56 protein-coding genes and 1 tRNA gene (2 of these 57 only partly in view) are annotated in these 56849 nt (G+C 59.1%); 36 read left to right on the top strand and 21 right to left on the bottom strand.

Annotated features, from left to right (window positions below; all coding sequences use genetic code 11):
- The 3 genes from ACD590_RS00560 to ACD590_RS00550 form a co-directional block, all read right to left on the bottom strand.
- Positions 1–24, bottom strand: partial view of a hypothetical protein gene (locus tag ACD590_RS00560; protein ID WP_018447731.1) — the beginning only. 159 nt of this gene lie to the left of the window's left edge; only the first 24 of its 183 coding nucleotides appear in the window; its start codon is at positions 22–24; its stop codon lies off the left edge, out of view.
- A 98-nt stretch (positions 25–122) separates the two neighbouring features.
- Positions 123–680 carry a sel1 repeat family protein gene (locus ACD590_RS00555; protein WP_018244560.1) on the bottom strand — a complete coding sequence of 186 codons (558 nt, stop codon included), beginning with the start codon at positions 678–680 and terminating at the stop codon, positions 123–125.
- Complete coding sequence (locus tag ACD590_RS00550; protein WP_439001943.1) at positions 677–1477, bottom strand: hypothetical protein; 801 nt, start codon at positions 1475–1477, stop codon at positions 677–679. Before ACD590_RS00550 ends, ACD590_RS00555 begins: the two co-directional genes overlap by 4 nt.
- A gap of 160 nt (positions 1478–1637) precedes the next feature.
- Here ACD590_RS00550 and ACD590_RS00545 point away from each other — a divergent pair, with 160 nt between their 5' ends.
- Positions 1638–2159 carry a hypothetical protein gene (locus ACD590_RS00545; protein WP_018244558.1) on the top strand — a complete coding sequence of 174 codons (522 nt, stop codon included), beginning with the start codon at positions 1638–1640 and terminating at the stop codon, positions 2157–2159.
- Positions 2160–2330: 171 nt separating this feature from the next.
- Positions 2331–2576: a DUF982 domain-containing protein gene (locus ACD590_RS00540; protein WP_003588894.1), complete on the top strand. Its 246-nt coding sequence runs from the start codon at positions 2331–2333 to the stop codon at positions 2574–2576.
- 648 nt (positions 2577–3224) lie between these two features.
- Here ACD590_RS00540 and ACD590_RS00535 read toward each other — a convergent pair.
- The gene (locus tag ACD590_RS00535; protein ID WP_439001942.1) at positions 3225–3677 is read right to left on the bottom strand and encodes a hypothetical protein; all 453 of its coding nucleotides are present in this window, start codon (positions 3675–3677) and stop codon (positions 3225–3227) included.
- Between the two features lie 267 nt (positions 3678–3944).
- Between ACD590_RS00535 and ACD590_RS00530 the strand changes: the two genes are divergently transcribed.
- The 10 genes from ACD590_RS00530 to ACD590_RS00485 all read left to right on the top strand — a co-directional run bounded on the left by ACD590_RS00530 (position 3945) and on the right by ACD590_RS00485 (position 21737).
- The gene (locus ACD590_RS00530; RefSeq protein ID WP_439001941.1) at positions 3945–5294 is read left to right on the top strand and encodes a tyrosine-type recombinase/integrase; all 1350 of its coding nucleotides are present in this window, start codon (positions 3945–3947) and stop codon (positions 5292–5294) included.
- Positions 5295–5331: 37 nt separating this feature from the next.
- Positions 5332–6162 carry a hypothetical protein gene (locus ACD590_RS00525; protein ID WP_439001940.1) on the top strand — a complete coding sequence of 277 codons (831 nt, stop codon included), beginning with the start codon at positions 5332–5334 and terminating at the stop codon, positions 6160–6162.
- 52 nt (positions 6163–6214) lie between these two features.
- A complete protein-coding gene (locus ACD590_RS00520; protein ID WP_439001939.1) occupies positions 6215–6499 on the top strand; it encodes a helix-turn-helix transcriptional regulator in 285 nt (94 codons plus the stop codon).
- A gap of 64 nt (positions 6500–6563) precedes the next feature.
- On the top strand, positions 6564–6896 hold the full coding sequence (locus tag ACD590_RS00515; protein WP_439001938.1) for a hypothetical protein: 333 nt from the start codon (positions 6564–6566) through the stop codon (positions 6894–6896).
- Positions 6897–6914: 18 nt separating this feature from the next.
- The gene (locus ACD590_RS00510; RefSeq protein WP_439001937.1) at positions 6915–7151 is read left to right on the top strand and encodes a hypothetical protein; all 237 of its coding nucleotides are present in this window, start codon (positions 6915–6917) and stop codon (positions 7149–7151) included.
- A gap of 83 nt (positions 7152–7234) precedes the next feature.
- On the top strand, positions 7235–9778 hold the full coding sequence (locus tag ACD590_RS00505) for a phage/plasmid primase, P4 family (protein WP_439001936.1): 2544 nt from the start codon (positions 7235–7237) through the stop codon (positions 9776–9778).
- A 306-nt stretch (positions 9779–10084) separates the two neighbouring features.
- Entirely contained in the window at positions 10085–12673 is a 2589-nt protein-coding gene (locus ACD590_RS00500) for an MrcB family domain-containing protein (protein WP_439001935.1), read from the top strand.
- 3 nt (positions 12674–12676) lie between these two features.
- Positions 12677–13705 (top strand): 5-methylcytosine restriction system specificity protein McrC, encoded by a 1029-nt coding sequence (locus ACD590_RS00495; protein WP_439001934.1) that lies wholly within the window; start codon positions 12677–12679, stop codon positions 13703–13705.
- A 198-nt stretch (positions 13706–13903) separates the two neighbouring features.
- Entirely contained in the window at positions 13904–20344 is a 6441-nt protein-coding gene (locus ACD590_RS00490; protein WP_439001933.1) for an NACHT domain-containing protein, read from the top strand.
- 203 nt (positions 20345–20547) lie between these two features.
- A protein-coding gene (locus tag ACD590_RS00485; protein WP_115156737.1) for an IS3 family transposase occupies positions 20548–21737 on the top strand; the annotation gives its coding sequence in 2 pieces (ribosomal slippage) (positions 20548–20800 and positions 20800–21737; 1191 coding nt in all).
- A gap of 122 nt (positions 21738–21859) precedes the next feature.
- Here the strand turns inward: ACD590_RS00485 and ACD590_RS00480 are convergent.
- The gene (locus tag ACD590_RS00480) at positions 21860–22060 is read right to left on the bottom strand and encodes a hypothetical protein (RefSeq protein WP_439001932.1); all 201 of its coding nucleotides are present in this window, start codon (positions 22058–22060) and stop codon (positions 21860–21862) included.
- 29 nt (positions 22061–22089) lie between these two features.
- Between ACD590_RS00480 and ACD590_RS00475 the strand changes: the two genes are divergently transcribed.
- The 6 genes from ACD590_RS00475 (at position 22090) to ACD590_RS00450 (ending at position 26079) form a co-directional block, all read left to right on the top strand.
- A complete protein-coding gene (locus ACD590_RS00475) occupies positions 22090–22389 on the top strand; it encodes a hypothetical protein (protein WP_439001931.1) in 300 nt (99 codons plus the stop codon).
- Between the two features lie 20 nt (positions 22390–22409).
- Positions 22410–23360 (top strand): HEPN domain-containing protein, encoded by a 951-nt coding sequence (locus ACD590_RS00470; RefSeq protein ID WP_439001930.1) that lies wholly within the window; start codon positions 22410–22412, stop codon positions 23358–23360.
- A gap of 537 nt (positions 23361–23897) precedes the next feature.
- On the top strand, positions 23898–24542 hold the full coding sequence (locus ACD590_RS00465; RefSeq protein WP_439001929.1) for a DUF2971 domain-containing protein: 645 nt from the start codon (positions 23898–23900) through the stop codon (positions 24540–24542).
- On the top strand, positions 24508–25293 hold the full coding sequence (locus ACD590_RS00460) for a hypothetical protein (protein WP_439020828.1): 786 nt from the start codon (positions 24508–24510) through the stop codon (positions 25291–25293). The genes ACD590_RS00465 and ACD590_RS00460 overlap by 35 nt, the downstream gene beginning before the upstream one ends.
- 70 nt (positions 25294–25363) lie before the next feature.
- Complete coding sequence (locus ACD590_RS00455; RefSeq protein ID WP_439001927.1) at positions 25364–25603, top strand: hypothetical protein; 240 nt, start codon at positions 25364–25366, stop codon at positions 25601–25603.
- Entirely contained in the window at positions 25600–26079 is a 480-nt protein-coding gene (locus ACD590_RS00450; RefSeq protein ID WP_439001926.1) for a hypothetical protein, read from the top strand. Before ACD590_RS00455 ends, ACD590_RS00450 begins: the two co-directional genes overlap by 4 nt.
- A 37-nt stretch (positions 26080–26116) precedes the next feature.
- On the opposite strand, the gene ACD590_RS00445 is transcribed toward ACD590_RS00450, so the two are convergent.
- The 4 genes from ACD590_RS00445 to ACD590_RS00430 form a co-directional block, all read right to left on the bottom strand.
- The gene (locus ACD590_RS00445) at positions 26117–27223 is read right to left on the bottom strand and encodes a hypothetical protein (RefSeq protein WP_439001925.1); all 1107 of its coding nucleotides are present in this window, start codon (positions 27221–27223) and stop codon (positions 26117–26119) included.
- A gap of 623 nt (positions 27224–27846) precedes the next feature.
- Positions 27847–27923, bottom strand: a tRNA-Arg gene (locus ACD590_RS00440).
- A gap of 122 nt (positions 27924–28045) precedes the next feature.
- Positions 28046–29566, bottom strand: coding sequence for an ATP-binding protein (locus ACD590_RS00435; protein ID WP_018447742.1), 1521 nt, complete (start codon positions 29564–29566; stop codon positions 28046–28048).
- Positions 29567–29723: 157 nt separating this feature from the next.
- Positions 29724–31721, bottom strand: a complete 1998-nt coding sequence (locus ACD590_RS00430; RefSeq protein WP_427147678.1) for a methyl-accepting chemotaxis protein — start codon at positions 31719–31721, stop codon at positions 29724–29726.
- A gap of 120 nt (positions 31722–31841) precedes the next feature.
- Between ACD590_RS00430 and ACD590_RS00425 the strand changes: the two genes are divergently transcribed.
- The 9 genes from ACD590_RS00425 (at position 31842) to ACD590_RS00385 (ending at position 37727) form a co-directional block, all read left to right on the top strand.
- Positions 31842–31985 (top strand): hypothetical protein, encoded by a 144-nt coding sequence (locus tag ACD590_RS00425; protein ID WP_439001924.1) that lies wholly within the window; start codon positions 31842–31844, stop codon positions 31983–31985.
- Positions 31986–32139: 154 nt separating this feature from the next.
- Positions 32140–32274: a 50S ribosomal protein L34 gene (gene rpmH / locus ACD590_RS00420; RefSeq protein WP_003545006.1), complete on the top strand. Its 135-nt coding sequence runs from the start codon at positions 32140–32142 to the stop codon at positions 32272–32274.
- Between the two features lie 21 nt (positions 32275–32295).
- Complete coding sequence (gene rnpA, locus ACD590_RS00415) at positions 32296–32697, top strand: ribonuclease P protein component (protein WP_439001923.1); 402 nt, start codon at positions 32296–32298, stop codon at positions 32695–32697.
- Positions 32697–34490 (top strand): membrane protein insertase YidC, encoded by a 1794-nt coding sequence (yidC, locus tag ACD590_RS00410; protein WP_028731646.1) that lies wholly within the window; start codon positions 32697–32699, stop codon positions 34488–34490. The genes rnpA and yidC overlap by 1 nt, the downstream gene beginning before the upstream one ends.
- A 153-nt stretch (positions 34491–34643) precedes the next feature.
- Entirely contained in the window at positions 34644–35297 is a 654-nt protein-coding gene (gene yihA, locus ACD590_RS00405) for a ribosome biogenesis GTP-binding protein YihA/YsxC (RefSeq protein WP_011650240.1), read from the top strand.
- 267 nt (positions 35298–35564) lie between these two features.
- Complete coding sequence (locus ACD590_RS00400) at positions 35565–35774, top strand: cold-shock protein (RefSeq protein ID WP_018244551.1); 210 nt, start codon at positions 35565–35567, stop codon at positions 35772–35774.
- Positions 35775–35907: 133 nt separating this feature from the next.
- Positions 35908–36132 (top strand): hypothetical protein, encoded by a 225-nt coding sequence (locus ACD590_RS00395; RefSeq protein ID WP_028731647.1) that lies wholly within the window; start codon positions 35908–35910, stop codon positions 36130–36132.
- A gap of 121 nt (positions 36133–36253) precedes the next feature.
- On the top strand, positions 36254–36529 hold the full coding sequence (locus tag ACD590_RS00390) for a hypothetical protein (protein WP_024323874.1): 276 nt from the start codon (positions 36254–36256) through the stop codon (positions 36527–36529).
- Positions 36530–36650: 121 nt separating this feature from the next.
- Positions 36651–37727, top strand: coding sequence for a sensor histidine kinase (locus ACD590_RS00385; protein ID WP_193446336.1), 1077 nt, complete (start codon positions 36651–36653; stop codon positions 37725–37727).
- A 140-nt stretch (positions 37728–37867) separates the two neighbouring features.
- Here ACD590_RS00385 and ACD590_RS00380 read toward each other — a convergent pair whose 3' ends face one another.
- The 3 genes from ACD590_RS00380 to ACD590_RS00370 all read right to left on the bottom strand — a co-directional run bounded on the left by ACD590_RS00380 (position 37868) and on the right by ACD590_RS00370 (position 39805).
- The gene (locus tag ACD590_RS00380) at positions 37868–38422 is read right to left on the bottom strand and encodes a fasciclin domain-containing protein (protein WP_439001922.1); all 555 of its coding nucleotides are present in this window, start codon (positions 38420–38422) and stop codon (positions 37868–37870) included.
- Positions 38423–38549: 127 nt separating this feature from the next.
- On the bottom strand, positions 38550–39269 hold the full coding sequence (locus ACD590_RS00375; protein WP_018447749.1) for an anti-sigma factor: 720 nt from the start codon (positions 39267–39269) through the stop codon (positions 38550–38552).
- Positions 39266–39805, bottom strand: coding sequence for a sigma-70 family RNA polymerase sigma factor (locus tag ACD590_RS00370; RefSeq protein ID WP_018244545.1), 540 nt, complete (start codon positions 39803–39805; stop codon positions 39266–39268). The genes ACD590_RS00375 and ACD590_RS00370 overlap by 4 nt, the downstream gene beginning before the upstream one ends.
- A gap of 143 nt (positions 39806–39948) precedes the next feature.
- Here ACD590_RS00370 and argB point away from each other — a divergent pair, with 143 nt between their 5' ends.
- Together argB and ACD590_RS00360 are read left to right on the top strand one after the other, a co-directional pair.
- Positions 39949–40836 (top strand): acetylglutamate kinase, encoded by an 888-nt coding sequence (gene argB, locus ACD590_RS00365; protein ID WP_439020826.1) that lies wholly within the window; start codon positions 39949–39951, stop codon positions 40834–40836.
- A 69-nt stretch (positions 40837–40905) separates the two neighbouring features.
- The gene (locus ACD590_RS00360) at positions 40906–42054 is read left to right on the top strand and encodes an alpha-hydroxy acid oxidase (protein ID WP_131704013.1); all 1149 of its coding nucleotides are present in this window, start codon (positions 40906–40908) and stop codon (positions 42052–42054) included.
- A gap of 67 nt (positions 42055–42121) precedes the next feature.
- Here the strand turns inward: ACD590_RS00360 and ACD590_RS00355 are convergent, their stop codons facing one another.
- Positions 42122–42892 (bottom strand): isocitrate lyase/PEP mutase family protein, encoded by a 771-nt coding sequence (locus ACD590_RS00355; RefSeq protein WP_439001921.1) that lies wholly within the window; start codon positions 42890–42892, stop codon positions 42122–42124.
- Positions 42889–43962 carry a bifunctional transcriptional activator/DNA repair enzyme AdaA gene (locus ACD590_RS00350; RefSeq protein ID WP_113543624.1) on the bottom strand — a complete coding sequence of 358 codons (1074 nt, stop codon included), beginning with the start codon at positions 43960–43962 and terminating at the stop codon, positions 42889–42891. Before ACD590_RS00350 ends, ACD590_RS00355 begins: the two co-directional genes overlap by 4 nt.
- Before the next feature lie 102 nt (positions 43963–44064).
- Between ACD590_RS00350 and ACD590_RS00345 the strand changes: the two genes are divergently transcribed.
- Both ACD590_RS00345 and ACD590_RS00340 read left to right on the top strand, forming a co-directional pair.
- Positions 44065–44790 carry a pyrimidine 5'-nucleotidase gene (locus tag ACD590_RS00345; protein WP_439001920.1) on the top strand — a complete coding sequence of 242 codons (726 nt, stop codon included), beginning with the start codon at positions 44065–44067 and terminating at the stop codon, positions 44788–44790.
- A 174-nt stretch (positions 44791–44964) separates the two neighbouring features.
- The gene (locus ACD590_RS00340; RefSeq protein WP_439001919.1) at positions 44965–45591 is read left to right on the top strand and encodes a calcium-binding protein; all 627 of its coding nucleotides are present in this window, start codon (positions 44965–44967) and stop codon (positions 45589–45591) included.
- A gap of 249 nt (positions 45592–45840) precedes the next feature.
- On the opposite strand, the gene ACD590_RS00335 is transcribed toward ACD590_RS00340, so the two are convergent.
- A complete protein-coding gene (locus ACD590_RS00335) occupies positions 45841–46707 on the bottom strand; it encodes an LOG family protein (protein WP_026230888.1) in 867 nt (288 codons plus the stop codon).
- Positions 46708–46900: 193 nt separating this feature from the next.
- Here ACD590_RS00335 and dapD point away from each other — a divergent pair, with 193 nt between their 5' ends.
- From dapD to ACD590_RS00320, 3 genes are all read left to right on the top strand, one after another.
- Positions 46901–47761, top strand: a complete 861-nt coding sequence (dapD, locus tag ACD590_RS00330; RefSeq protein WP_028731656.1) for a 2,3,4,5-tetrahydropyridine-2,6-dicarboxylate N-succinyltransferase — start codon at positions 46901–46903, stop codon at positions 47759–47761.
- 101 nt (positions 47762–47862) lie between these two features.
- Entirely contained in the window at positions 47863–49056 is a 1194-nt protein-coding gene (gene dapE / locus ACD590_RS00325) for a succinyl-diaminopimelate desuccinylase (protein ID WP_439001918.1), read from the top strand.
- On the top strand, positions 49043–49639 hold the full coding sequence (locus ACD590_RS00320) for a hypothetical protein (protein WP_018447757.1): 597 nt from the start codon (positions 49043–49045) through the stop codon (positions 49637–49639). The genes dapE and ACD590_RS00320 overlap by 14 nt, the downstream gene beginning before the upstream one ends.
- A gap of 25 nt (positions 49640–49664) precedes the next feature.
- Here the strand turns inward: ACD590_RS00320 and truA are convergent, their stop codons facing one another.
- The 6 genes from truA to ACD590_RS00290 form a co-directional block, all read right to left on the bottom strand.
- A complete protein-coding gene (truA, locus tag ACD590_RS00315) occupies positions 49665–50465 on the bottom strand; it encodes a tRNA pseudouridine(38-40) synthase TruA (protein ID WP_028731658.1) in 801 nt (266 codons plus the stop codon).
- Positions 50465–51400, bottom strand: a complete 936-nt coding sequence (gene fmt / locus ACD590_RS00310; protein ID WP_439001917.1) for a methionyl-tRNA formyltransferase — start codon at positions 51398–51400, stop codon at positions 50465–50467. The genes truA and fmt overlap by 1 nt, the downstream gene beginning before the upstream one ends.
- A 20-nt stretch (positions 51401–51420) precedes the next feature.
- A complete protein-coding gene (locus tag ACD590_RS00305; protein WP_028731660.1) occupies positions 51421–51840 on the bottom strand; it encodes a type II toxin-antitoxin system VapC family toxin in 420 nt (139 codons plus the stop codon).
- Entirely contained in the window at positions 51837–52097 is a 261-nt protein-coding gene (locus tag ACD590_RS00300) for a FitA-like ribbon-helix-helix domain-containing protein (RefSeq protein ID WP_018244532.1), read from the bottom strand. The genes ACD590_RS00305 and ACD590_RS00300 overlap by 4 nt, the downstream gene beginning before the upstream one ends.
- A gap of 65 nt (positions 52098–52162) precedes the next feature.
- Positions 52163–52678 carry a peptide deformylase gene (gene def / locus ACD590_RS00295; RefSeq protein ID WP_026230889.1) on the bottom strand — a complete coding sequence of 172 codons (516 nt, stop codon included), beginning with the start codon at positions 52676–52678 and terminating at the stop codon, positions 52163–52165.
- Between the two features lie 368 nt (positions 52679–53046).
- Positions 53047–54543: a methyl-accepting chemotaxis protein gene (locus ACD590_RS00290; RefSeq protein WP_439001916.1), complete on the bottom strand. Its 1497-nt coding sequence runs from the start codon at positions 54541–54543 to the stop codon at positions 53047–53049.
- 205 nt (positions 54544–54748) lie between these two features.
- Between ACD590_RS00290 and ACD590_RS00285 the strand changes: the two genes are divergently transcribed.
- Together ACD590_RS00285 and ACD590_RS00280 are read left to right on the top strand one after the other, a co-directional pair.
- Positions 54749–55975, top strand: coding sequence for a DNA recombination protein RmuC (locus ACD590_RS00285; protein ID WP_439001915.1), 1227 nt, complete (start codon positions 54749–54751; stop codon positions 55973–55975).
- A gap of 80 nt (positions 55976–56055) precedes the next feature.
- Positions 56056–56849, top strand: the 5' portion of a protein-coding gene (locus ACD590_RS00280; protein WP_128408555.1) for a ribokinase. It continues 106 nt past the right edge of the window; the window shows 794 of its 900 coding nt (coding positions 1–794); the start codon lies at positions 56056–56058; its stop codon lies beyond the right edge, outside the window.

Below are 56849 nucleotides of genomic sequence, written 5' to 3'. Positions count from 1 at the left end.
TTCATCGATATAGGCTGCGATCATTGGCTCTCCTCCCTGCAAAAGGCGCCGCGACAATCTCTGTCTTTGGTTTTGCGCATGTCACGGTCGCTAAACCGCTGCACAGTTTTGCGCGACATGCTTTAGCGAAGCCGTTCATCATATGAATCGGCACGGGCCAGACGGAACAGATCGGGATAGACACCCAACCATAGAAACAAACCCTGGAGTCGTGTCCCGAAGCGCTTGTGCCCTTTCATCATTCGAAACGCCACATCGCGTTTCGCGAACAGGTGGCCGCTATCGGCTGCTTCCAACAGAATCTCGTCGGCTTCGTCGGCATATCGCGCCAAATGGGGATGCGCCTCGATCGTCCTGTATTGCCAATAGAGCGACGATATAGGGTAATGGCGATCTTTCCGGAACCATTCCAGCGCGAGTTGGGCGCGTCCCGCGTCGAAATGGCTGAGCCCAAGAGGATTTGCAGCGGACTCGTCTCCGCCGTCATAGGCCAGCTGGTAGTGGTGAAGCGATCGATCTCTATCCTTTCGAACAGCGTGGCCATACCAATACATCCAACCAAGCACTCCATGAGCCCAGGCAGATCCGGCATTTGCGGCCTCCTCCAGAAGAGGGAGGGCTTCTTTATAACGCTTCTGTTTGTACAATTGTTGGGCCATCTCCTCATTGGACGCAGTCATGTCAGCATCGCTCCGATCAGTAGAACTGCCTCTCTGACGTCCGGGCCGTCACGCATGTCGAGCCGACCCACCAGCTTTCGCCCCAATTTCTGCCACCGGTCGATATGGGTGTCATAGCCAGTTCCCGAAACCAGCCACGATCCGCTTGCGCCCAAGACGATGGATTTGCGGCGCCTGGCTGCCTCCTCGGTGACCATGATCCACTCGCAGAGACCGAGAAGTGCTGCGTCGTTCCATTGGCGCCTGCTGCCGAGCGCGAACCACAGCATGGCCAGTCCGAAGAAGGGGATTTCTCCCGCTTCATGTTCGGGCAGGCGCGGAATAAGCCAGGATAACAGCGACAGAACCTCATCCTCGACGTCCAACCCGAGCGCTTCCAGGCTGCCGACCAAGCTTATGAGTGTCTGGTTGCTGCCATAAGAAGCACCCGCGTTGCGCGGATCGCCATAGGAGACGAGGAGAACCGTGCACGCGAACGCGCACTGCCTCGATAGTCTCGCCGCCATGCCGGGATCCTGTTGTTCGGGTTCAGACCACCGGGTCAGTTCCAGAACCTCACGGGGATGCCATTTCAATGGCGAGGGCAATTCGCACAGCCGGACGATGTCAACGAGTTGGGTGAGATGTTCATGGGTGTCGTTGCCGTAGTCAGCACGCGCGATGCTCTGCAGATCGTCTTCATCCAGCAGGCTAGCCGTGGCCTTGAGAAGAGACTTTGGATCGCTTGGTGAAATCGATGGAGCATTGCCTGCGATGCCCTGAAATTTGGCGATTTGCGCCTGGGTGAGTGACGTCATTTAAATTTCCGTCTCCACCGCCACCTTCCGCTAAACATTTGGCAGCCCTTTCGAAAATGTCGAGAGGTAAACTTAAGGTAGCACAATTGCTTCGAATCCCCTAAGCATCCGGATGCATTGCACGACTACCAACCCGCTACAGCATTCTCAGGAATATTCCATGCACAACGCTCAATTCATTCGTTACGCCGCCTTCTCTGCGTGCGTCGCTTTTGCGGCATTTCAGGCCGGACCGGTTCTTGCCGATTCGGCCAATGACAAATTCTTTGACGCAGCCCTTTGTAAGCCACCCTATACGATGACATCGGCAATGAAGATCTATGATGTCGTGGAAGCTCTGGCCAAGCCGGACACGTCATCCTTGGGCGCGGCGATCTACAAACTCCCGAACCAGATAGACCGCGACGGCTTTAAGTCGACCGAGATTTTCTTTGCAAGCAACGCTGTTGGCGTCTTGATCGAGGGCGAGCGCGCTGACGATCTGGCCTTGAAATACGGTTTGAAGCCGGAGACCTCCGATCTGCTCGGCACAGCCACCAAGGGCTATTCGCGCGAGCTGCCGGCAGATCTGCAGCCGGAACCCGGAATGGCCGGCCCCGGAAAGGTCTCCATCGTTGCCCGCCAAGGCGACGCCCTGCCAGGCAAAACCTTGCTGGCGTGTGAATTCGTGCAGGAATTCTAGGAGGCTCCGCATAAGCGCGTAAAACGGCGGCACGAAACCCCTTTCGAAAAGCATATCCCAGCAATTCACTGATTAAGAAAAGCATCTCGTTCATCCCTTCACCTCGCCACGCTGGATCAACCGCGCTATGTGAGCAGCCTACAGAGAGCACGCAGCGGAGATCCTGAGATCATGCAGACCATTTGGAAGAAACCGGTGACGCTCGCCCTTGAGGGCCCGGATCAGTGGGTGGTGATCCAGACGACCCAGGCCGCAACATGGGCGCTGGTTGAGGACTGGCCGACCGAAGAGGGTCCCGCCTTGGATAGGGCTTGTGCGGTTTGCGCGGATGTGATGTCGGGCAAACGAAACCGGGAAGAGGCGCGGCAGGCGTTCATCGAAGCGGCGATCGAAGCCGGAATCCCGATCAAGGAATGAGGCCACATGCCTGGTTTATTGTTCGGCTTGGTGCCTCCACGAAGGAAGCGCGACGCGGCGGCTTCCAGCGAGCGATGACCGCAGCGTCGGCGCTGTTCATCGTCTTATATCGCACAAGCAAGGCCTGGCCGGGCACCTCTCGTCTCGTTGTCGAATTGAGATTTCACAGAGACGGAATTTAAAAAGCTTTTACCCAGCTCGGGCACGTAATGCCGCCAGTGCCCACCGGAGAGGATGAAACTGCAACCACATCTTTATTGCTGGCGCACTATGATACGCGCAGCCTTAGCGCTATCAGCGGCACGCAGTGTCATTGCTGCGTCCTGCTTCTATACGTTATCGGCAGAATGAATTTCCCAGTACATGCCGCCCATTGTAGGGCGTTCAAAGCATTCAAGGGTGCACGATCCGCGTGCTAGATCATCCTTTAACATTCCCGCTAAGTTGTCGCAGACATCGACCCCCGGATCGCCATGAAGATAATGGGTCAATACTCTGAGATTGCCACTCACTAGACGCAGGTTCGCAGCACTGTTTGCCGCAATGGAGAACAAGGCGGCCATCGGTCCATCAACTCCAAGAGGGAAATTGTCCGGACTGATTTGCCAATCACATGATACGAATTGGGCTCCTTCACCGTCGCGCAGCTCATCGCGAATCAACGCGTGCAAAGTGCATGAGATAAATGACGGATGCGGCTTGAACGGTAGAGATGGTAAAGTTCGGGCCGGACGCTAGGCCGACGATCGTCACTTGTTGTCCCGAAACACGTAGGTTCTGATCGAGACCCATTTGGGCAATCAACTCGGGCAAGGAATCAATTATTGTTCCGCCCTGAACGCTTAGCCCAAGGGCGAAGACGCTGCTACCCGCCAACACCATGGGAAACTGCCGACGAAACTCGCTTCGGTAACGATCGGCGCGCCTTGCCGCCCATTTCCGCAATTTCTTTCTTTGTGGATTTAGCAACGGTCCAAGCGTCTCGCCCCAACCCCACTGTTCGGCGCTGACAGACACCAGAAGAGCGGAAGTGTGCCAAACGTCACGATGATTGGGTATTTCTTGAGGACTGTGGTCCATGGAGGCAATGAGCATAGTCACTGCGAGCGCCTCATACTGGCCCTTATTTGCCACCCACAATCGCTATAAAGAATGGCGCACCCGAAGAGATTCGAACTCCTGACCCCCAGATTCGTAGCTTCATTTTTGGCCTTTCACCGAGTGTCCTGCTCTTGCATGGCCTTGCATTAAACAACTGATTTCTTTTGCATATTCCATTATTGAATTTCACGGTGTATCTTCCCATTTGAACACACGGTGGTGACTCGGTGGCGACTCGAGGCGCTATTGCGATCGAGGAGAGAACAAATGCCGACCATCAAACTTGCCCGAAGAACCATCGCCGCAATCGTCCCCGACAGAAAAGTTGTTACCTACTGGGATAGCGACTTGGCTGGATTTGGACTGCGCGTATTTCCAACGGGCAAAGCGTCATGGATTTGCGAATACCGCGCCGGGGCTGGTGGGCGCGGCGCCGTCAAGCGTAGGCTCACCCTTGGTCCTGCCGACGAGACGATGACGCCTGAGGCTGCGCGTTCAGCAGCAAAAGACGTGCTGGCCCGTGTGCGCCTCGGCGCAGACCCGGCCGCCGAGCGGGCTGAAGAGCGCGCGGGGGAATCGGTTAAAGACATAGCCGAAGCTTGGTTTAAACGGCACATTACTGCAAAAAGGAAAGCCAGCACGGCGGCGCACTACCGGCAGGTCCTTGAGACGCACATCTATCCCCGCATTGGCACTAAGCGTGCTGTTGCGCTCACGCGCCAAGACATTGCCCGCCTGCACAGCGACATTGCCGAAAAAGAGAAGCATCCCCGCAATGCGACCGCAAAGAAACGGGCATCGAAAACAACGCAACGGGGCGGCAAGTACGTTGCCAACCAGGCGCTCAGGATTTTGTCGTCGATTTTCAATTGGGCCGTCGACACCGGGTTCGTCCCAGAAGAGCATCGCAACCCTGCCGCGCGCATCGAAAAGTTCGAAGAATTTGGCCGCGAGCGTTTCCTGTCACGCGAGGAACTTGCGCACCTCGGCGCCGCTGTTCACGAGGCCGAGACCAGCGGCATCGAATGGGATGTCGATGAGACGAAGCCCAATGCAAAACACATCCCGAAGTTGCGTCGTACGATGATCCCGGTGCATGTCGCCGCGGCGCTACGGCTCCTTATCTTTACAGGTATGCGGCTGCGCGAAGTCCTACACTTGGAATGGTCGCATTTTGATCGGGACCGACGTCTGCTGCTTCTGCCCGATTCAAAAACTGGCAAGAAAGCCGTCGTTCTGTCCGATGCAGCGTTCGAAATTCTTTCTGGCCTGCCGCGCATCGGCCGCTATGTGATCGCATCCGAGAGTGCTGGCCAGCCCGACGAAAAGCCACGCGCTGACCTGAAGAAACCATGGCGCCTGGTTACTCAGCGAGCCGGTCTGGCGGGACTTCGGGTTCACGATCTGCGCCATTCCTTTGCCTCGTTTGGCGCCGGTGGCGGACTTGGCCTGCCGTTGATCGGCGGTCTCCTGGGTCACGCTGATCCAAAGACCACGGCGCGATATGCACATCTTGCCACCGATCCGCTCCGCCAAGCTGCCAACATCATTGCCGGATCGATCGCGCTTTCGTTTGATGGCAATGCCAACGTCGTGCCGTTCCGCAAAGAAGCTTAGCGTTCAATCGAAACCTCATGTCCCGAAAGATTAAACAATGTCGGATATATTTGAGGACCCAACCGACCACGATCAGTCCGCCGAAGAACGTGCAGAAAAAAGAGCGAAACATAAGCTCGAGTTGCTTAGGCATTGGCTAGCACGACCGTATTGGAGTTTGATCGAAGCTTGTCATGTGCTCTCTGGTGTCGATCCAGAGACACGGATCTCGGAAGCCATATTTCCAAACGGCGAGGTTCGTCTACGGCTGTTGCCGGGCCGCGATGCTCCTCGGTTGCCTTACGAATGGCATGACCTCGCTACGGAAATTGAAGAAGCGACAACCTTAATTCGGGAACGGCTAGAAAGCCTGGGAGATGTGGCCGCAATGGCTCCTTCGGACATAATCAAGATTTGTGTTGCATCGAAAATCATTCCGCCCTGGTACAGCATTGCAGCAAAGGATCCGAAATGCACCCGGCTTCTTCACAAAGGCACCAAGAACCCAATCGGTAGCAATCCGCCTCCCGTCCTTGATCGCGATGTATCTGCATCTGAAGTGGCCAAAAGCATCAGCGATGTTTCCAGGTTGGGTGGAAAAGCCCGCTGGGAGAAACTTCATGCGAAAATGGTCGAGGCAGTCAACCGCAGTCTTGAGAAAGCAGGTAACGCGGGCTTTCCAAGAGAATGGCACTTTAAAACCAAATCAGACGTTCCTTGCCCGCGGAAGATCGCTAATTCTCTACTCAATATCGAAGAGTTCCCTTTGAACCCTAAAGGGGAGGCGTATGGCGTCGAGGCTGTTGAAAAGCACGTTAAAGGATGGTTGGCGAAGTTCCAAAAAAATGAGCCTGCCGCGAAAAAGATCAACGTGCCGGCAGGTCGCTAGTACCTGACCTGACTGTGGCGGAAGATACCTTCATCCAACGATGGAGGTTCACATGAATTCCAATGCCAGTTCTATCAAAGACGACCTTCAGAAGGCGCTGAGCAAACTGCTCACAAACGCACCTGCGCCGCTACTCGTCGAAACACGGGAGGCTGCTCAGATCCTGGGGCTCAGCGCCTCCACCCTTGAAAAGTGGCGTTTCCACCGCACGCCCGGCACTCCGCCAGTCGTGCGGATCGGCCGAGCATGCCGTTATCGATTGGCCGACCTGCGCGAGTGGGTCGATCAACAGGGTCGGGTGGATACGGCTCACTCCACGATCAGCACTGCATCCTGATCAGACCAACGCGGTCTGGCCGCTCGTCCTAAATCCTCTCTCGCTATATCCAAAGGAGAATCTGATGAAACAGGGTGACATTTTCGCACTCACGCTTCCTTCCAACCTGGCCCGCCTTGACGCAGCCGCCATTGCTATCGAGCACGGCGCACTGGTGTGGCCGGTCGAGCCGTCCGGCAACCACTATGAACCGGTCACGAGCTATGCCGGTGCGGGCAGATCCGGTTGGGCCCTTGCGACGCGTGATCTCAAAAAAGTTGCCGAAATGCTCGAGGCACATCCCGGCGCAACCCTCGGCGTTCGGGTCCCGACGCCGCACGGATTTGATCGGTACTTTGCCTTTAAGGACAACCTCTTCCTCGAAATCCCAGGAACCGTCTATCGCGTCGGCCGGTAGCCACATCAGGAGAATACGATGCCCAAAATGCTTGCCGTACTGACCTTTAGCCGCCCAGCCAAACCCCAGATTTCAGCCGAAACCGACGCTGCAGGTAACCCGAAATACGATCTAACCACGACCACGATCACTCGCGGGTCGGAGTTCGATGCGGATGACGACTTCGCCGCCGAGTGTATCGAACGAGGATACGCCGTGCGGTCTGATAGCCCTGACGCTGAGTTCCTGCGTAGCGCACCCGATCTCATTTCCTAGCTGCGCTCGCCCTGGCCGATCACAGTAAAAAAATGCTCGCCGACCAGTTCGCCGGCGAGCAAATTTAGCAGAGGAGAGATGTAATGACTAGAATATACGCCGATTCGATTCAATATGTATTTGAAAATATTGGTGATTCTTTCATTGCGCCTCTTCCTGAACGATTGCGTTTCTCGGTGGCGGATGGCCACACATCTAAGAATTTTGCGCCGAAGGAAATCTTGACGAAAGACTACATTCTGGAGGCGCTTTTCCACAAGGAAGGTAACAAAGAGGGCAGTTGCTGGTGCCCTGCGACCTTTGCCGACGGGCACCGTGCCAACGCGAAAGCCGAACAATCGGAGCTTGCCGTCCTCGACTGTGATCGTGGTGATCGACTTGATGACATCGTCGCGGCGATCGAGTGCTCGGGCTATGCCGCGTTGGTTACTTCCACCCATTCTCATTTGACCGAGGGGGTCTACGTCTCGGTCACAACTTGGAACCGGTGGTGCGAGCGGAATACTGGCAGTGATGCTCCCGATTATCTCATTGCCCACGGTTATCGCGACCACGTGGCAGCGGGCGCCACCTTTGTGGAAGTTGACGGGAAGAAGAAGGTCTTTCCGCGCAAGGGCGATCGCTTCTTCAAGATTCGTCATGCGCCATGCGAAAAGTACCGCGTCCAGCTTTTCTCCAAGCCCTGGGTGCGCTCGAATTATCAGGACGCCCGCTCGGCGGCCAAGGCTTACAAAGAAGGCCTGACAAACCTCGCCGACGAGCTCGGGCTGACGATCGACCGTGCCGCAACCGACCCCGCACGGCTGTTTTTCGATCCGCGCCACCGTCCGGGCGCCGACTGCGACGCTGTCTTTATTCCGGGCACACTGGCTCATGTTTGGCCGATCGAGGACAGCGAACGACCGGAGCCCGACTTCAGAGAGTTCAGATACAAGGCTCTGCCGATCGAGGACGTTCGCGCAATGGTCGACATCATTCCAAACGATCATCATTTCGCTGACCGATCTGCTTGGATTGCGATGTTGGGTGCAATCAAAGCAGCGACTGGCGGATCGGCTGAGGGCATGGGCGTCGCAGAAGCTTGGTCGGCCAGTTGGACTGACGGTGTCCACGACTCCGCTGCTTTTGAGAAGGCATGGTCATCGCTCACGGACAAACCAGGTGGTGCTACCGTCGGCACCTTGATCTTCCACGCGAGGCGCTGTGGATGGATGAGCAAGAGCGATGCTGACGAACTCGCTCCGCACGGGGACGCCTGGAATGGTAAGCGTTTTGCTGCAAGATACCGCGACAAAGTCCTCTACGTCGCTGCAACCGCAGAATGGATGGGCTATAATGAACCTGCCTGGGATCGTTTGCCGGCGCCGGCACTTGACGATCTCTGTAAGGCAGTTTCACGAGAGGTCTTGCAGGGGCGACTCGACGACTTTCGTTCCGATCCCGATAATGGGCGAGCGGAAAAGCTTTTCAATGACGCGAGGAGAGTTCACTCAACGCTGCCGCTTATCCGGCGGTTCGCTGAGGCCGGCGCCTCCGAGCCGGGCATGTTCGTTAATAGCCCCGCCGACTTCAACCGTCACAACGACCTCTTCTGCACGCGGAGTCATGTCATCGATCTGATTGCAGGCAGCGTGGTCGACTGTGCACCCGAGCTCTTCCTCTCGAAGCGTGGCGGTACGATTTACGATTCGGCGGCCCGAGCCCCGAAGTGGACCGCATTCCTAAAGCGGACCATGCCCGATCCGGAGCTTCGCGCATTCGTTCAGCGCGCAGTCGGATACACCGCGACCGGCCGCGTTGATGAAGAGGTCGTGTTTACGCTCTTCGGTAACGGAGCCAACGGGAAATCGGTCTTCGCAAATGTGGTATCGGCAGCCTTCGGCGATTATGCCGCATCCTTCGGATCAGCGCTCATCACAAAGGGTAAGAACGACAATGAAGCGGCGCGCATGGTTGCGCGCATGCCGGGCCTTCGGATGGCGCTCGTCAACGAGACTGCCGTCGGTGATATCTGGGATTCTCAGCGACTGAAGGAGCTCGCATCGCGCGAAAAAATGTCCGCGCGTCTCCTTTATCGCGAAGCATTCGATTTCATGCCGACTGCCAAGATTTGGATTCGCACGAACCATCTCCCCGGCGTGCTTGATGCCGGTGATGGCTTTTGGCGCCGGATTCTCGCCATCCCCTTCACCGAACGGATTCTTGCCGCTGAACGAATTGCTGATTTGGATCGCAAAATCATTCAGCAGGAGCTTGCCGGCGTGTTCAACTGGATCCTCGAAGGTGTGCAGAAATGGCGCCAATCAGGTCTCAACGCGCCGCTAGCTGTTACGGCGGTAACCGCAGAGTATCGAAAAGAAACGGATCTCATGGGGCTCTGGTTGGAGGAATGCTGCATCGAACGGCCGAACGCAAAGGTCAAAGTGAGCGATGCCTTCGAGTCCTATGCCGACTACTGCGAGAAAATGGGAGCGTCTGCCGGCACCCAGATGTCGTTTTCGCGAGCCATGACGTCGCGAGGCGTCCGGCGCGACCCGCGAACCGCGGTCCGGCGGTTCGTTGGCTTAGAACTCAAGGCGTCATATGGAGCCGAGGACGTATTCGCCGACGTCGAAGAATTGGTTTAGCTTCGCATGGAGCGCTTGGAGCGCATTTAGCAGGGGACAGGCCAAACTCTTCCCACATCCTTCATGTTATCACCTTTCCCGAATTATTCTCGCATTTCGCTCCAAGCGCTCCGTCTCAAAGGGCGGCAACGACCAAAATGAAATGATGAACGCCAAGCATTTTTAAAAAATTTGGGATACCGGGGCTCCGCGCACCCCCCGGAAGCCACCCCCTCCCTCCAAGGACCCAAGCGACAGCAACACAAGGTTGCTTATAGCCTTGACAACTGAGAGCAGCATCGATGACCTGTGCTGAGGGGAATCAGTATGTCGCTAGCTATTTTGACAAGTCCTGAAGCAGTTCAGGCCGCAATTTCAGAATTCGATAAGTTAGGCCGTGATCGTTTTCTCCAGAAATACGGTTATGGCAACGGCGAGGTTCTTTTACGTCTCCAAGATGGGAAGACTTACGACGCGGAAGCGATCTTAGCTGCAGCGGTCGGCTACCAGCACCCATCTCGTGGTCCGCTGCGAGCCAGTGAGTTCGTTTCCACCCGTAATGCCATCGGCGACAAGCTTGACGAATTGGGTTTCCACGTAATCGACCCTTATACTGATGAGGCGCCCACGATTACCCAAGCGGATATCGATCTCATTGCGTCAGCTCGCCAAAAGGCGGCACAAGGATTGAAATACGGCGATCTCTCGCAGGAAGAGCGCGATGCGTACAGCCGCGTTCACGACGCCCTTGGTAAGTTGGCCGAGATCGCTGCGGATGAACTCGGCCAGCCCGACGATGTCGTTGTCAAACTTACCTCCGGATTCAGCCCGCGTTCCGGCGTTCGCGGCTATCTCCCAAAAGATCTCTGGTTTGCGGTCTTTCCAGCGGAAAACGAAGACGATCTAGCCGGCAATCCGCAGATTTTCATGATCGTTTCTGAGAGAGGTGTGGAATATGGCTTCGGTGCCGCTGTGCATCCGAGCGATTTTTCGACGCAGAGTCTGAAAGACAAAGTGCGAGAAACTGCGCCGACAATTTTCGCGCGCCTTCCTGCGCCCAACTCTCATGAGGCGGAACGCATCTCTGAAGCTATAGCACAGTCAGGGGAGTGGTTTTTCCGTCGGAAGCACCGTCTTGAGCCTAATGTTGCAGACTTTGGCTCCCTCGATGATCTGCTGTCTTTCCTACAATCGCCTTCGGGAGCAGCGAATTCTGCAGGCGGCATCTCACGGTACCTGCGTGGCGCTCAATTGGACGAGGCTGATCTCGTAGCAGAAATCAGAAACACGGCTCACCTATTCGAGCCATTGCTACTGCGCGATTGGCATGGGGAGCACGATACTGCACCCCTACTCACTCAGCAGACAACTCGCATTCCAGTGGCACCGACCGCAGAGTTTTCCAGTCGGCTTAGCAATTTCCTTCAGGTTTTCGGCGCCAAGCGTAAGGGGGCGTTCGGGATTGACCCCGAACTACGCGAAGCGATTGACGGGTTGCAGTCTTGGCTTCGGGAACGCGATCCGGTTCGAAAGCGCCCAGAAGTGAACGTCGTAGTTAGTGTCGGCAAAGGCAATTGGACCAACACGCCCTGGATCTCACTCCTCGACCGTCGTGTCACGACGACGACCCAGCGCGGCATTTACGTTGTATTCTTGATCGCAGAAGACCTGTCCATTACCTATCTGACTCTGAATCAAGGTATGACTGCGCTTGTCCAATCGCTGGGCCAGAAAGCGGCCGCAGAAGAGATGCTCCGGACAGCCAGCGTTGCGCGCCAAAGGATCCTGCACCTCGGTCCTTCCGAGTTCCAGTTGGACAATAATATCGATCTACGTTCACGCAGTTCTGCATCCAAGAACTACGAGGTGGGGACGATTGCGCACTACGATCTCCCGGAGGGGCATGTGCCCGAGGATCAGCAGATAACCGAGCAGTTGGAATGGATCCTAGACGCCTACCAGCGCGTAACCGACGTCGACGAACTTGAACAAAGCGACGATCCTGCAGAGGCAAATATGGTCGACGAAATTGTGCCGGCGCCTCCGTATTCAATCGATGATGCAGTCGCGGAACTGTTCGTCGAGCGGGAGCAGGTTGAGAAGACACTCAGTATCTGGCGTAGAAAGATGAACCTCATCCTTCAAGGCGCGCCAGGCGTCGGAAAGTCTTATCTTGCAAAACGGCTGGCGTATGCTCTGATCGGCGCCCGCGACGACGAACTGGTCGAATCCGTCCAATTTCACCAGTCATACTCGTACGAGGATTTCGTGCGCGGGTTTCGACCCGACGGCAAAGGTGGGTTCGACTTGCAGGACGGCATTTTCTTGCGGTTCATAAAGGCTGCAGAGGCAAAGCCCGCAACACCGCATGTCATGATCATCGATGAAATCAATCGAGGAAACCTGTCAAAGATATTTGGCGAGCTTATGCTTCTTATTGAAGCAGATAAGCGAAGCCCTGAATGGGCAACCAGGCTCGCTTATACAATCAAAGGCGAAGGGCGCCGGTTCATACCAGACAACGTATACTTAATCGGGATGATGAACACGGCCGATCGATCACTCTCTCTCGTAGACTACGCGCTCCGCCGCCGATTTGCGTTTTCGAATGTGGCCCCTCAATTTGACGCCCCTCGATTCGGCGCCTTCCTGGTGTCTAAGGGTATACCAGAAGAAATTGTCAGCCGGGTTCGCACGCGAATGGGGGAATTGAACGCCGCGATCGCCTCCGACAAAATAAACCTTGGCCCTGGCTTTCAGATTGGACATAGCTTTTTTACTCCCTACGAGGCAGTAGAGGACGCGGAAATCTGGTACGACAATATAATTGAAACGGAAATCGCGCCTCTTCTCTATGAGTATTGGTTCGACAACCCTGAGCGTGCTGAGGAGTGGTTCACAAGGCTGAAGGGTTGATATGTGAATATTCCTATCAGTAATATTTACTACCTCCTCCTCTACGCCTGGGGACATTTTCAGCCAGGGGCTGTCAAAGATGTAGGGGTAACAGAAAGCCCTGACTTACCTAATTTATTCGCCAGGATACTCATTGATCGCTCCCATTCCCTGCTCAGGCGAGGTCTTGATCGCGGGTATAAAGGCGTTGTTGAAGAGACCAAGGCCCCCCGTGGAAGGCTTGTCATTAACCAGATGGCTGTTCGGCAAACGCTGCTGAGGGGCTACGCGGTTTGTGAGGCGGATGAGCTAACTTACGATGTGCTACATAATCAAATTTTGCTGACAACCATTCTCAACCTTGCCGCGTGTGGTGATGTAAAATCTGATACTCGACATGAATTGCGAGCAACGGCCGCGCGTATTCACGGCGTCACCCGTATTCGTTTGACAGCAGACATATTTCATCGAGTCCAGCTATCTCGTAACACCTCGCAATACGGCCTACTCATGAAGGTGTGCGAGTTTGTTTTCTGTTCTCTAATGCCGGACCAGCGGGGAACGGGCTCGCGGTTTCAAGACATTCTCGAAGATGAAACCCGTATGGCAGCCGTGTTCGAGGATTTTCTTCGTGGCTTTTACCGCGCGGAATTACCCGATTGCTCGGTGGGCTCGGAGATCATGCCTTGGCACGCGTCAGCGGTAAACGGCAACGATCTGCAGGTTCTTCCCACGATGCAGACGGACATAACAATTCGTGCGAAAGGGAACACGACGATTGTAGACGCCAAATATTATCGAGAGGCGTTGGGGGGTGGGCGTTTTACACCCCGTTTGCGCTCAGCACACCTTTACCAACTCACGACATACTTGGCACACGCGCAAAATCGGCAGCCAGGAACCAAAGTCCGCGGCGTGCTTATTTATCCGATGGTCCAGCGTCCGCTGAAGCTCCAGTATCATCTGCTAGGATTTCCGGTAGTCATTTCGACGGTTAATCTTGCAGCTGATTGGGCAGAGATCCGCAACGAGCTACTTACGATTACAGCTTAACCGCGCTGGGTCGCCCCCACGCAATTCGGCAACTTCTGAATGGACTGAAATCTCTATGAGAATCCATCTGGTCAATGTCGCTCGGGCCAATTACAGCTTGTGGATGTCAGAGGTGTTGCTATTGCAGTCGGAAATGGGGCTATCATCTTAAATGTGTAAGCTCAGAGACCCTTACATGGGGACAAACGCAAGCCCGCGATGCTGACGATTAACGATGATCAGATTGATGCAGTTCGCGCCTCGAGAGCCGGTCACACGTTCCATGAACGCTGGGCGGCACGTAGAGCGCTGCAGCTCGTATTCCCCAACGACAGCCTGTTTGCGATAGCGGTTGAAGGGCTTTCCTCCACGGAAACGGCTACTCCTGGATCGGCAGCGGAGGAAGTAGCAGATCTTGTCCTGTACTATGGAAACGGGGACAATTTCAGCAACTGCGACCGACTGGAGACCGTTCAGTTCAAGTACAAGGTTCGCGAAGAGGAGGTAACGTCCTCCTATTTGCAGAAGACTATCCGTAAATTCTGCGAGACGATCGTCGGCTATGAAAAGGAGTTCACAGCCGATGAGATTGACAGCAAGCTAAGCTTCATTTTCGTAACGAATGCCCCTTTTTCGCGCAGCCTCTGGGATGCGATCACGGAACTGAAGGGCGGCGCCAAATCACCCGATGCAAGCTCCATCCAACAAGTAGCCTACCTAGCAGGGGTATGTGCAAAGTACGGGGTTGCGGATCCGCAGCGTCTCTTTGTTAGGACCGAGTTTAGGGCCGCGGAGAAGAGCCTGTCCGACCAAAGCAATGCTCTGCGCCGAACCCTTATCGATTGGTCGGCAGGGACCGATGCGCAGGCCAAGAACAGGCTCCATGATCTTCAGGAACTAGTCCTCAAGAAAGCAGGGCCGAGCGGCCAACATAAGAACCTGATCAGGCGCGAGGATGTCCTTGATGCGCTTGACTGCCCGCCCGAGGACTTGTTTCCCGCTGATACGCGTTTCATTGACGTTGGAGCCGTAGTCGAACGGGCTGAACTCGCTGTCGTTGGCGACCTGGTCAAGAACTCGACAAAGCCGGTTTTTCTCCACGCAGAAGGTGGCGTCGGGAAGACCGTGTTCATCCAGAGCCTCGCTGGAAAGCTGACTGCGGACTTTGAAGTAGTCCTCTTCGACTGTTTTGGAGGCGGTGCCTATCGCTCGGAAGAACATTCGCGGCATCTTCCAAGCATCGGCATCGTCCAACTCGTCAACGAACTGGCTTCCCGAGGGCTTTGCGATCTTCTGTTGCCGGGTAGTGACGACACGCGGAAAGTGCTCAAGGCAGCACGCAAGCGGTTTGAACAGGCTGCGAAAGCAATTCAAACGCAATCTGGAAAGCGCGGTCTGCTTATCGTCATCGATGCAGCGGACAACGCCCAGATAGAAGCCGACAATCGGCACGAGGATGCGTTTCCCAAGCTGCTCCTGAACTCGGTGCATAGCGAGCCAATCAGGGGCGTGAAGTTGCTGCTGACCGCTCGTACCCATCGAAGAGATTCTGTGATCGCACGTTCGCATGTAGAAACATTTGAACTCGGGCCCTTCAAGGAGACCGAGGCCCGTCAGTTCTTGCAGGATCGACGGCCCGGGTTTTCCGATGTCGAGTTTGCGGCAGCGGTTGCAAGGTCGGGACGGAACGCGCGCGTCCTCGACTACCTTGTTCAGACCTGGGACGTAAACGTCAAAGGCAACGCGCCGGCGACACCGATTACAGTGCCGGAGCTCATCGCACAGCGATGCCAGAAGATTAACTCGGACCTTCATGTTGCGGGTTGGGCCGACAACGAGGTTCGGGAGTTTTTCGTCGCGCTCTCCTTGCTTCCTCCACCCATCCCCTTGGAAGAGCTGGCGAGCGCCCTTGGCTGGTCGGGGCCACAGGTAGGCACAGCGGCCTCCGACCTAGCGCCCATGTTGGAGCGGACTCCGCACGGCACAATCTTCAGGGATGAGCCCACAGAAACGTATATCCGAGATACCTATGCGAAGGAGACCGCAGCACAGAGCGCTATTGCCGATCGGCTAATGAAGGCGCAAGCGCGATCAACTTATGCCGCAGAAGCGCTTCCCCACTTGCTGGTCGTCATAAATGACAGTGATCGCGCTTTTGCGTTGGCAGAGTCCAACGAGTTTCCTTCTGCTGTTCAGTCGGAATTTGGCCGCCGTCGCCTGACGCTCGCGCGCCTCCGGGCTGCATTTAAGCTGTCGGTCGACGGCAAAGACTACGATCGCATCATCAGCGTAATCATGCGATTGGCCCAAACAGCTACAGCCAACATGCGCGGCGACGAATTTATCCGCCGTTCCCCGTCTCTCGCAGTCAAATTGGGCGATCCCGACGCCCAGCGGCGTCTCTTTGCCGACAGGTCTGGCTGGCGGGGTGCGCGGAGCGCGCGCCTAACGATCTCGCACAGCTTCTCCGGTGATCAGGAAGAGGCGCTTATCCAGCGTGATAGTACCGTCCGATGGATAAACTGGCATGTTGAACAACCGAAGGATGAGGATGCGCGCAACCGCGAGGGACCCGCAGTCAAAGACTTTGTTGCGGTTCTGCTCCAAACCGCGCTGCAGCCAAGCTTCGAGAACGTAGATCGCAATCTAGCCCACTGGAATGACCGCTTTTCGCTGTCAGCAAGTACAGAACTGCTGCGATTGTTGGAACGGTACGAGCTCACCATGGGTGAAGCGGTTCTTGCTGACTTCGTTGCATTCGCTTCCAGTGAAAAGTGCACCTCCCATGCCCTCAAAATGCAGCTTCTCGCCGAGCCGCACCTCGTATCGAAGAAACAGGTAAGAGCATTAGCGAAATCCCTCGAGCGCCTGTCCTCTCCGGATGATGACGACGACCACGACATCGGCTTCGGAGAGGAGCGGGGCATACAGAATGAAGTTGTACAGGCTGCTCTTGCAGCACTACTTCTAAATTCGCGTGTGTCCGCCAAGTCGATCATCCAGCACGTCCCCCCGGCGCGGCCATCGGGCTACGACTATAGTGAGCGATACGGTCATTCGAAGGTATGGAGACCGGTTATTGCCGCGTGCGTCCGGGCCTGGTCCGACGGGAAGCCGTTGTCCTATCATCATCTGCTGCCCGGCGAGCTGAAGGTAACACGGCGTGCCAAGGCTATTGCCTCCAGGAAGGACCTAGCAGCCTTTCTCGCGGAGCAGCGCGAGCCGGCTCGAGCCGCAGCAGCTCACGAGAAACGGAAACCTAAAGGGGGCGAAAGCCCAAAGGCTAGGTACAACAGCCGCGAACGTGACGAAATCGCTTCCGGCATCGAGATGGTTCTTTCAGTAACCGCACCAATCCAGAAGGCAGTGCTATCGAAAGAGCCACTGTCCGCTGTTCACGTCGCCGAATTGGTGAGAGTCCTCACGCCTTACATTCGCAATGATATCCATTGGCGGTCGGAGAGTTCGACGGACTTGTTGGCGCGCACCGTGGGGCACGACTGTATCCGGCTGGTGCTCAAGTTCGTCGGTGATATCACGACGGAGCAGGCCGCCGCCATGGTCAGCTTGATTTCCAGCAATCGCTTCGGAGTTCATCAGAAGCTGTCGGCGCTTGAACACCTCGCACGTCGTCCGGCCTTCCACGAGCTCTCGGGCCAGTTCGCCCAGCACATCTCCGAGCAGATCCGGACAGACGAAAACATCGGCACCCGTGGTGATTCCTACGCAGATTTGGCGGCCGCTCTCCTGCCAATGAGCATTGATGAGGCTCGCGAATACTACCGACAGGGTCTCGCTCAACTGGATCAGATGGGTGGTGAGGACTACCAGCAGATCTATTCGCTATTGCACTATGCGGCGAAACAGTCAGGGGGGCCAGTAGAGCCGGTATTAGCCCAGCGCCTGATGAATCTTTGTCAGGTTATTGCGCACGACGAACCGAGTAAATTCGGCTGGACGCTATTCGCCCGTGCTGCGTCGATGTCCATCGGGCTGCCTGCCATTGCCAAGCTAGTGCGATGGGACGATCAGGACGTTGCTGAGCTTTCCTATGGATTGCCACAACTTGCCTGCTTCCTTGCTAAAGAAGGCAGGTTATCGGCGTTGCGTGCAGCTTTCCTCCTGACGGTTTGCGGGGACCATGGATGGTGGGATTGGCAGGTGGGTGCGGGTGTCTCCGACCTTCTCAGTCTTTCAAATGCCGACGACCAGAGACGCATTGTTGAAGCAGTTCTGCAAAAGCTTCGCGCCGAACACACCTCAGGAGCGTGGCCTACTCTTTGGGAGAGCATATTAAAGGCAGGGGCAAACTACCCTGGCGTGCTCACCGGAGATGAGCAGGAGGAACTTCGCCAACTGCGGGATGAAGCGAAGAGAAAGCAGGACGAGTACAACAGTCGCAACAACTCACCGCTCGACTTTCCGCGATCCGTGGATGACCGCCCTACCAAGGAGGAGATCGACGAGGCTATCAGGAAGCTTGTCAACGCATGTGACCATACCTCTTCCGCCGCCATCGACGAGGCGCTCAAGAAAATCGATGAGGACAAGCGCTTATCGTTTGGTTCGCGGATCGAGTTCGTTCGCCAACTTCGCTCTTCTTGTCCCTACACGAAGCGGATGGAATTCCTGTTTGCGATCTGCGACGCAACAGAATGGGAGTTTGATCGCTCGGTTGATACGTTGATTGAAGCCGTTGCGGATTGGAAAGGCTCCTCTGCCCACCTGGTGGCGAACGCAAAAGCTCTTCTGTCCACGCTTTTCGAAAGCAAGGGCGAATACCTGTTCTACGACGGCCATTCGAACATCGCGCGGCGGGTAAACCAGCTTGCTGAGTTCTGCGCCGATGAGCAATTCGTTCTCGATCAGGTACTCAAGAGAGTTGTAGCCGACAGTGTCGAACTGGACGGCGACGAATGGGTACAACTTGCAACCACCCTTTGCAGCGTTGCTTCAGCTGAAGCCGCACGTGCCGCTCTCGAAATGATGCTGTCAGGCCCGGCTACGCGGATTGCAGACGAAATCGGAGAGGGTGCTCTCCGCCCGGAACAAGCGATTGCGTCTGGAGAAGCCGAGTTCTTCGCTGATTTCCTCTGGCACCTACTCGGCGATGATGATGCCTATGTCCGATGGAACATCGCTCGTGGTCTATCCACGCTCGTCGACTTAGGCCTTAAGGCCGAACTTAGCTTGCTGCTGGATCGGTTTGACAAGGCGGAAGTACCGGCTCTGGCGTCGTCGGGACGCATGCTCCCCTACCAGAACTCACAGGAGTGGCTTCTTATAGGAATCGCCCGTGCGGCCCTGCATCACGGCCCTGAGCTAGCGTTTCTTCGCCCGAGGCTAATCGCCCTTGCCGGGCGCTCGGACATCCACGTCATTCACAAGGTGCATATCGCGCGATGCCTGCAGAATATTGGACACCATGGTCCCGATGCCGAATTGCAATCGCTGCGATCCGAAATTGACGTGCCGAAGCATGGGGTTGTCGTCAGCGATGAGTGGCCGACGCCGGACGATACAAAATCGGGCTTCTCGTTCGACTATGAGTTCGACAACACCGAGATTGACAAGATTGCTCGCATGTTTGGCATTTCGCGTGGCGAAGCCGAAGACGCCCTAGCCTCCGAAATCACTGCGCGCTGGCCGGGCGCCAAGGGCCTTAGCTTCTTTGGTGGCCACGATCGATACAAACGGGACAGGTATGACCGCTACGAGTATGCGCGTGAGCATGCCCAGAAACACGCACTTTTTGGTGCCGTCACAAAGCTCCTTGCAACCAAACCTATCGTGGTTCGGAGTTATGAGGCCAACGATGCGTCCCCCTGGCTGGAATGGCGCGATCGATATGACATTACGTTCGAAGATGGCTCGTGGCTTTCGGACCGTAAGGATGCCGTACCGGTGGCGGCACGCGACAGTATGCTGGGTCGGCGCGATGGTCAGCAAGAGACCTTGCAGGATCAGGATGCGCTGCTCGCAAAGATCGGATTGATGGGGGCCGATGCTGATGCGGCGATCCCGATCTATGGGCGGTGGTCTTCGCCAGATGACGTGTCCGTTAGTATTGTGACGGCACTAACTGATCCAAAGGGTGCCATTGGTCGGTGCGCCTCGTTTGCGAAGTTGCCCAGCCATGATCTTTGGCTGCCGGAAATGTGGGACGAGGGGTACTATGATCTTCGTTATCGTGACAAAACCGTCATTGAGCCTTTCATCTGGGCGCGGGAGAACCACAACCTCGGTATCGATCAGGGCGATGAGACCGCGGCGCACAACGCAGCTTCACGACCACGCCTGGGTATCGATCTGACGAAGCGCTTGGCGATTTCGCCTGGATCAGTGCTCGGCGAGTGGCAATCACCTGACGGTAGCCTCGCGTTGAAGAGCCAAATTTGGGGTGGCTGGCGAGCTGACCGAGATCAGCCCAGTTACCGCCATCATGAATATGGTGAAATTCTTTGGGCATCGGGTACATGGCTCGATGCCGCGCTCAAGCGGCTCAACAAGAGGTTGATCTACACGATCACATTCTGGAAGTATGGATCGTCAAGGGAATACGATAAGTCCAACGGCGTGAAGTCCGTCCTGGTTGGCCTACGAACGGCTGATGGACAGTTGAGACTCTGGTCGGCCAAGAAAGCGTCGATGGTAGACTAGAACGCTAACTTCACGGGGGCGCATACTTGCCGGAGTTCGCTTGTGGGCGCAAAGCCGTCGTTTAGTGATGCAGCTCTATATCGGCTAGCTGGGAGATTGGACTGCCCGGGAGGTGGTAGAAGACGCGCTTATGCTTGCTCTGACCTGCCACTGCGAATTTCCTCCAGAATGGATTAGAGTCCGGCCTATTAAGGGACGGACGAATGAAGAAGCAGCGATTTACGGAAGAGCAGATTATCGGTGTGCTGAAGGAGCAGGAGGCTGGCGCGAAGGCGGCCGACCTCTGCCGCAAGCACGGGATTTCAGAAGCGACGTTTTATAACTGGAAAGCCAAATATGGCGGCATGGAAGTCTCCGAGGCGAAGCGGCTGAAGGCGCTTGAGGACGAGAATACCAGGCTGAAGAAGCTGTTGGCCGAACAGATGCTTGATGCAGCCGCGCTCCGCGAGCTTCTTGCAAAAAAATGGTAGGGCCTGCCGCCAAGCGTGAAGCCGTCACGCATCTGAAGGCCGTCATGGGTCTTTCGGAACGGCGGGCCTGCCAGATCGTATCCGCCGACCGCAAGACGATCCGTTATCGGTCCAATCGACCGCCGGAGGTCGATCTGCGAGCGAAGCTGCGTGACCTCGCCAATGAGCGACGGCGTTTCGGCTACCGTCGGCTGTTCATCCTGCTTCGGCGGGATGGAGAGCCGTCCGGCGTCAATCGCATCTACCGTCTTTATCGCGAGGAAGGGCTTTCCGTTCGCAAGCGAAAGGCCCGGCGGCGTGCTGTCGGCACGCGTGCACCGATCCTGGTCGAAGCGAAGGCCAATGCCCGCTGGTCGCTGGATTTCGTCCACGACCAGTTCGCCTGCGGCAGACGCTTCCGCGTGCTCAACATTGTCGATGATGTGACGCGCGAATGCCTGGCAGCGATCCCGGACACATCTATCTCCGGTCGACGTGTCGCCCGAGAACTGACGACGCTGATCGAACGACGCGGCAAGCCCGGAATGATTGTCTCCGACAACGGGACCGAACTAACGTCGAATGCCATCCTCGCCTGGTCGAAAGATCACAAGGTCGAGTGGCACTACATCGCGCCGGGAAAGCCGATGCAGAATGGCTATGTCGAGAGTTTCAACGGGCGCATGCGCGACGAACTGCTCAACGAAAGCCTGTTCTTCGGCCTCGATCATGCCCGAAGCGCCATTGCTGAATGGGCCGACGATTACAACCATTTTCGGCCGCACTCATCCCTCGGATACCAAACCCCGGCAGACTTTGCCGGGACCATCGCCGCAACCGGCTCCAACGCTGCGCAAGATGAAAGCTTCGCGTTTCCGCCGGTTGCTCACACCGCGCCACTTGGCGTATTCAAAACCGCCGGGGCTCTAGTCGCCGCTGGATGAAAGTTCAGTGGCAGGTCAGCTCCGTGCCGATACACCCTCTCAGGGCCGCCTTGCTTGCGCACGCGTGTGGGTGATACTTTTTAGCTATGCAGACGCACGATCAGTACCACGGTATTCTCCGTTTAGACGACAGCCATTTCGCCGGGCACCTGAGAATCGCGGGTGCTGACAGCGCCGCGCAGCTCATAGGAAAGAGCTTCTGGAAGTCCCCCGAAACCGAATACGCAGATATTCACGGTATGCTGAGCGACGGCAAAAAAGCGTCGCTTCTGAATTGTGTGGTCCACAGCCAAACGCAGCACCGCTTCGATGAGAACACACAATTTTAGAGTGCATTTTCCTGAACTATGTTGTGGTAGGTGAAGAGTTCATCCGCTCCAACGAACCTATAATCCGGGCGGTTCGCTACCACTTCGATAACGTCGCCAGCCTACTGAGTGGACACAAGACCTTTCAGTCTCTTAGCCCAGATCCCGACGACGTGCGCAGGTTGCTGAAAAAGGACCATGAGCGATCGGAGAAGATCGCCGATAAGTATGGCTGGCCGAAACGCTCCTTCGAGCCGGAGATCGGCGAGCATCCGTACTTGATGTATTTCAGCGGCGTGTGGGAGATCATCGCGTCTGAGACCAGCTTGGAAGGATCTCGCTGACAAACCGCACCTCTCACGGCATGGGAACTGCGGCCGGAATCGGCATTGAAAACGAAGTGATAGCCAGCATCGAATTTGTCGAACCCAAGACGCCCAGCGATGCCATCCGCGCGCTATATACTTTGCACGGCCTTTTCGAGCTCAGCGTAGGGCACCGGCAGCGCTATCGGTGGATTGAGTTGGAGTTCACGCACCGCACAAAGCACGCGGAACACGATGTGCACCAGACAGCTCGCCTGTATTGGAGTCTGTGCAACGAGCGTGTCGAGGATGACTCAAGGACGAGTCGGGTGGACATTCTCTTGGCGCCGGATCGACGTCCCGAACAGTTTGCCAAGGTGGCTGCAGGCTGGATGGACAGCGCCGCAATCATGGGCGATCCCCGAGAACGCTTTGCAACGGCGTTTTTCGGGCGCTACGGCATCAACCGCATCGTCGGCGCCGGCAACATGTTCGATCTTCTGCCGGAGAGCCGTGCGCCGAAGAAGAAGGAGCCCGATGCGCTGCTGAAGACGGCGGTGGAGCAATGTCGCAAGACATTCGCGGCGCTGCCGGACAGCTTCGCCAAGCAGTCCGTACTTTCGGCCTTGGGGCGTGTTGGCACGTCCAGTCTTCGCAACAAGGTCTATCACAGGGCTGACAAAGTCATGGCAGCGGTCGACGACAAGTTCCCTGACCTGTATCTGCCATGCAATCACGCCGTTTTGGCCCGCAATCACTATGTGCACGGCAGCCAGGCGTCATTCGAATATCAAGAGCACTTCACAGAATTCGCGTTCATCACCGATACGCTGGAATTTGTGTTCGCTGCCTCCGACTTGCTTGATCTGGGATGGGATTTAAAGAGCTGGATGGGCGAAGGCACCTCTATGACACATGCGTTTGGCGCCTACATCGTCAACTTCCCGGAGAACATGCGCCGCCTCAAAGCTCTGGTCAAAACGCAGTCTTCGAGAAGGCCGGCATCGTGAAAACGGTGCTGGCGACCAAAGGAAAAGTGCAGTTTAGTGACGCCACCGGACACGATTCGAACGTTCTCACCGTCAGAAACCGCCGCTCCCACGAAACACATACGCTTGGACTTCGTTCAGCCCAAACCGATACGGAGGTGGTGTAAAGACACGACAGTCGGCGACATTTGGTGCGCGGTGAGCGGTTCGAGCGCTTGCATTTAAGCTGTCAGCTGGTGCTCAGACGTCTCTCAACGATGTCAGCTTGTGGGATGTGCCTAACGCACCGTAGACGACCGACTTGGCAGCGCTTTTCCGTGGAAGCCCATTGGCCACGGTAGATGACCGCCTTCCCCACAGCTACCGGGTTCCGCCGCCTCCCACCAAAATGCAGCCGTTTAGCCAATTCCAGGTAAAGGGCCGATTGCTGAAGGACGACTCCTAGCCGTGAGCCTTGATTAGCAGATATCGCAGCGGTTAGTGACCACAGCAACAAATCACGACCAAAACCGTGGATCGCTGATAAGATCAGCCGTCTTCGAACGGGTCAACTCAAGCATGCGTCTCTACCACTTTACTTCCCAAAAATTCGGGCTACTCGCGATCCGGAATCAGCGTCTCAAAGTCGCGCGGATAAATGCACTGAATGATCCCTTCGAGTTCCTAGGCTGGAATTTACAGGACCCTCAGACGCGCGCCAAATTGCGGAAATGGAAAGAGGAGCGAAACGCTGAACTCGGGATCTTGTGCTTCAGCAGAAAATGGTCCAATCCACTACTCTGGGGACACTACGCTGACAAGCATCAGGGCCTGGCGCTAGGTTTCGATGTGCCCGATGGCGATCTCTACAGCCCCGTGAAATATCGCCATACCCGCCTGCCTACGCCAGTGGGCCGCGAACTGATCGGCGAGCACCTGGATAGCCTGCTGCTGACCAAATTTAGCGCCTGGCGATACGAATCCGAATATCGTTGCTTTTGTCGTCTCGGCGAGAACATTCATGATAATGGTCTCTACTTCGAGCCTTTCTCGCCGACTCTCAAGCTCGTAGAGGTCATTATCGGCGACCAGGCAACAATCACACGCGCTGAGCTTGCCGTCGCTCTTGGCGACCGGGTGCCGCAAATCGCCTCATTCAAAGCCAGGCCGGCGTTCGGCACATTCTCAGTTGTACGAAACCGCGACGCCAAGTTGTGGAAATAAAAGGCTGCGATCGATGACCACGAGCCGAGGCGCGGTACCCGCAAATCTCGAAAACCTGCATCGCGGGGAGGAGCAACTCCGCGACAAGGCGCTCGCAATTATTGCCAGCGATGTGCGGCTACAACTGCATCTCGCCTTCATTGAAGCGGCGATGGATCTCGCCGACATCTTCCGGCAGTTTGACACTGAGGATGAAGACTTGAAAGTAGCCCAGGTTCTCGGGATGAGAACGTTCAACGCGTTCGGCGCGAGCCTGAAACTGACATTTACAGGCTACCATCAGATCAGCGCTCTCATCCTGCGTGACGTGCTGGAGACCGTTTTCCTACTTGACCTTTTCGCCAGCGACCGCAGCCTCATCGAGCGCTGGCGCTTCGCTGACAAAAAAGCGCGCATGAAGCAGTTCTCACCCGTAAAGGTACGCGAGGCGCTCGACGACCGCGACGGCTTCGCCTCGAAACGGCGTGCCGAGATGTACGAAATGTTTTCCGAGCTCGCCGGTCATCCCACAATGAAATCGGACCTGATGATGCGCCCTCAAAAGCATGGCGATGCCGTAATCGGCCCGTTCATGGAGGTGGCGGCTTTCGACGCGGTGGTCTCGGAGATGGGTCGCCTCGCAATCCAGGTCGGCGAGCAGATCAACGCCTTCTTTCCCGCCGAATGGAGTCCTGGCATTCCGAGCCGTCTGGCGTTTGCCCAAAGGAAGCGGGATTGGCTCGCCGCCTTCTACCCCACCGCCAGGAAGTAAGAAGGTCATGAAAAATGTCCGATAATAAACAGTACGCTCGGCGACCTGGATCGAGTGGCTTCGTGACTACGTGGCGGCGGCCAGCCGTTTCACCGACGAAGACCCCGTCGACGTCGCTTCCGACGAGGAGCGCGAACTGGTCGCCATCAAGGCAGCACTCTATGCACGCGCCCTAACGCTATGCGAGGGCGCTTTGCTGCTCATCGAAAATAACCGACAACTCGATTTCCGCGTCCACACACGGGGGATCATCGAGGCCGTCATGTACCTCATTGCGCTCGACCTGATCCTACCTTCGTCACGAAGATGAAGGACGACGACTACAAGAGCCGACATTCACGCGCCCGTCTTCATCTCAACGCCAGGCAGTTCAACGAGTCTCCGGGCGTCAGGAAGATGCTGGAGGACTTCCTCGCGCAAGGCCTGCAGGGCGCCAAGGCGATCCAAATAGCCGCACTCCTGGGAGATAGCGAGCTCGAACGACTGTACCGCACCTATCGTGACATTTCTGGCGACGCCGCGCATGTAAGCATTACCTCACTGAATCGCCACTATGTCGAGAAGCCTGCCGATCAGTCGGCTACGCTGATGGTTCAACCGGCTATCGATGACGTCGACATGCACATGACTTTCGCGGAACTCGGGACCTCGATGACGATTGCGACCCTGATCATGATGAAGGTTAAGGAGAAGACGGATCTCTGGGACGAGTTTCAGGTGCTGTTGCGGCGATACCAGGATGTCGCGCGCACGAAGCGCGACCGGCTCGCAGATGGATCGACTTAGCTCCACGCCAAGCCGGCCACCCGTTCAAGCTCCGCGCTCAAGATGCCACCAGTTCGTTCAACCACTCGCTGAGCAGGATCTTGGACTGCAGAAACATTTCGCAAAAGGCAAAGAGCGACACGAAGGGCGTCTCCTCAATGCGAAGAAGGTGTGTGCGAAGCGTTGCATCCTGCACTTTGCCATGCTGAAGGCTTTGCCCAAAACGCTTCTGCCGATCCTCCCCGGCGTATACATTGATGGCCAGATCGAGGTGCTGCATTGTAACCTCGCGGAGAGGCGTGAGAGCAGGATCGCGCGTGTCGAGATGAATGCACCGCCCGACCATCAACCCGTTCGGATCGTCGGCCCTGGGTAGTTCCTCGATCAGCATCGAAAGATAGTTGTCCTCGCGCCGTTGGACATGAATTTCCAGCCGGCGCAGATGCTTAATATGATAGTCCCAATATTCGCCATGCCCTTCCGATAGTGGCCGGTCCTGAAGCTGGTAGGCGGCGAACTCCTTCATCCCCTTATGAAGGCTGAAATCAGGCAGCCATCGGGGGTTCGCCGGCACCAATGTTGCTTCAGTCAGCAACTGAAGCGGTTTGGTATTGAAGTAGGCATCGGCGTCGAACCGAACGTACTTCCGCGCCGAGGGCCACTCCTTCTGCACCCAGTTAACGATGCCTGGACTGAGAAATGGACAGAGTTTCGTGAAACCGCTGCCGACTTGATAAACCTCGCTCCCTGATACAGAGCGGCCCGCCGCCAGATCGATGAGTTCATAGTCCTGGTTACCGCTTTTCTTGCGACGGATTCTCTCGAACAGCGACGGAACATTCCGAAAAAGCGGCTGTGTCCGGCTATAGGGCTCGCATTGCGCCCGCAACCTAAGGCGAGTGGCCTCGTGTTGCACATCGAACGTCATCGCGAAGCTAGCGAGACGTGACCGACGTGACCGGCCGGCGAAAAAGCCGATCGCCAGATAACCGCTGAGATCGTTTTCCTCTTCGCCGGAAAGGAGGGTTTCCCTGAATTGGACGGACGGATCGACGATCGAGGAGTATCGGCCTGGACTTTCGATCAAATCATGGATTGCGACGTTCTCCCCGTTGGCGAGGATAGCCAGCCTTCCGACATTGTCGAAATAGGTATCGATGTCCAAAACCGCTCCCCCTCTCCGCGACCAAAAAAGTTACGTCACGCCCCCATGCCGCCCAGGCAGCAAACTGGACCCGCGGCCATCGCGCTTCTGGAGGTCCGATGCCCTCCCCAATACAAAGCGAGCGAGGTCGCCACTGGCGCAAACATCTATCGCGATAGCACTGATTCGCGACAGTATCATCCATCGCCTTCAGCCGACTGAATGCCACGTTGCTCTCTCATCGAATGTCCGCTGTTGTTTTGTGGTCAGGGATTGCACAATGACCCACCGGAGGCGCAAAGGAGACCTCCAACGAAGTCGTTGTGATGAATGCTTTCAGGAAGTGGCGAGGCTGACCTCACGTCAGACATGCGGCGCACAGCGCTAGTTCGCCTGAGCCTCAACTGTGCGGACGTGATCGCAAAACTCACTATCTCTACATAATGGAAAGTTTAGAGCGTCCCTTGACCAGGGCGACGCATTCGCAAAAGTCGACCCAGGATATTTGCCTTCGATAAGCGAACAGTCGACTATGTGAGGGGGTCAGTTGTTTCAGCGGTGGCGACTCGGTGGCGACTCAGCAGCTTCTCCGCACAAGAGAAGCCAAGCCGACAGCATTAACGTATTGCTTTCAAAAAGAAAAATGGCGCACCCGAAGAGATTCGAACTCCTGACCCCCAGATTCGTAGTCTGGTGCTCTATCCAGCTGAGCTACGGGTGCGTGCAAAATGCGGCGGTGCCGCTTGCGTGGCGATCCTCTAAAACGTCCTTCGGGACAATGCAAGAGCATTTCTGAAAAAATCGCGTGTTTGTCTGCCAGCAGCCGCGCCTTGCGAAACCCTGTCACTTTTCGATGTGCGTCCGGCTGCGGTAATCCTCCAGCGAAACCGGGCGATCGGGGATCTCGATGCGGAACTGTGTGCCGACCGTCGGTTTTTCCACCAGCGCGATCGTGCCGCCATGGGCAAGCACCAGCTCGCGGGCGATGGTGAGGCCGAGGCCGGTGCCGCCGGAGCGGGCCGAGCCGCGGAAGGCGGCAAAGAGGTTCTGGCGCGCCTTCAGCGGCATGCCGGGGCCGGTATCATCCACCGTGATGCTGACGACGCTGCCGACGCGCTGGGCGGAGACGGTAATGCGCCTGACGGAGCCCGGGCCGCCCTCGCCCGGCGACGTCAGCGCCTGCAGCGCGTTGCGGCAGAGATTGTGGATGACGCGGAAGAGCTGTTCGCCATCGGCATCGACCTCAAGCTCGGCGCCGATCTGCTCTGCGAATTCGATGCCGCTGAGCGGATCGATCGCCAGCATGTCCTTGACGTCCTGGGTCAGCTCCAAAAGGCGGATATGACGGCGGCGCGGCGCGGATTCGCTCGCCTTGCCGTAGGACAGCACCTCGGTGGTATAACCGACGGCGCGGTCGATGGTGCGCAAGAGCTTCGGAGCGAAGCTCTTGACCATCGGGTCATCGACATCGACCAGCCGGTCCGACATCAGCTGCGCCGACGCCAGGATATTGCGCATGTCGTGATTGATCTTGGAAACGGCAAGGCCGAGAGCGGCAAGATTCTTCTGCTGCTTCAGCGTCTTTTGCAGCTCCATCTGCATCGAGGTGAGGTTGCGGCCGGCGACCGCCAGTTCGTCGCGGCCGCCGTCGCCGATATAGATATGGGCCGGGTTATCGGGATCGGAGGAGAATTGCTGCATGCTGCCGGTCAGCCGGCGGATCGGGCCGATGAGGATGCGGTTGATCGCAAAGAAGATCAGCGTCGCCGTGAACAGCGAGATCAGCACCGACAGCAACAGGACATTGCGGGAATAGACGAACATCGCCCTACGCAGCGGCCTGTCCTTCATCACCACCTCGACGCCGGTATTGGTGTCGCCGACGGGACCATAGACGCGGATCATCCTGCTGCCGCCGAAGACGAGTGTGTCGAGCGCATCGCGGATTGCCGTTACCGGCGGCACGTCGGTGAGATCGTAGGATTCGTCGACGGAGGTCGGCATATCGGTCGTCGCCAGCAGCCGCGAGGTGCCGTCCTTGCGCAGCACGATCGCCTTGGTGCCGGTCGCCTCCAAGGTCTCTTTCTGCAGCGCGCGTGGCAGCTCGACCGGCTGCAGCCCATCGATGACGATGGCGGCGGCAGCGGCCGTATTCAGCCTATCCTGCAGCCAGCGCACGCGCATGCTGGCGACCGAGGGAAAGAAGATCAGGATTTCGGCGAGCATGATAAAGACGACGGTGAGCCAGAGCAGCTTGCCGGAAAGGCCGCCGAACAGGCCGGCAGACGGGCACGGCGCCCTTGCAGCCTCGCCGGCCGCCGGGTTTTCCGCCGAGGGATTATCGCCCTGATCTTGGTTCGGCATTCTGGTCTCGCCCGATCGGCAGCATTTCAGCCGCCCTTACCGCTGAGCTCTATATTAGACCAAGATGCTCCGCTTTCAAATCTTTGCGAGCAGCGTCATGTCGCCACAAGAAAACGCCGCCCGAAGGCGGCGTTCGAAGGCGCGTGATCGGTAAAGCTTAAAACTCTTCCCAGCTCTGCTCGGCTGCGGCCGCATTGCCGCCGAAGGCGCGGGCGACCTTGGCGATCGCCCGGCGGGCCGGCGAGGCAACCGGTCTTTGCGGCTCGTTGCGGACAAGCACCACAGCTGCCGGCGCATCATCCGACAGTTTGAAGCGGGCAATGAGGCGCACCAGTCCACCGGCTTCGGCCGAAAGCCTGTGCGTGGCGGCAGAGGTCTCTTCCACCATCGCAGCGTTCTGCTGTGTCACCTGGTCCATCTGGTTGACGGCGATATTGACCTCCTTGAGGCCGGTCGACTGTTCGGTCGCAGCCGTCGCGATCGAATGGATATGGTCGTTGATGGCGATAACGCGGGTGCCGATTTCGGCCAGCGCCTCGCCGGTCGCCTGGACCAGCTTGACGCCAACCTGCACCTCGTTGCCCGACTTGGTGATCAGCGCCTTGATGTCCTTGGCAGCCGTTGCCGAACGCTGGGCGAGTTCGCGCACTTCCTGCGCCACCACCGCGAAGCCCTTTCCGGCATCGCCGGCGCGTGCGGCCTCGACGCCGGCATTCAGCGCCAGCAAGTTGGTCTGGAAGGCGATCTCATCGATGACATTGATGATCTGGCTGATTTCGCGCGAGGCCTGTTCGATGCGGCCCATGGCCTCGACGGCATTGCGCACGACGACGCCGGAGCGGCCGGCATTCTCCTTGGCTTCGGACACCATGATGGTGGCTTCATGCGCCCGCTCGGTGGAATTCTGGACGACGGCGGTGATCTCGTCGAGCGCTGCCGAGGTCTCTTCGAGGGCGGCTGCCTGCTGCTCGGTGCGCTTCGACAGGTCGTCGCTGGCATTGCGCAGCTCGGCGGTGTTGCCGTTCATCGCTTCCGTCGTCTCGCGCACTTCGCGCATCGTCGCCTGCAGGGTGACGAAGGTATTGTTGACGTTCTGCTGCAGCTCGGCGAAGGCGCCCTGGAAGTTGCCGCTCATCGTCTGAGTGAGGTCGCCTTCGGCAAGGCTTGCGATGACCCGGCGGGTCTCGCCGACGCCGGCATCGACGCTCGACAGCAGCGTGTTGATGTTGCCGGCGAACTGGTTGAGGTTGTCGTCCTCGTAGTCCTTGCTGATGCGGTGGCCGAAATCGCCGGCCGCAGCCGCAGCCACGACGACGGACATGCTCGACTGCAGGTCGTCGCTCTTGGCGCGCATCGCCGCCTCCTGGGCGTTCAAGCGCTTGACGGCGAGGCCGTTCGCCTTGAAGACCGCAACCGCTGCGGCCATCTCGCCGATTTCGTCCGGACGGCCGGCAAAGGGGACCTCGGCGTCGAAATTGCCATCGGCGACTTCCTTGATCGCATGGGTGACGCGCTTGATCGGGCGGCTGAGATGGCTGGTGCCGATATAGAAGCCCATGCCGATGCCGACCGCGATGCCGATGCCGGTGATGCTGAGCACAAGCATCAGCACCTGGGAGCGGAAGCTCTCGATCTCGGCGTTGACGGTTTCCAGTGCTGCCTTGTCGGTGGCGACCACAGCATCGATTTCCGCCTGGAACGCCTTGCGGTTGGCGCGGTTGGCGTCATTGTTGCCCTGTTGGCCGGCGGCTTCGGGGCCGACTTCCGTGCCGAGGCGGGCGGTCTCCGTGCGGAAGGTGCGGAATTCCGCGGCGCGGGCGACAAGCTTGGCAAAATCGGCCTTCTGGCTCTCGGGAACGAGCGGCGCCCAGCCCGAGATGACCTTGTCGATCTCGTCGAGGTCGGCCATCAGGCCCTTGGCGAAGTTCGGCGTATCCTTGATCGTCTTGGCCGCATAGATGCCGCGCGATTCCATGACCACCGCCGTGACGAAACGGTTGAGCCGTTCGCCGGCATAGGCGCGGGCGGCGGCATGCTCGTAAGCCGTCAGGTTGCGACTGTATTCGTGCATGGCCGACAATGCTGTTGCGCCGATCAGAAGTGCGACCGCACCCATCACGCAAACCAGCAGATTAATTTTGCCCCGGATCTTCAATGCAATGCTCCTAGCTACGCCACTGCCTGGAAAGCAAATTCCCAGTCGATGGTTGAATATCGGCGAAATTTATTAAAGTTAGATTTCTAATATTTACGATTATGGCTTCGGAAAGGATCCGTGCCGAATGCGGTCGGGCGGCGTAAACGCCTGAAAACCGGGGCGATCGATCTGCCGTGGCGCAAAACTACAACCACTCAGGGCATGCCTTATTTCTTAACACCAGAGTGCGAAATTACTTTCGAGGCCGGCAGTGCAGAGTGAAATTATCCGGCATAATTGACTTTTGCGGGCTTCATCCTTATAAGCCCGCGCACGTTCGGTCACTCAAGCCTTTCATGGCCCGCCCGTTCGAAAAACAACGCTCCTTGCATTATGCAAATTCAAGAAGGGCCGCACTCCGCGGTGTTTAAAATAAATGAAGCGTACCTACCAACCATCCAAGCTTGTTCGCAAGCGTCGCCACGGTTTCCGTGCCCGCATGTCCACGAAGGGTGGCCGCAAGGTCATCGCAGCCCGCCGCGCGCAGGGCCGCAATCGTCTGTCGGCGTAAGGCCGGGTAGCCCGGTAAGAGATGGCGGGCGAATTGACGACCAGTGAGAAGAAACACACTGTCGGGCGGCTGAAGAGCCGCCCGCAGTTTCTTGCCGTACGCGAGGGCAAAAAACGCCGAGGCGGCCTCTTCCTTCTCGAAGTCCTCGACCGGAAGGAACCCGACAGCCAGGCACGCGTCGGTTTTACAGTCACCAAAAAACATGGCAACGCGGTCGAACGGAACCGCATGCGCCGCCGCCTGAAAGAGGCGGTGCGGCTTCATGCGGGGTTTGCAATGCAGCCCGGACACGACTATGTGGTTGTCGCGCGCAGGGACGTGCTTGACGCGTCCTTCCAGGAATTGGCCGCGGAACTGAAATCCCGCGTGGAAACCAGGCCGAAACACCGGCGCTCCGGAGACGGACGCCCCAGGAACGTATGATGGAAAACAACCGCAATTACTTCATTGCGATCGCTCTCTCGGTGCTGATCGTCCTCGGCTGGCAGTTTCTCTATATGAATCCGCGCATCGAGGCCCAGCGCAAGGCGCAGGAAGCCCAGAAGGCGCAGCAGCAGACCGAGCAGGTGCAGCAGCCGGCAGCAGGCGGCGAGACGCCGGCCCAGCCGAGCGGTACGGCCCCTTCCGGCCAGGCAGCCGCGACGGCGACGCTCGAGCAGGCGCTGGCAAAGACCCCGCGTGTCGTCATCGACACCCCAGCACTTTCCGGCTCGATCAACCTTGCCGGCGCCCGCCTCGACGATCTGAAGCTCAAGGGCTATCACGAGACCGTCGACGACTCGAGCCCGATCATCACGCTGTTCAGCCCGGCCGAGACCAAGGACGGCTATTTCACCGAGCTCGGCTATATCGGCAGCGACGCAACGGGCAATGTTCCCGGCGCCTCGACGCTGTGGACCGCACCTGAGGGCGCCAAGCTCACCGAAAAGACGCCGGTAACGCTCTCCTATACCAACGACAAGGGCCTGACCTTTACCCGCACGATTTCGGTCGACGAACGCTACATGTTCACCGTCGCCGACAAGATCAGCAATGCCGGCCAGGCGCCTGCTTCGCTGTCTTCCTACGGCCGGGTGACGCGCTACAACAAGCCGACGACACCCTCCGTCTACGTGCTGCATGAAGGCTTCATCGGCGTCATCGGGGAAGACGGCCTGATCGAAACCAAATATAGCGCCGCCGAAAAGGAAGCCGTGATGCCGGCGAAATCCACCGGCGGCTGGCTTGGCATTACCGACAAATACTGGGCGGCGACGATCGTTCCGCCGCAGAGTGCGGCCTATGAGGCGCGCTTCTCGCACTTTGCCGATGGCCAGCCGCGCTATCAGGCCGATTACAAGGACGATGCCTTCACCGTTGCGCCCGGCCAATCGATCGAGCTGAAGAACCTCGTCTTCGCCGGCGCCAAGGAAGTGCCCGTCATCGACGGCTATGAGGCCAGCTACTCGATCCCGAAGTTCGACCGGCTGATCGACTGGGGCTGGTTCTATTTCATCACCAAGCCGATGTTCAAGCTGATGGACTTCTTCTTCCGCTACTTCGGCAATTTCGGCGTGGCGATCCTGTGCACCACCATCGTCGTCAAGGCTCTGTTCTTCCCGCTCGCCAGCAAGCAGTACGCTTCGATGGCAAACATGAAGCGCATGCAGCCGAAGATGGAGGAGCTGAAGGCGAAATTCGCCGACGATCGGATGGGGCTGCAGCAGGCGACGATGCAGCTCTACAAGGAAGAAAAGATCAATCCGATCGCCGGCTGCTGGCCGGTGGCGCTGCAGATCCCGATCTTCTTCTCGCTCTACAAGGTGATCTACATCACCATCGAAATGCGGCACGCGCCGTTCTTCGGCTGGATCAAGGACCTTTCGGCGCCCGACCCGACGACGATCGTCAATCTGTTCGGCCTGTTGCCGTTCGAGGCGCCGACCATTCTACATCTCGGCGTCTGGCCGCTGATCATGGGCGTCACCATGTTCGTGCAGATGCGCATGAACCCGACGCCGCCCGATCCGACACAGGCGATGATCTTCAACTGGATGCCGCTGGTGTTCATGTTCATGCTGGCAAGCTTCCCGGCCGGCTTGGTCATCTACTGGGCCTGGAACAACACGCTCTCGGTAGCGCAGCAGGGGGTGATCATGAAGCGCCACGGCGTCAAGGTCGAACTCTTCGACAATCTGAGGGGTCTGTTCCGACGAAAAACGGCGCCATCGAAATGACGCTTGCCAAGCCCCGCTCCGGCGGGGCTTTTCTTTTCCAGCAGCGGAAGAAGGAGGCAAAGCAATAGGCTGCAAACGGCCTCGAAGCTTGACATCCGCCCGCAAAACCACGAAGCCCGGTAAAAGACCCAACCCAGAGATTGCAGAGCCCGCATGCCCGAAACCGAAAAGCCGCTCTTCGGCCACCCATGGATCTTCATCCGCGGCGTACCGTCCCTGAACTTCCTGCCGCCGGAAGGGCCGTTGGAAGTGGCCTTTGCCGGTCGCTCGAATGTCGGTAAATCCTCGCTGATCAATGCGCTGGTCGGCCAGAAGGGCCTGGCGCGCACCTCGAACACGCCGGGACGCACGCAGGAACTCAATTATTTCGTGCCGGACGGCTATTCCGGCGAAGGCGGCGACCTGCCGCCGACGGCCATCGTCGACATGCCGGGCTATGGATATGCGCAGGCGCCGAAGGAGCAGGTCGACAAGTGGACCAAACTCGTCTTCGATTATCTGCGCGGCCGCGCGACGCTGAAGCGCGTCTATGTGCTGATCGACAGCCGCCACGGCATCAAGAAGAACGACGATGACGTGCTTGATCTGCTCGACAAGGCCGCCGTCTCCTACCAGATCGTGCTGACCAAGACCGACAAGATCAAGGCGGCTGGCGTGCCGAAGCTGCTTGCGGAAACGGCGGAAAAGATCCGCAAGCGCCCGGCCGCCTATCCCGGCGTGCTGTCCACTTCGTCCGAAAAGGGCGATGGGCTGGACGAACTGCGCCAGGCGATCGCCGAAACCGTCGGCATCGCCCGCTGGAAGTAAAGGGCGTACGCGCCCCGGACGCGGCGCCCTGTTTGGTGTAAAGGCTTTCGCGACATCCCATAGTTGAACTTAGCGCCAATGGAAAACTAACGGTTGACGACGCAAGCTTGATGAGCTAGATAGCGAGCATCGAATTTTGCTTGCTGGCTTGGTTATCGCGCGATTGGCACCGCGCCCTGAACGAACTTCCTTTCAAAAATCGCTATCACCATCCGCATCGCCTTGGCGTTGCGGTTTTTCAATATTGCTATGAAAGGGTTCATCATCATGGCCACTGGCACAGTTAAATGGTTCAATTCCACCAAAGGCTTCGGCTTCATTCAGCCTGATAATGGCGGCGACGACGCCTTCGTTCACATCTCCGCCGTCGAGCGCGCCGGAATGCGCGACCTCGTCGAAGGCCAGAAGATCGGCTTCGACCTCGAGCGTGACAACAAGTCGGGCAAGATGTCCGCTTGCAATCTCCAGAACGCTTAAATCGGTATCTGCTTCCCTTTGACCACGGATGTACTGGCACTGCCGGAAGCACGTTATCAATCCAAGGCCAGGCGATTTGCCTGGCCTTTTTTGTTTTCGCTCGCGCGTCGAGCCCTCCCGTATCGGAGCCAACATGACAGAGACATACAGCAAATCTCGCCAGCGGGCGGAGATTGCCTTCGGCAGCGTCCAGACCCAGTTCTTCGCGAAGAACCAGGCGGCCGAAGAGCTCGAATCCGACGCCCAATCGCAGCAGGCAAAGACGTTGCGGCTGCGGGAAGCCCGGCTTGCGAGGGAACAGAGTGACCGGGTGTCGGCAACCTCTGCCCTCATTGCCAAACGCGCCAGGGCTCGCTGAGATCACCACCCGATCGACAGGGCTCGAGACTTAAACCGCGTCTGAAATGACGGGCTTGCAGATCGCGCGCTGCAGCATGGCCGAAGGCGTGCTGGCATTCACTCGCACCAAGGAAGCGTCAATGGCAGAGACTGCGAACGAACTTCAATCGATCAATACGGCCTGGCAGATCGCCATTCAGGAGATCCTGCGCATGGTCATCAGAGACATGTATCACGGCGGCGGCGAAGCGTCGTTCAGGACCCATATCAAACGTATCGAAGAAGCGGCCGTCGACAGCATTTACACGGATTTGCGGCTGCGCGGGACTGATGAATGGACGGAAGTCTTGGTCAAGGAAAGGGCGAGCAATTTCGTCACGACCCTGCTGACGTCATTTACCTATGACCGGGCTTAAATCACCCTGGGGCCGGCAATCGATGGACGAGCCGCCGATCAGCGCTTGCGTCCCCGCAGTTTTTGAAGCAACCCTAGTTCTCCTGCCGTGCGGGAGCAGCCGCGTCCACGAGTAATATTTGATGACCGATAGCAAAGACCCGCCGATTTCGCCGGAAGGCGTCGGCAACTTGCCCCATCTTGCCGAAGCCCTCGATGACGACCGGTTTCGACACTTTCTCGATCATGTGCCATTCGCGGTGGCTGTTTCCGAACTCGGTGGCGACGAGCCGCTGATTTACGTCAACCTCGAATTCGAACGGCTGACGGCGCTTGAGGCAACCGCGGTCCAGGGAAAACCCTGGGCGGAAATTGAATTGGAGTCCATCGCCGTCTCCGGAGAGGTGCCGCTCACGGCCGCTGTGACCTCTGCGGAGGAGTATATTGGTGCCTTCTCGCTGGCGGCCGAACCCGAGAACACCGTCATTGTCGATGTCTGGTCGAATACGATCGTCGACGACGATGACACGCCACTCTTCCGATTGGTGGCCTTTGCTGCCCGCAATGAGGCGACGGCCGCTGAGAGCTTCAGCGAACTGCTGACGGAGAAAGATGTCCTTCTGCGGGAACTTCAACATCGCGTGAAGAACAATCTTCAGATGATCACGGCGCTCATCCGAATGGAGGCGCGCAATGCTCAACAGAATGAGGAAAGCGAGAGGTTTGCACGGCTTGCCGGGCGGATTGAAGCTTTAGCCCTGCTCTATCGCTCGCTGTCGGACGAAGAGAAAGGCGCCACAGTCGATCTTGGCACCTATGTCAGCCAGATTGCCGCCTCGGTAATGGCGGCCCACGCGGTGGAAGGGATCCGGCTGGACATGAAGGTCGATACCTGGCCGGTTTCGGTCGATGTCGCCATGCCGGCCGGTCTCGTCATCAACGAACTCCTCACCAATACGCTGAAGCATGCCTTCGTGGGGCGTGATGGCGGCGAAATCACGCTCCGCTGTGTCGTCAGCGATACCGGATGCAGGATCACCGTTGCTGATAACGGGGTCGGTCTTCCCCAGGATGTAACCTGGCCGCAACCGGGAAAGCTGAGCGCGATGATCGTACAGTCGCTGAAACAGAATGCCCGCGCCGAGGTTGAAGTGAGCTCGTCCCCTGACACCGGCATGAGTGTCTCCCTCGTCTTCCCGAGAGCCGAAGCGGCCCGATAGAGCGCCGCGCGTCTTTTCAGACGCGCTAGAGCCTTTCCGAAAATCGATTCCGATTTTCGGGGTTATGCGCTAGCCACCACATCGATTTGTGTTTGGGGCGCCCCAAGAGCGCCCCAATGTGTCTGCCGATACCAGCGGGCTTACATCTTCGGCAGCAGCACCTTGTCGACGACGTGAATGACGCCGTTCGACTGCTTGACGTCGGCAATCGTCACATGGGAGACGCCGCCGTTTTCATCGGTCAACGTGATCTTGCCCATGCTTTCCTTGGCTTTCAGCACACAGCCGCCGACGGTCTTGATGTCGTGCTCGCCGCCGTCATCCTTGATCATCTTGGCAACGGTCTTGGCCATCGCATCGGCGGCAACGACGTGGCAGGTCAGAACCTTGGTCAGCGTCGCCTTGTTTTCCGGTTTCAGCAGTGTATCGACGGTGCCTTTCGGCAGCGCGGCAAAGGCTTCGTTGGTCGGCGCAAAGACGGTGAAGGGGCCCTTGCCCTCGAGCGTGCCGACCAGGCCGGCGGCCTTGACGGCGGCGACCAGCGTCGTGTGATCCTTGGAGTTCACGGCGTTCTCGATGATGTTCTTGCTATCGAACATCGCAGCACCGCCGACCACCGGGTTCTTGGCGGCAGCAAAGGCGACGGCGGACATGGCAGTGGCGAGCGCGAAGCCGCACAATACGGACTTGATCATGATTTTCTCCTCACCGGACACCATCCGCGGGCTTTATGCCTGAGCGTCGTCCGGACAATTCGAACTACGGAGGGCCGCGCCGAAGAGTTTCAGACAGGAGAAAATGATTTCACGGCCGGCACCCGATTTACGGCCTGTGCAAGGGACCGCTTGCGATCACCGGACCGGTCGCCTGTCCGGTCGGCGAGCCGCCGAAGGGTTCGAGGCTGACGGCAAGCGTTGCGCCATCGGCGACTTGGCTGCGCAGATCGGCGGGAATGACAAGTTCACCGCTTTCGCCCGGCTGGAAGACGCCGAGCGATCTGGTCATGCCGCTGCCCGGTACCAGCCAGAGTTCCAGCGACTTCTCCTCCGGCTTGCCGGCGGCGACCGGCACGATCTTCAGCCGGCCGCTCTGCAGCTCATAGGAGGCGAGAAGATTGATGGTGCTGTTCTGGCCCGAAAGCGAGGCTACCAGCGGTGCCGGCCCCTGCGGCTCCGGCACCACGCCGGAAGCGAAGATGACGGCGCTGACGGCGACGACGATGCAAGCAAAGCTCAGCGAGCGCCAGAATACGGCGGAATTCCAGAGCCCTTGCGAAAAGGATGCGGGCCTTTGGCCATCGCCGAAAAGCCGCGCCTCGATCTGCTTGAAGGTTTCCCGGTTCGGAGCGGCGGCTTCATACTCGTCATTGAAGGAGGAGAGGTTGGTTTCCCAACGGCTGACGATCGCAGCGAAAGGCCGATCGTGGCGCATGCGCTCTTCCACCACCCGGCGATCCTGCAGCGACAGGACGCCAAGCACATATTCGCCGGCGAGAACCTCGTCGCGGGAGCGGTCTCCCTTGCTTTTGTCGGGCGATGTCATCGTTCCATGCACTCTCTCAGTTTCAAGAGGCTGCGCCTGAGCCAGGTCCGCATCGTGTTCAGCGGGACACCAAACTGATCGGCCAGTTCCTGATAGCTCAGCCCTTCGACATAAGCCCGTTTCACCGCGACCGCACGATCAGCTTCCAACTCTTCCATGCAGGTGTCAATCCGCCTTCCTTCATCCTTCGTCACCGTCTGCATTTCCGGGTCGGGCCCGGCATCGGCAAGATCATAGACCGTATCCAATTCGTCGGCGACGGGCTTGCGGGCCCGCAGCGCATCGATCGACCGGTTGCGGGCTATCGCAGCCAGCCATGCCGATGACGAACCCGAGGCGACGGAGAAGCTGCGCGCGCGCTGCCAGATGCTGATATAGACTTCCTGCAGGGCCTCGTCGGCTTCCGTGCGATCCTTCAAGATACGCAGGCAGATCGAGAAAAGTTTCGGTCCGGTCTGATTGTAGAGGGCCACGAAAGCCCTGCGGTCGCCGAGTGCGACGCGGCCGATCAGGTCTGCGATGTCATCGCCTTGCATGCCGTTCCTCATCTCAAGCTTGCGTGCGCCAGACGGTAACGGCGTCCGGCTCCGCGCCAGATACGAAAAACTATTGCCCTCTGGATTATTCCCTCTGTCAGAAACTTGCGATAAAAGGCCGCGAACAATTCTGCGGGGTTCCCATGAACGAAACCGAAAGCGAAATGCAGGCACGGCTTCTGGCCAAGGCACTGCCCTTCATGCAGCGTTACGAGAACAAGACGATTGTCGTGAAATATGGCGGCCACGCCATGGGCAATCCCGAGCTCGGCAAGGCCTTTGCCAGCGACATCGCCCTGTTGAAGCAGTCCGGCGTCAACCCGATCGTCGTTCATGGCGGCGGCCCGCAGATCGGCGCCATGCTGAGCAAGATGGGCATCGAATCGAAATTCGAGGGCGGGCTTCGCGTCACCGACCAGAAGACGGTCGAGATCGTCGAGATGGTGCTCGCCGGCTCGATCAACAAGGAAATCGTTGCGCTCATCAACCAGACCGGCGAATGGGCGATCGGCCTTTGCGGCAAGGACGGCAACATGGTCTTCGCCGAAAAGGCGCGCAAGACCGTCAAGGATCCGGATTCGAACATCGAGCGCGTGCTCGATCTCGGATTAGTCGGCGAAGTGGTCGAGGTCGACCGCACGCTGCTCGATCTGCTCGCCCGCTCCGAGATGATCCCGGTCATCGCCCCCGTCGCGCCTGGCCGAGACGGCGCCACCTACAATATCAACGCCGATACCTTTGCCGGCGCCATTGCCGGCGCGCTCAACGCCACCCGGCTGCTGTTCCTCACCGATGTGCCCGGCGTGCTCGACAAGAACGGCCAGCTCCTCAAGGAGCTTTCCGTCGCCGAAGCGCATGCTCTGATCGCCGACGGCACGATTTCGGGCGGCATGATCCCGAAGGTCGAGACCTGCATCGATGCGATCAAGGCCGGCGTGCAGGGCGTCGTCATCCTGAACGGCAAGACCGCCCATTCCGTGCTGCTCGAGATCTTCACCGAGCACGGCGTCGGAACACTGATCGTTCCCTGATCGAGGCTGCGCCCTTCACTTGCGAAGGGCGGATCTTCCTCACACGGGAACAGGGTATCGGGGAAAGAAATGCGCCTGACAGACTGCTATAATTTTCACGATTTCCGGCGCATGGCCAAACGGCGTCTTCCCGGACCGATATTCGACTATATCGACGGCGGTGCCGATGATGAGGTGACGTACCGGCGCAATACGGCGGCCTTCGAGGCTTGCGATCTGGTGCCTGACGTTTTGCGCGGTGTGGCCGAGGTCGACATGTCGGTGACCGTGATGGGGCAGAAGCTCGCAATGCCGGTCTATTGCTCACCGACGGCGTTGCAGCGCCTTTTTCACCACCAGGGGGAGCGGGCGGTCGCGGCGGCGGCGGCAAAACATGGCACGATGTTCGGCGTCTCCTCGCTCGGCACGATCAGCCTGGAGGAAGCCAGAACGATCAGCAACGGGCCGCAGGTCTATCAGTTCTATTTCCACAAGGACCGCGGCCTCAATCGCGAGATGATGGCGCGAGCGAAAAAGGCCGGCGTGCAGGCGATGATGCTGACGGTCGACAGCATCACCGGCGGCAACCGCGAGCGCGACAAGCGCACCGGCTTTGCCATTCCCTTCAAGCTCAATCTTGCCGGCATGACCCAGTTCGCGATCAAGCCTTCCTGGGCGATCGACTGGCTGACGCACGAGCGCTTCCGGCTGCCGCAGCTCGAAAACCACGTCAAGATGGATGGCGGCGCGCTGTCGATCAGCCGATACTTCACCGAGATGCTGGACCCCTCGATGTCGTGGGACGACGTGGCGGAGATGGTGCGCGAATGGGGCGGGCCATTCTGCCTGAAGGGCATCATGTCGGTCGAAGACGCCAAGCGCGCGGCCGAGATCGGCTGCAGCGGCATCGTGCTTTCCAATCATGGCGGGCGCCAGCTCGACGGCTCGCGCAGCGCATTCGACCAGTTGGCCGAGATCGTCGACGCCGTCGGCGACCGGATCGACGTGATGATGGATGGCGGCGTGCAGCGGGGAACGCATGTTCTTAAAGCGCTGTCGCTGGGGGCGAAGGCCGTCGGGCTCGGGCGCTACTATCTCTTCCCGCTTGCCGCTGCCGGACAGCCCGGCGTCGAACGGGCGCTGGAGACGATGCGTACCGAGATCGAGCGCGGCATGAAGCTGATGGGCTGCACCTCGGTCAGCCAGCTCAGCCGGCGGAATCTGCGCTTCCGTTCCTGAGCAGAACGAGATTTCATTCCGGGCCGCAGCCTTCCGCACCAGATCTGCGGCCCTCGGGCATTCGACGTCAGAGCAGGCTATAGATCGCCGCTGCCTCCTGTTTCAACTTTTCCATCATCGACCGGTAAGGCCCCGGGCCATAACTGACGCGGCCGACACCGAGCTTGGCGAGCGTCTTCACGTCAGGGGCGCCTGTCCGCATCATGATATTGACCGGCAACGGCGATGCGGCGCAGATCTTCTCGATCAAGGCGGGATCGATCAGACCGGGAACGAAGAAGCCGCTGCCGCCGGCCGCCGCATAGGCCTTGCCTCGCTCGATCGCCTCGTCCACCAGACCGGCATGTTTGGCAAGATCGCTCTCGGCCAGGAAAAGATCGGTGCGGGCATTGATGAAGAAGGGAATGCCCTCGCCTTCCGCCATGGCGCGAATGGCGCGGATGCGGGCAGCCTGCCTCTCGGCCGGATAAAGCCCGCCACCGCCGACCACCTGATCCTCGAAATTGATGCCGACGGCGCCGACCTCCACCAGCTTGGCGACGTTGGCGGCGGCCCCCTCAGGCTCGGCCGAATAGGCGCCTTCGAAATCGACAGAAAGCGGCAGATCGACGACAGCGGTGATGGATTTTGCTGTCTCGACCAGCACCGACATCGGCAGCTTTTCGCCGTCGGCATAACCATGGGCTGCGGCGACCGACCAGCTTCCTGTGGCAAGCGCCTTGGCGCCGGCATCGGTCACCGCCTTCGCCGTCCCGGCATCCCAGATATTGTAGAGAACAAGCGGAGCGCCCTTGCGGTGCAATGCGCCGAATGCCTTGGCCTTTTCGTTCTGGTTCATGCTGTCTCTTCCATCTTTGCTTGCGTGCTGATCTTCTCTTCATGCCGCAGTAGCCATTGCTTGCGCCAGAGCCCGCCGCCATAGCCTGTCAACGAACCATCGGCGCCGAGGATGCGATGGCAGGGCACGATGATGGCAAGCTGGTTGGCCCCGTTGGCGCGGCCGACGGCACGCACCACTTCAGGCCTTTCCATCTCCCTTGCAAGATCGCCATAGGCGCGCGTCTGGCCGGCAGGGATATCGATGAGCTTTGCCCAGACATGTTTTTCGAAGGGCGTGCCGCCGAGTGCCAATGGCGTCCTGAAGACAGTCAGCCGCCCTTCGAAATAATCCCGGATTTCTGCCTCGATCTGGTCGATCGCCGGCGTGCGGCCGATCGCAACCGAGGAGCGGACACGCTTCTGCAGCGCCTCGAGCTCGGTCGGCAGTGCCTTGCGGTCGTGGAATTCGAGAAGGTGGAGATGCGTCTGGTCGGCAACGGCCACCATCGGTCCAAGCGGCGTCTCGAACCAGTCGGCAAAGAGAAGTTCACGGTTCTGCGAGAGCGCCGGCGCCTTGCCGACGAGCCGCTGAAAAGCCGTCCGGAAACCACTTGGAGATTCATATCCCGCCTCAAGCTGCGCATCGATGACGCGCGCGCCATCGGCCAGTTGCCGGGCCGCTTCACCCAGCCGGCGATAACGGACGATATCGTGAAAGGTCATGCCGAGCGCCCGCTTGAAGGCGCGACGCACGGTCGAGGGATCGTGTCCTCGGCGCACAAGCTCATCCTCGGTCCAGCGCAGCTGCGGCTCGCGGTCCAGTGCGGCAAGCAGCTCATCGACGATCGGTTCCCTGCCCGGCTGCTCCAGCGGCCTGCAGCGCTGGCACGGACGGAAGCCGGAATGCATGCAGGCGGCGATCGTGTCGAAAAAGATGGTATTTTCCCGCTTCGGCTTGCGCGCCGGGCAGGTCAGGCGACAGAAAATGCCTGTCGTCTTGACGCAGACATAGGCCTGACCCTCGTAATCGGCGCTGCGCGCGATCAGGGCATCATAGAGCGTATCATCATCGGGGCGTTCGAAAAGCATGACCGCTTTCTAACATTCCGTGCCTGCGCCGTCCGCCGAAAATCGGGCGTCTATTCTTTCTTGTCGATTTCCTTGCGGCAGCAGCCGTGCCATAAGACCGCCATGACCAAGATCGACCGCACGCCTGATAAATCCGATTTCGAGCACGTCACAGACTGGGTCTTCGACCTCGACAACACGCTCTATCCGCATCATGTCAATCTCTTCGCGCAGATCGACAAGAACATGACCGCCTATGTCGCGGCACTCCTGCAGATGGAGCGGGAAGAGGCGCGCAAGCTGCAGAAGCAATATTACCTCGACCATGGCACGACGCTGCAGGGCTTGATGATCCATCACGGCATCGACCCGAACGACTTCCTCGAGAAGGCACATGCGATCGACTACACGGCGCTGACGCCGCAGCCGGAACTCGGCGAGGCGATCAAGGCGCTGCCGGGGCGCAAGTTCATCTTCACCAATGGCAGCGTCAAGCATGCCGAAATGACGGCAGAGGCGCTCGGCATTCTCGATCATTTCGACGACATCTTCGATATCGTCGCTGCCGACTACGTGCCGAAGCCGGCGCAGGCGACCTACGACAAGTTCACAGCGCTGAAGCGGGTCGAAACCACCAAGGCCGCCATGTTCGAGGATCTACCGCGCAACCTGACGGTGCCGAAGGCGCTCGGCATGCAGACCGTGCTGCTCGTGCCGCGCAATCTGGAAGAGACGGTCGTCGAATGGTGGGAAAAGACCAGCGGCGAGGAGGATCATATCGATTTCGTCACCGACGATCTCGCCGCTTTTCTCCGCAAGATTATCGGCTTCGGCAAGGTTACCGGCTGACGGCTTTAGGTCTTTATTTGATACATGTCGCTCTCCCAAAAACCGCTGCACAGTTTTGGGCGACATGCATTAGATTACCAAGTTTTCACTCAGCTTACCGATGTTTAACTGGGTCTTCCGGGGCTGCGGCCATATCTTCTTTCGTGAGGGGACACCTTACGAAAGGCAAACACGATGTACCGCAACAAGCTGATACTGGCAGCGCTTTCCTCCACCCTCATCTTCGGTGCAACCGCCGGGGCAGGCTTTGCCGCACCCGGCGACGGGCCGCGCCAGCACGCCGGCATGCACGGTCCGGGGGCTGCTGCCTTCCGCGAAATCACCTATGTCCGCATGCTCAAGCAATTCGACGCGAATAAGGACGGGAAGGTCTCCAAGGACGAGGCAACGGCCGGCATCGACAAGCTCTTCGCCGCGATCGACACCAACAAGGACGGTTCGCTGACACCGGGCGAAATCCGTGAGTACCGGCAAACGCAGATGCAGGCGATGAGAGATCAGCGCAAGCAGGAGGCCGGCGAAAACAAGGATGCGAATGCCGCAGCCGCGACGCCAGACAATAACGACCAAGGACGGCCGCCGCGCGATGGTCACGGTGGTCGTGACGGAGATCGCTGGATGCGCCATGGCGGCAACTTCATGCGCGCTTCGATGATGATTCACCGGGTCGACACCGACCAGAACGGCCAGATTTCCAAACAGGAAGCCGAAGCCGCCTTCGACAAGCTGTTCACCCGGATGGACCGCAACAAGGACGGTGTCATATCGATCGACGACATGCCGGACCGGCCGCTGCTCTAGAACAGGATTTTTAGGCCGGATCGGCCTAAAATCTCAATCCTGTTCTAAGTTAAAGAGTGAGAGCATGATGTCGTCCGAAAACCGCTCACACTTTTCGGCATCATGCTCTATCTCTTTGTTTTCACGCAATTCCGGACGCAAAACCGCTACGCACTTTTGCTGGAATTGCTCTAAGGCCGGACGACGACATGCCCTTGCCTTTCCCCGTCTCGACGGGGAGAGGCTCTGCAGCTTACCCCTCCGAAGCGCCTATTCGCGGTGTTCGTAGAAATTCTGGACGATCTTCCATGCCTCTTCGGCCGTATCGACGAAGCTGATCAGCTTGACGTCGTCGGGCGCAATCGTCCCGAATTCCGCCAATGCGTCGAAATTGATGATGCTCCGCCAGAACGCCTCCCCGAAAAGGATCAGCGGCAGGCGCTCCATGCGGCCGGTCTGGATCAGCGTCAGGCATTCGAAGAATTCGTCGAGCGTGCCGAAGCCGCCGGGAAAGACCGCGATCGCCTTGGCGCGCACCATGAAATGCATCTTGCGGATGGCAAAATAGTGGAAGTTGAAGCTGAGTTCCGGCGTCACATAGGCGTTCGGTGCCTGCTCGTGCGGCAGTACGATGTTGAGGCCGATCGAAGGGGCGCCCTCGTCGGCCGCGCCGCGATTGCCGGCCTCCATCACGCCAGGGCCGCCGCCGGTGACGATGACATATTCGTGGAAATTGAAGGTGGCAGAATATTTCGAGCAGAGCCGGGCGAATTTGCGCGCCTCGTCATAATAGACGGAAGCCGCCTCCAGGTTGACGCGCTGGATATCGTTGCGGGCCGCCCAGGCGCTCTGGCCGGGGGCGGGAATGCGGGCGCCGCCGAACATGACGACGGTCGACCTGATGCCGCGTTCGGTCAGCATCATTTCCGGCTTCATCAGTTCCAGCTGCAGGCGGATCGGCCGCAGCTCCTCGCGGCAGAGGAAATCCTCGTCGACATAGGCAAGGCGGTAGGCAGGCGACATCGTCTGCGGCGTCTTCGGCACGGCTTCGGCGCGCTGCCTGTCGGTTGAGCTGCTCTTCAGCGGGTCCCATACGCCATCCTTGCGCCGCGAACCGCCGTTTCGTCCCTTCGCCATCTCGAAATGCCTTTCAGTATTGCCGGCTACGAAGCCGGATATGTCGCTATAACGCCTTGAATCCAGGTATGATCTTGTCGGAAAAATCATTCCGTTCTACGGCTTCATGCTGTAGAGCAGGGTAAACCCCGCCAACCGCAGTTCCGGAGACCCCGCCGTCTCCACGATAAAGATCGAAGTTTAAGGAATTCTCATGAGCGCCACCGACCTCGCATCCCTCGAAAAGATCATCGAAGCCGCCTTCGACAATCGCGACAATGTGAACACGTCGACGAAGGGCGAGGTTCGCGATGCAGTCGAATCAGCACTCGATCTGCTCGATGCCGGCCGGGCCCGCGTTGCCGAACGCTCCGCCGACGGTGCCTGGACGGTCAATCAATGGCTGAAGAAGGCCGTGCTGCTGTCCTTCCGCCTCAACGACATGGATGTGGTGAAGGGCGGCTCGGGCAACTCGACCTGGTGGGACAAGGTTCCTTCGAAATTCGAGGGCTGGGGCGAGAACCACTTCCGCGCCGCCGGCTTCCGCGCCGTGCCGAACTGCGTCGTGCGCCGCTCGGCCTATATCGCCCCGAACGCGATCCTGATGCCCTCCTTCGTCAATCTCGGCGCCTATGTCGGCGAAGGCACGATGGTCGATACCTGGGCCACGGTCGGCTCCTGCGCGCAGATCGGCAAGCATGTGCATCTCTCCGGCGGCGTCGGCATCGGCGGCGTGCTGGAACCGATGCAGGCCGGCCCGACGATCATCGAGGACAATTGCTTCATCGGCGCCCGTTCCGAGGTGGTCGAAGGCTGCATCATCCGCGAAGGCTCGGTGCTCGGCATGGGCGTCTATATCGGCAAGTCGACCAAGATCGTCGACCGCGCCACCGGCGAGGTGACCTACGGCGAAGTGCCGCCCTATTCCGTCGTCGTCGCCGGCTCGATGCCGTCGGGCAATGCGACGATGGGCAACGGCCAGCCGGCGCCGCATCTCTACTGCGCCGTCATCGTCAAGCGCGTCGATGAGAAGACCCGCTCGAAGACCGGCATCAACGAGCTGCTCAGAGATTGATGACACCGGGACGTTGATCCGGTAAACAGACGGCGTCTTTTTACGCGAGGCGGCCCCGCCTTGCCATGTCTTTGCCATTCCCGCCGGATAGTTCGACCGCCATGACCGCTACCGACCCCGTCGCCAATCTCCAGACACTGATTCGCTGCCCGTCCGTGACGCCCGCCGAAGGTGGCGCACTGTCGGCGCTGGAGGCGATGCTTGCGCCGCTCGGCTTTACGGTCGACAGGGTGAAGGCGAGCGAGGCGGGAACGCCCGACATCGAAAACCTCTATGCCCGCCTCGGCAAGGATGGCCCGCATCTGATGTTTGCCGGCCATACCGATGTCGTGCCGGTCGGCGACGAAGCCGCCTGGACGCATCCGCCGTTTGCCGCCGAGATTTCGAAGGGCGAGCTTTTCGGCCGCGGCGCCGTCGACATGAAGGGCGGTATCGCCTGTTTCGTCGCCGCCGTCGCCCGGCACATCGAGAAAAACGGGCCGCCCAACGGCTCGATCTCCTTCCTGATCACCGGCGACGAGGAAGGTCCGGCAATCAACGGCACGATCAAGCTGCTGCAATGGGCGGCCGAACGCGGCGAAAGCTGGGATGCCTGCCTCGTCGGCGAGCCGACCAATCCGGACAGGCTCGGCGACATGATCAAGATCGGCCGGCGTGGCTCGCTGTCGGGTAAAATCACTGTTCATGGCGTCCAGGGTCATGCCGCCTATCCGCATCTTGCCGACAATCCGGTGCGCGGCATGCTGCAGCTCACTCACGCGCTGATGAACCCGCCGTTTGACGGCGGCACCGACGATTTCCAGCCGTCGAATCTCGAAGTGACCACGGTCGATGTCGGCAATCCGGCGACCAACGTCATTCCGGCCAAGGCATCGGCAAGCTTCAACATCCGCTTCAACGACAGCTGGACCGTTGAAACGCTGCGTGCCGAAATCCTGCGCCGTCTGGACGTTGCTGCCCGGGACGGCGCGTTGCGGCCGGACCGCAAGCCCGTGGCCTACGATATCGTCTGGGCCGATCGGCCGAGCCATGTCTTCCTGACGCGCAACAATGCGCTGATCGCCTCGCTGTCTTCAGCCGTCGAAAGCGTTTCCGGCCAGTCGCCGCGACTTTCGACCACCGGCGGCACATCGGATGCGCGCTTCATCAAGGATTATTGCCCGGTCGTCGAGTTCGGCCTCGTCGGCCAGACGATGCACATGGTCGACGAGCGCGTCGCTGTCGCCGATCTGGAGACGCTGACGGCGATCTACGAAACCTTCATCGCCCGCTGGTTCGCCAATGCCGGGCTTTAGGGAGGTTCAATATTACCTGGCCGGCCTCTGGCTGCTGATCCGGCTGGATCCGCGCGGCTTCCGCTACCTCGATATGTCCGAGCGCGGCGTCAATCGTTCGTTCTGGGCGATGCTCTGGTGCCTGCCGCCGATGGGTATTTCCTGGCTCTGGTGGCGACAGGCCTTTCTGCGGTCGATGCCGCCGGAAGCCGATGTCAACTTTGCCTTCTATATCAGGCTCGGCCTCGTCGAGGTCGCCAACTGGTTCGTGCCGCTGGTCTTTGCCGGGCTGCTGCTGCTTGCCGTCCGTATGGGCGAGCGTTTCGCCCCGGTCGTCGTCAGCGTCAACTGGCTCGGCGTGCCGCTCTCCTATATCAACGGGCTGCTGCTGGCGCTGGTGTTCTTCCTGCCCGGCTCCGTCGGCCTCGTCTCGCTGCTGCTGCTCGCCTTCATGCTGGCGCAGGTCTTCGTGCTGGCGCGCATCCTCCGGATGATCTGCCACGGTCACGCGCTGATGGTCGGGGCGCTGACACTGGTGCTGCTCGTGCCATCGATGATCCTTTCGGAATATCTGCAGCACTTCCTCGGCATCTATCCCGCCTGATCAGGCTCCTGCTGGAGCGGTATCTTCATGACAGATCATCATCAGTATCGGTGACCGGCCTTCGGCGATCGACGATCACCTCGGGATAATCCACCTGCATGAAATAGAGTCCGTCCGGCGGCGCCACCGGGCCGCAGGCCTTGCGGTCGCGCGCCTCAAGCGCTGCCTCGACATCATCAGGCGTCCATTTGCCTTCGCCGGCGAGCTTCAGCGTGCCGGCGAAGGAGCGGATCTGGTTGTGGAGAAAACTCTGCGCCGTGGCGCGGATCTCGATCAGTTCGCCATTGCGCGTCACATCCAGCCGGTCGAGCGTGCGCACCGGGCTGTTTGCCTGGCAATGGGCGGCGCGGAAGGTGGAGAAATCGTGCCTGCCGACCAGCCTCTGGGCGGCAGCGTGCATGACCTCGTGATCGAGCACCTTCGGCACCCACCAGGCCTTGCCGGCTTCGAGTGCCAGCGGCGCCCGGCGACTGACGATGCGATAGAGGTAATGGCGCCGCAGCGCCGAAAATCGCGCATCGAAGAATTCGGCAACCGCCTCAACATCGAGTATGGAGACGCGCTCGGCGGCGAGCCTCAGATGCGCGTTCAACGCATTCTGCAGCTGGTAGGGCGACCACTCCTTCGAAAGATCGGCATGGATCACCTGCCCCATGGCATGGACGCCGGAATCAGTGCGTCCGGCGCCGCGGATCGACACCGTCTCGCCGGTCAGCGACAGCACCGCGGCCTCGATCGCACCCTGCACCGAGGGGCCGTTCTCCTGCCGCTGCCAGCCGACATAGGGGCCGCCGTCATATTCGACGGTCATGCGGAAACGCGGCATCAGGTAAGCCTCGTGCCCGCCGCAAGCGGGGTGCCCCTGAGGAAATCGGCCGCCGCCAGCGGTTTGCCGCCGGCCTTCTGCAGCCTGGTCAGCCGCACCGCGCCCAAGGCGCAGGCGACCACGAGATCATCCGTCAGCAATTGCCCGTCAGCACCCTGCCCTTCAGCCAGTTCGGAAGCCAGCACCTTCACCCGCTCCGGCTTGCCGCCGATTTCGAGCTCGAACCAGGCCCCCGGAAACGGCGCCAGGCCGCGGATGTGATTGTGCACGTCCCTGGCATCCCTGGAAAAATCGATGCGCGTCTCGGCCTTGTCGATCTTGGCGGCATAAAGCACGCCGTCTTCCGGCTGCGGCGTCAGCGGCAGGTCGTTCATCTCGAGTTTCACCATGGCTTCCGCCATCGCCTTGGCGCCCACGAGCATCAGCCGGTCGTGCAGCTCGCCAGCCGTCATGTTCGGGCCGATCTCAACCTCGCGGGTCAGCGCGACGGCGCCGGTATCCAGACCCTTGTCCATCTTCATCACCATCATGCCGGTTTTTGCGTCGCCGGCCATGATCGCCCGCTGGATCGGAGCAGCACCGCGCCAGCGCGGCAGCAGCGAGGCATGGCCGTTGTAGCAGCCATCCCTTGTGCCGTTCAAAATCGCCTCCGGCAGCAACAGTCCGTAGGCAACGACGACGCCGACATCGGCATTGAAAGCGCGAAACCTCTCGCGCTCCTCGGGGTCCTTGAAATTGACCGGGGTGAAGACCGGGAGGCCCAGCAGTTCGGCCGCCTGATGCACCGGCGATTTCTGCAGATCGAGGCCGCGCCGCCCACCCGGCCGTGGCGGCTGCGTATAGACCGCAACGATCCTGTGCCCGGCATCGACGAGCAGGCGCAGGGTCGGGACCGAGAACTCCGGCGTTCCCATGAAGATGATGCGAAGAGACATGTTATCTCGCCAATTGAGGATCAACCGTCTTCAAACGGGTTTACGAGCTTGAGATCAAGCCCCTCGAAATCTCTGGTATTGCGGGTCGCAAGCGTCGCGCCGTTGGCAAGGCAGATGGCGGCAATCATAGCATCTTTGGTTTCCATCGGCCGTCCCGCCTTTCTGCGCTCCGCAGCCAACAGGCCGTAGCGATGCGCCGCACTCAGGGAAAAACCGAGGATGCGGCCCGAAAATTCCGACTCGATCCGATTGAAGTCGGACACCAGCGCTGTCTTTCGCCTGCCATCATCAAGGAGTTCAAGACCGTAACGCATTTCGGCGACGGCAATCGTCGTCAGAAAAAGCGTCTCGACGTCGTAGACGTCCAGCCAGTTCAATATCCGCTCGCTGTGGGTCCTCCCCTGCATTTCGGAAATCACATTCGTATCGAGGACGATCATCTGTCGAAGCGCGGCGGTTCGCGGTCGCGTTCGTGGCGAGATGCGGCGATGGCCTCAACTTCATCTTCGCTCAATCTTTCGTCACTCATCAGAGAGCGCAGGCGCTGCCCGGCGGAAGCTCCTGAGCGCTCGACGGCAATCTGCCGGCGCATGATTTCGATCGCCTCTTCCGAAAGGCTGCGGCCGTTGCGCTGCGCGCTTTCCTGAAGCTGCAGCTTCATTGCATCCGGAACATCTCGAATAAGCAGGTCACCCATTCGGCACCTCCATCATGATATCGGTGATATCATAGTGCCTCGCCTGTGAATTTTCAACGCAGCGCTCAGAGCGCCTTGGACTTTGCCGCCTTGGTGAATTTCTTGATGACCATCTCCCGCTTCAGCCGCGAGATATAATCGATGAAGAGCACGCCGTTCAGGTGGTCGATCTCGTGCTGCAGGCAGGTGGCGAGCAGTCCGTCGGCTTCCACGGTCTGTTCCTTGCCGTTCAGGTCGAGATATTTGACCGAGACGACAGCCGGGCGCTCGACCTCGGCATAATAATCCGGAATCGAAAGACAGCCTTCCTCATAGACGGAGCGCTCGTCGGAGGATTTGACGATCTCTGGATTGATGAACACCTGCGGCTGCTTTTCCTCGCCTTCGCGCGAGATGTCGATGACGAGCATGCGGCGCGGCACGCCGATCTGGATGGCGGCAAGGCCGATGCCCGGCGCGTCGTACATGGTTTCGAGCATATCGTCGGCAAGACGCTGCAGGTCGGAGTCCACCCGCTCGATCGGCTTGGACAGCTGGCGGAGAACGGGATCAGGAAGAATGATGAGTGGCTTGATGGTCATGGCGTTCCCATAACCCATCTTTTCCGACTATGGAATTATCCGGCAGGCGGGGAATACGCTTTTTTGCATCCCCGCCTGGAATTTCGCCATAGAGCCTTTCCTGGTCAGATTGAATCATTCTGTTGGCTCAAACGGAGTCGGATGGTCGACCGGCCGGCGCGCGTCGTAGCCAAGCTCTACGGCCAAGCCGGCCGGTCGATCAGCCGGCCCGTTTCAGCCAACCCGAAGGGCCGGGCATCTTTCCGCCAGGATCAAAGGCGATCGGCTCGGACGTACCAAGAGGTATGCCCGTCGCCAATCGCCTCTGCCCTGACGAAAACCTGCTCCGGCAGAATGCTGCAATCTGACCAGGAAAGGCTCTATTCGCCTCAGGCCGCCCGGCGGGCAGCACCGGTGGAACGGCCTTCCGGCCGGGCGCGGAAGCGCCGCAGCAGCTCGATCAGGGTTTCCACCTCGTCCTTGAGGCGGCGCGTTTCCGCCGAAGACTGTTCGACCATGTCCGAATTCTGCTGGGTGATCGCACCCATGTTGCGGACGGCGACGCTGACCTCGTTGACGCCGGTCGCCTGATCGCGGGCGGCGGCGGCGATATCGGCGACGAAACGGTTGATGATGTCGATGCGGCTGATCATGTCGTTCAGCGCTTCGCCGGTGCTGGAGACGATGCCGACGCCCTGATTGACCTGGGTCGAGCTCTGGGAGATCAGGTTCTTGATCTCCTTGGCCGCTTCCGCGGTGCGCTGGGCGAGCTGGCGGACTTCCTGGGCGACGACGGCAAAACCCTTGCCGGCATCGCCGGCGCGCGCCGCCTCAACGCCAGCGTTCAGCGCCAGCAGATTGGTCTGGAAGGCGATCTCATCGATAACGCCGATGATCTTGGATATCCCGGTCGAGGATTTCTCGATGCCGGCCATCGCCGAGACGGCGCTGGTGACGAGTTCGCCGGAGTTCTTCGCCTTCTCCTGCGTCTCGCGCACGGCGGCCGAAGCCTTCTCGGCATTGGCCGCCGTCTGGCCGACGCTGACGGACAGCTGCTGCAGGGCAGCCGAACTCTCCTCGACTCCTGCCGCTTGCTGGGCAGTGCGCAGCGCCAGATCGTTGGTTGCATTGGAAATGACGTCGGCGCCGCTCATGATATGGCCAGAAGTCTCGCGCACGGAGGCGAAGGACTGGCGAAGGGCGCTGACGGCGCGGTTGTAGTCCTCCGCCATCTGCCGGAAATTGCCCGGCAGGTCGGACGGCAGGGTGGCTTCGAGATCGCCGTTCGACAGCGCTTCCAGACCGCGGCGCAGCTGCTCCAGCGCGATCGCCTGATCGGATTCGGCCTGGGCACGCTCCTCTTCCAAGGCGCGGCGCTTGGCTTCGAGCGTCTCGAGATAGACCGAGATGGAATAATCCATGTCGAGCATGCCGGCCTTGATGACGGCCGACAGCTTCTCGGCCAATGCCTTGGCCTCTCGGCGCGCAAAGATCGACGGCCACTGCTTCTCCATGATGCCTTTGACGAGCTCGGACATGACGATGGCGTAACCGCCAATATACCAGCGCGGCTCCAGTCCGATGCGGGCGTGCGTCCGGCCGACCGCGGTCACGCCGTTGACATAGCTCTCGTCGAACGCGCCGCCGGCCAGATTGGCCCAATGATCCTGCTGGCGCTTCTTGGCATGGCCGACATGGTTCTTATCGGCGAAGAAGCCTGCGACAGCCGGGGTCTTGGCGATCTTGGCGTAGAATTTATCGAGGGCACCGCCGATCAGCTCCGATATGACCGGGCGCAGATCCCGCATCGACTTGCGCGCTGCCTCATCCAGTTCGATGAAATCGAGGCGCTGCCTGAGGGCGTTGTCGGTCTGCTGGGCGGTCATGGGGATCTCTGTACTTGGCGCGACGCGCGCGGGAAGGAATTTCTGCGCGCAGGTTTTGGCCAATATGGTTGAGCAATCGTTAAATCGGACGGCGATTTCTTCTCGCCGAGCGAGGAAGAGCGATGGCTTGCGAGGATATTGGGGGCCGCCCATTCCGTTCACGTTTTGATCTATATATTGCCGTTTCTTCTGTTATGCTCGCGGCATGACCATCCATTCCGAATCGCTCGCCCTTTCCCTTGCCTCGATCAGCCCGGCCATGCTGGCGCTCATCGGCGGAGTTCTCGCCGCCCTCGCCCTGCTGGTGGTCGTGCTTCTCCTGCGCAGTGCCAGCCTTCGCCGCGAGCAGGCGGAGGAAGCGAGCGTTCGGGCTGAGGAAAACGAAGCGCGGATGGCAGAGCTTTTGAAGATCCAGGCGGAGATGCAGGGTCGCATCGCTGTCATGACCGAGGTCTTCGGCGCGCGGCAGAGCGAACTCAACCAGACGATCAGCCAACGCCTCGACGGCATGTCGCAGCGGGTCAGCTCGACAATCACCGAGCAGACGAAATCGACGCATGAGAACCTGCAGCGGCTGCAGGAGCGGCTGGCGGTCATCGATGCCGCACAGAACAATATCCAGACGCTCGCCAAAGATGTCGTCGGGCTGCAGGCCATTCTGTCCAACAAGCAGACGCGCGGCGCCTTCGGCCAGTCCAGGATGGAAACGATCGTCGCCGACGGCCTGCCGATGGGCGCCTACGCCTTCCAGCAGACGCTGTCCAACGGTTCGCGGCCGGACTGCACGATCCGCATGCCGAACGGCGCGCCGCCGCTGGTGATCGACGCAAAATTTCCGCTGGAAGCCTGGAACGCGATCCGCGACGCCGGCAGCCCCGAGGCCGGCAAGATCGCCGGCCAGCAATTTCGCCGCGACATGGAGGTCCATATAAGGGACATTTCCGAGAAATATCTGATCCAGGGCGAAACCCAGGATACGGCCTTTCTCTTCGTGCCGTCCGAATCGATCTTCGCCGAGATCCACGAGCACTTCGAACCGGTGGTGCAGAAGGCGCACCGCGCGCGTATCGTCATCGTCTCGCCATCGCTGCTGATGCTGTCGATCCAGGTCATCCAGGCCGTGCTCAAGGATCAGCGCATGCGGGCGCAGGCGCATCTGATCCAGGGCGAGGTGGCGATCCTGATGGACGATCTCAGCCGCCTCGACGAGCGGGTGCGAAAGCTGCAGGGCCATTTCGCCATGGCGCAGAAGGATATCGACATGGTGGTCACGTCAGCCGACAAGCTCACCAGGCGCGGCGCCAAGATCGAAGCGCTGGAATTCGAGGCGGGTGGCGGCGATGCAAAACCCGCCCGCGACAGCGAAGCCGCGGCCAAATCAGTGGAAAGCCGCACTGGTCTTCTGAAGCTCCGGGTGGTTGACGAGGAGTGACCGCTTCGGGCAGTGTCTCGCCCGCATGAAACAGTTGGAGCATGATTTCATTTGCAGGCTCCAGAAGACGGGACACATTCATGATCACAGTTTTCGGGTCCATCAACATGGATCTCATCGCCACGACCGAGCGCCTGCCGAAGCCCGGCGAGACGGTGGCGGGCAACGGCTTTGCCACGGCCGCCGGCGGCAAGGGCGCCAACCAGGCGCTGGCGGCCCGGCGGGCCGGCCGCTACGTGCATATGGCCGGCGCCGTCGGCAAGGATGCTTTCGCCGCGGAGGCGCTGGCCCTGCTCGATGATGCAGGCACCGACCTTTCTCTGATCAAACATGTCGACGGTCCCACAGGCACGGCGCTGATCCTTGTCGGCGGCGACGGCGAAAACATGATTGCCGTCGTTCCCGGCGCCAATGGCCAGGTCACGCCCACCGATGCCGAGACGGCGATCGGCCGCATGAACGAAGGCGATATCCTGATGCTGCAGCTCGAAGTGCCGGCTGCTGCCGTCGAGCGCGCGCTGTCGGCCGCCCGCGCCAAGGGCGTCACCAGCATCCTCAACCTCGCGCCGCTGATCCCCGATGCCCCGCGTCTCGGCCGGCTCGCCGATATCGTCATTGCCAACGAGACCGAATTCGAGCGGCTTGCCGGACAGGAAGGCATGGACGCCGCAGCGCGTGAGGCAGCCCTTGTGCGCCTACACGCGGAGACGGGCCAGACGCTGATCGTAACGCTCGGCGGCGATGGGGTCATCGCCATTCGCGACGGGGCGATTTCAAGGGCGCAAGGTCTCAAGATCGAACCTGTCGATACGGTCGGCGCCGGAGACACTTTCTGCGGTTATTTCGCCGCGAGCCTCGACGACGGCCTCGATTT

This window comes from Rhizobium sp. 862_C5_N1_2, assembly GCF_051811205.1.
Classification (GTDB): domain Bacteria; phylum Pseudomonadota; class Alphaproteobacteria; order Rhizobiales; family Rhizobiaceae; genus Rhizobium; species Rhizobium leguminosarum.
The sequence above is the reverse complement of the archived record's forward strand: the minus strand, read 5'-3'. Positions and strand labels throughout refer to the sequence as shown.

What these genes read in the sequence shown, in the direction of transcription:
- ACD590_RS00555 (WP_018244560.1), bottom strand. Translation starts at nt 680, where the DNA reads ATGACTGCGTCCAATGAGGAGATGGCCCAACAATTGTACAAACAGAAG.
- ACD590_RS00550 (WP_439001943.1), bottom strand. Translation starts at nt 1,477, where the DNA reads ATGACGTCACTCACCCAGGCGCAAATCGCCAAATTTCAGGGCATCGCA.
- ACD590_RS00545 (WP_018244558.1), top strand. Translation starts at nt 1,638, where the DNA reads ATGCACAACGCTCAATTCATTCGTTACGCCGCCTTCTCTGCGTGCGTC.
- ACD590_RS00540 (WP_003588894.1), top strand. Translation starts at nt 2,331, where the DNA reads ATGCAGACCATTTGGAAGAAACCGGTGACGCTCGCCCTTGAGGGCCCG.
- ACD590_RS00530 (WP_439001941.1), top strand. Translation starts at nt 3,945, where the DNA reads ATGCCGACCATCAAACTTGCCCGAAGAACCATCGCCGCAATCGTCCCC.
- ACD590_RS00525 (WP_439001940.1), top strand. Translation starts at nt 5,332, where the DNA reads ATGTCGGATATATTTGAGGACCCAACCGACCACGATCAGTCCGCCGAA.
- ACD590_RS00520 (WP_439001939.1), top strand. Translation starts at nt 6,215, where the DNA reads ATGAATTCCAATGCCAGTTCTATCAAAGACGACCTTCAGAAGGCGCTG.
- ACD590_RS00515 (WP_439001938.1), top strand. Translation starts at nt 6,564, where the DNA reads ATGAAACAGGGTGACATTTTCGCACTCACGCTTCCTTCCAACCTGGCC.
- ACD590_RS00510 (WP_439001937.1), top strand. Translation starts at nt 6,915, where the DNA reads ATGCCCAAAATGCTTGCCGTACTGACCTTTAGCCGCCCAGCCAAACCC.
- ACD590_RS00505 (WP_439001936.1), top strand. Translation starts at nt 7,235, where the DNA reads ATGACTAGAATATACGCCGATTCGATTCAATATGTATTTGAAAATATT.
- ACD590_RS00500 (WP_439001935.1), top strand. Translation starts at nt 10,085, where the DNA reads ATGTCGCTAGCTATTTTGACAAGTCCTGAAGCAGTTCAGGCCGCAATT.
- ACD590_RS00490 (WP_439001933.1), top strand. Translation starts at nt 13,904, where the DNA reads ATGCTGACGATTAACGATGATCAGATTGATGCAGTTCGCGCCTCGAGA.
- ACD590_RS00470 (WP_439001930.1), top strand. Translation starts at nt 22,410, where the DNA reads ATGGGAACTGCGGCCGGAATCGGCATTGAAAACGAAGTGATAGCCAGC.
- ACD590_RS00465 (WP_439001929.1), top strand. Translation starts at nt 23,898, where the DNA reads ATGCGTCTCTACCACTTTACTTCCCAAAAATTCGGGCTACTCGCGATC.
- ACD590_RS00450 (WP_439001926.1), top strand. Translation starts at nt 25,600, where the DNA reads ATGAAGGACGACGACTACAAGAGCCGACATTCACGCGCCCGTCTTCAT.
- ACD590_RS00435 (WP_018447742.1), bottom strand. Translation starts at nt 29,566, where the DNA reads ATGCCGAACCAAGATCAGGGCGATAATCCCTCGGCGGAAAACCCGGCG.
- rpmH (WP_003545006.1), top strand. Translation starts at nt 32,140, where the DNA reads ATGAAGCGTACCTACCAACCATCCAAGCTTGTTCGCAAGCGTCGCCAC.
- rnpA (WP_439001923.1), top strand. Translation starts at nt 32,296, where the DNA reads ATGGCGGGCGAATTGACGACCAGTGAGAAGAAACACACTGTCGGGCGG.
- yidC (WP_028731646.1), top strand. Translation starts at nt 32,697, where the DNA reads ATGGAAAACAACCGCAATTACTTCATTGCGATCGCTCTCTCGGTGCTG.
- yihA (WP_011650240.1), top strand. Translation starts at nt 34,644, where the DNA reads ATGCCCGAAACCGAAAAGCCGCTCTTCGGCCACCCATGGATCTTCATC.
- ACD590_RS00400 (WP_018244551.1), top strand. Translation starts at nt 35,565, where the DNA reads ATGGCCACTGGCACAGTTAAATGGTTCAATTCCACCAAAGGCTTCGGC.
- ACD590_RS00395 (WP_028731647.1), top strand. Translation starts at nt 35,908, where the DNA reads ATGACAGAGACATACAGCAAATCTCGCCAGCGGGCGGAGATTGCCTTC.
- ACD590_RS00390 (WP_024323874.1), top strand. Translation starts at nt 36,254, where the DNA reads ATGGCAGAGACTGCGAACGAACTTCAATCGATCAATACGGCCTGGCAG.
- ACD590_RS00385 (WP_193446336.1), top strand. Translation starts at nt 36,651, where the DNA reads ATGACCGATAGCAAAGACCCGCCGATTTCGCCGGAAGGCGTCGGCAAC.
- ACD590_RS00380 (WP_439001922.1), bottom strand. Translation starts at nt 38,422, where the DNA reads ATGATCAAGTCCGTATTGTGCGGCTTCGCGCTCGCCACTGCCATGTCC.
- ACD590_RS00375 (WP_018447749.1), bottom strand. Translation starts at nt 39,269, where the DNA reads ATGACATCGCCCGACAAAAGCAAGGGAGACCGCTCCCGCGACGAGGTT.
- ACD590_RS00370 (WP_018244545.1), bottom strand. Translation starts at nt 39,805, where the DNA reads ATGCAAGGCGATGACATCGCAGACCTGATCGGCCGCGTCGCACTCGGC.
- argB (WP_439020826.1), top strand. Translation starts at nt 39,949, where the DNA reads ATGAACGAAACCGAAAGCGAAATGCAGGCACGGCTTCTGGCCAAGGCA.
- ACD590_RS00360 (WP_131704013.1), top strand. Translation starts at nt 40,906, where the DNA reads ATGCGCCTGACAGACTGCTATAATTTTCACGATTTCCGGCGCATGGCC.
- ACD590_RS00355 (WP_439001921.1), bottom strand. Translation starts at nt 42,892, where the DNA reads ATGAACCAGAACGAAAAGGCCAAGGCATTCGGCGCATTGCACCGCAAG.
- ACD590_RS00350 (WP_113543624.1), bottom strand. Translation starts at nt 43,962, where the DNA reads ATGCTTTTCGAACGCCCCGATGATGATACGCTCTATGATGCCCTGATC.
- ACD590_RS00345 (WP_439001920.1), top strand. Translation starts at nt 44,065, where the DNA reads ATGACCAAGATCGACCGCACGCCTGATAAATCCGATTTCGAGCACGTC.
- ACD590_RS00340 (WP_439001919.1), top strand. Translation starts at nt 44,965, where the DNA reads ATGTACCGCAACAAGCTGATACTGGCAGCGCTTTCCTCCACCCTCATC.
- ACD590_RS00335 (WP_026230888.1), bottom strand. Translation starts at nt 46,707, where the DNA reads ATGGCGAAGGGACGAAACGGCGGTTCGCGGCGCAAGGATGGCGTATGG.
- dapD (WP_028731656.1), top strand. Translation starts at nt 46,901, where the DNA reads ATGAGCGCCACCGACCTCGCATCCCTCGAAAAGATCATCGAAGCCGCC.
- dapE (WP_439001918.1), top strand. Translation starts at nt 47,863, where the DNA reads ATGACCGCTACCGACCCCGTCGCCAATCTCCAGACACTGATTCGCTGC.
- ACD590_RS00320 (WP_018447757.1), top strand. Translation starts at nt 49,043, where the DNA reads ATGCCGGGCTTTAGGGAGGTTCAATATTACCTGGCCGGCCTCTGGCTG.
- truA (WP_028731658.1), bottom strand. Translation starts at nt 50,465, where the DNA reads ATGCCGCGTTTCCGCATGACCGTCGAATATGACGGCGGCCCCTATGTC.
- fmt (WP_439001917.1), bottom strand. Translation starts at nt 51,400, where the DNA reads ATGTCTCTTCGCATCATCTTCATGGGAACGCCGGAGTTCTCGGTCCCG.
- ACD590_RS00305 (WP_028731660.1), bottom strand. Translation starts at nt 51,840, where the DNA reads ATGATCGTCCTCGATACGAATGTGATTTCCGAAATGCAGGGGAGGACC.
- ACD590_RS00300 (WP_018244532.1), bottom strand. Translation starts at nt 52,097, where the DNA reads ATGGGTGACCTGCTTATTCGAGATGTTCCGGATGCAATGAAGCTGCAG.
- def (WP_026230889.1), bottom strand. Translation starts at nt 52,678, where the DNA reads ATGACCATCAAGCCACTCATCATTCTTCCTGATCCCGTTCTCCGCCAG.
- ACD590_RS00290 (WP_439001916.1), bottom strand. Translation starts at nt 54,543, where the DNA reads ATGACCGCCCAGCAGACCGACAACGCCCTCAGGCAGCGCCTCGATTTC.
- ACD590_RS00285 (WP_439001915.1), top strand. Translation starts at nt 54,749, where the DNA reads ATGACCATCCATTCCGAATCGCTCGCCCTTTCCCTTGCCTCGATCAGC.